This window comes from Nisaea sp. (genome assembly GCF_017640745.1).
Taxonomy (GTDB): Bacteria; Pseudomonadota; Alphaproteobacteria; order Thalassobaculales; family Thalassobaculaceae; genus Nisaea.
Window position 1 is genome coordinate 1 of record NZ_JAEPQA010000010.1, and the last position, 47,576, is coordinate 47,576.

Genomic DNA, 47,576 nt, shown 5'->3' on the forward strand with positions numbered 1-47,576 from the left:
ACTGCTTCTCGCCGATATTGCCGTAATAGCCCTTCAGCTTCTGCTTCGCCATGAGCTGAATGCCGTAGTCGGACGGCTTGCGGCGGCGCTGACCGTGCTGGCCCGGGCCATATTCACGATCGTTGAACGGGGACTTCGCACGGCCCCAGAGGTTGACGCCAAGGCGCCGGTCAATTTTATGTTTGGAGCTAAGGCGCTTGCCCATAACTCATCTCCTTCGAGTTCTTTGCATTTGTCCCGATAGGGCGTCCGGCCTTGCGGCCCTGGCCGGGGACAGGAGGCTGATCCGCCTGCCCCGCGTTCTCGGGAATTGAGGCGCGCACTATACGGATCGAAGACATGAAGTCAAGCCGTGCAGCGGCTTTCCGGCCGAGCGGTGCAAATTACCCTGGGACCGGATAAAACACGGACCGTTATAAGCTTCATCGACACACACCGGCAAGCGAGGAGCATCGCAGATGGACTGGATCCTGGACCCGACACTCTGGGCGAGCCTCGCCACGCTGACCGCTCTCGAGATCATTCTCGGGATCGACAACATCATTTTCGTCTCGATCGTCGCCGAGAGCCTGCCGGAGGAGAAGCGGGCCATGGCCCGCCGGGTCGGCCTCGGGCTGGCGCTGATCCTGCGCCTGCTGATGCTCTCCGCCCTCGCCTGGATCGTCGGACTGACCGCACCGCTGGCGGAGATCTTCGGCTACACCCTCTCCTGGCGCGACCTGATCCTGCTGCTGGGCGGGCTCTTCCTGCTCTACAAAGGCACGCACGAGATCCACAATTCGGTCGAGGGCGAGCATGAAGGCACAAAGGCGAAGACAGGCGCCACCTTCGCCGCCGTCATCGGACAGATCATCGTGCTCGACCTCGTCTTCTCGATCGACAGCGTGATCACCGCGGTCGGCATGGTGCAGGATCTCGGCGTCATGGTCGCCGCCGTGGTGATTGCGATGATCGTGATGATCGCGGCCGCCGGACCGATCGCGAGCTTCATCGGCAAACACCCGACGACGAAGATGCTGGCGCTCAGCTTCCTGATGCTGGTCGGCGTCGCGCTGGTGGCCGACGGGCTGCATTTCCACATCCCGCGCGGCTACATCTATTTCGCCGTGTTCTTCTCCGCCGCAGTCGAAGTGCTGAACCTGGTGGCCAGCAACCGGAAGAGGAAGGCACGGGAGGCGGCCTAGGCGCTCAACCGTCGCTGCGGCCGTCCTTGTCGAGAAGCGCACTCACCACGCCGTGGAGCGTGCGCACGTCCTGGTCGGTCATCCGGGCACGATTGAAGAAATTGCGCAGGTTGCGCTTGATCGTCGGCGCAAGATGCTCCGGATAGAGGAAACCGCCGTCCTGAAGCTCGCGTTCCAGGCGGGAGAGGAAATACTCGCGGTCCTTGACGCTGGCCGGCTCGCCGCTCCCGCTCAGGCTCTGCTCCGGCGTGGCATCGCCCGCCTGATACCATTCGTAGCCCAGAAGCAGCACCGCCTGCGCGAGGTTGAGCGAGGCAAAGGCGGGATTCAACGGCACATGAACGATGGCATCGGCGAGCGCGACCTCGTCATTCTCTAGGCCCGCCCGCTCCGGACCAAAGAGGATCCCGCCGCGATGTCCTGCGGCGAGATGCGCCTTCATGACCGACGCCGCCTCACGCGGGACATAGGCGTCCTTCACCTGATCCCGGCTACGCGCCGTCGTGGCGAGCACGAGGCTGAGATCGGCGATCGCGTCCTGCGTCGTCTCGTAGACCTTGGCGTTCTCGAGCACCGACACGGCGCCGGAGGCCATCGCTTCGGCCGCCGGATTGGGCCAGCCATCGCGCGGGGCGACCAGCCGCATCTCGCCGAGCGCACAGTTCAGCATGGCGCGCGCGCAGGCGCCGATATTCTCGCCGAGTTGCGGACGCACCAGAATGACGACGGGCGCCGCCCCGCCGGGCTGCGCGGCGGCCTTGCTTTTGTCCGTTCCCGCCATGGCTCAGGCGTCGACCTTCGCTTTGGTGCCCGCCTTCAGCAGGCAATAGGTCAGGCTGTCGGAGAGCGCCATGATCGAGGCGTCGATGATGTTGGCCGAGACCCCGACCGTACGCCACATGCTCCCGTCCGGCCCCGCGCTTTCAATCATCACCCGCGTCACCGCGTCGGTGCCGTCGCTGTTCGGCGGCGGCGGCAGGATGCGGACCTTGTAGTCCATCAGCTTGACCCCGTCGATGTTCGGATAGGCGGTGCTGAGCGCCTTGCGGATCGCGAGGTCGAGCGCGTTGACCGGACCGTTGCCGACCGCGACCTCGTGCAGCCGCTGCCCCGCCACCACGACGGTGGCGGTCGCCTCGGACTCGATGACGAACTGTCCGCGCGCGTTGAAGCGGCGCTCGTCCATCACGCGGAAGCGCTCGATAGAGAAGTAATCCGGTACGGAATCGATGGTCCGGCGGGCGAGCAGTTCGAAACTCGCCTCGGCGGTATCGTAGGAATAACCGAGGAATTCCTTCTCCTTCACGTCGTCGACGAGGCGCTGGATCTTCGGATGCTTCGGGTCGATCTCAACGCCGATCTCGGCGAAACGGGCGAGGATGTTGGACCGGCCGGCCTGGTCGGACACCAGAATGTGGCGCTGGTTGCCGACGAGCTCCGGGTCGACATGCTCGTAGGTCTTCGGATCCTTCTGCACCGCCGAGACATGCAGCCCGCCCTTGTGGGCGAAGGCCGCGTCGCCGACAAAGGCCGCATGCGGGTTCGGCGCCCGGTTGAGGCGGTCGTCCAGCATGCGCGAGAGCTTCTTCAGCTGCTTCATGCCCTTCTCGTCGACGCCGGTCCCGTAGCCCATCTTGAGGCCGAGGATCGCGGTCAGGGTGACGATGTTCGCATTACCGCAGCGCTCGCCGAGCCCGTTGATCGTGCCCTGGACCTGGCGCGCACCCGCGCGGACGGCGGCCAGCGTGTTGGCGACCGCGTTCTCCGTGTCGTTATGAGTGTGGATGCCGACATGATCGCCCGGCACCACCTTTACGACCTCGCCGACGATCTGCTCGACCTCGTGTGGCAGGGTTCCTCCGTTGGTGTCGCAGAGCACGACCCAGCGCGCGCCGGACTCATAGGCTGCCCTGGCACAGGCCAGCGCATAGTCAGGGTTCGCCTTGTAGCCGTCGAAGAAATGCTCGCAATCGAACATCGGCTCGAACCCGCGCTTGGCAGAGAGCTTCATGCTGTCGCGGATCATCTGGATGTTCTCGTCGCGGTCGATCTCCAGCGCGACATCGACATGGAAGTCCCAGGTCTTGCCGACAAGGCAAGTCGCCGTTGCTTTGGAATCGAGGACACCGGCCAGTCCCGGATCGTTCTCGGCGCTGCGTCCGGGCCGGCGCGTCATGCCGAAGGCGACCAGTTTGGCGCGCTTGAGCCTCGGCGGCTCCGAAAAGAAGCGGTCGTCCGTCGGGTTCGCCCCGGGCCAGCCGCCTTCCACGTAATCGATCCCGATCTCGTCGAGCGCGCGCGCGATGGCGATCTTGTCCGCCGGCGTGAAATCGACGCCGCGGGTCTGCTGACCGTCGCGGAGTGTGGTATCGAATAGATAGACGCGGTTATCCGTCATTGCCCGTTCCTTCATTGCGAGGCCGTGTTTTAGCACCGCGCGGGCGCAAGAGACAAAGGCAATAGGGTGTCGTCAGGACTGAGGCGGCGTCTGGCGGCACGAACTCGGGCCGCCCCCCGAAACTCTGACACCAGCATTGCAAATACCTGATTTCACCCTGGGTTGGTTTTAATATAGTTTTCCGCCGCAATTCCGCCGAAATGACTGTGCTTTGCCAAAGACCCGATGAGCCCTGCGACTGAACCGAGCCATTTTATCTACGCGTCCGTCCCGGAGAGCGATCCGGCGATCCGGAATCTCGTACCGGACCCCAGCCAGTACAGTCTGCGGAACTACGCGATTTGCGGCTTCCGGAACTCGGAACTCGACAGCAACCGGTTCATTCACATGCAGCACCGCTGCCTGATCGACTGGTTCAATCAGAAATACAGGAACGAGTTCGACGGCGTCCTTTTCACAGAATTCGATCCGATCGACGTGAAGCCGGCGCTCGGCTCCATCGTCGTTCTCGAGCCGACGGACAATTACGAGGCCTATCGCTACCGTCTCTACGGCTCACAGGTCGTCGACACCTATGGATCCGATCTGACCGGCCGGACAAGCACCCAGCTCAACACGGAATCGACCCGCAACGTGCGGCCGCAATATCAGGCGGCAGCCCGGAACAACATCACGGTCTATACAGAGCATGACCTGCGCCGCCGGAAAGAGCCCGACATCATCGAGCGCTGGGACCGCTGGTCGCGGCTGATCCTGCCACTGGTGGATGACAACAAGACCGTCAGGCGGCTCCTGGTCAGCATGGTGCCGACGGAGATCCCGTTCAACAGCGCCTATAGCGGTCCCGCCTCCTAGGCCCGGCGCCAGGCCGTTCCGCCGGCCCCGTCCTCCAGCACGATCCCTGCCGCGGCGAGCTCGTCGCGGATACGGTCCGCCTCGGCGAAGTCCTTCGCCTTGCGCGCGGCCAGACGCCGCTCGACCAGATCGTCGATCTCCGCATCTTCAAGGCCGCCTTCTCCGCCCGGGGTCCATTTGAACCAGGCTTCCGGATCGCTGCCGAAGAGCCCCATCAGAGCGCCCGACGCCTTCATGCTGGCCTGCAGCGCGGCTTTCTTCTTCGGATCCGTCGCCTTGTTCGCCTCGGTCGCCAGCGCATGCAGCCGCGCGATCGCGAGCGGCGTGTTGAGATCGTCGGCCAGCGCCGCGACGAGTTCGGCATCCGGTTTCGCATCCGGCAGATCGTCGCCCGCGTCGCGCAGGACCAGATAGAAGCGGTCGAGCGCGGCCTTGGCTTCCTTCAACCCGTCCTTGGAGAAATCGAGCGGCGCCCGGTAATGAGTGGAGAGCAGGTGAAAGCGGATGGTCTCGCCCTGCCATTCCTTCAGCAGATCGTGGACGGTGTAGAAGTTGCCGAGCGACTTCGACATCTTCTCGCCCTCGACCGTGACGAAGCCGTTATGCAGCCAGGTCCGCGCCATGCGCTCGGTGCCATGGGCGCAGCAGCTCTGGGCGATCTCGTTCTCATGGTGCGGGAAGATCAGGTCCAGCCCGCCGGCATGGATGTCGAACTCCTCGCCGAGATAACGCGCGCTCATCGCCGAGCATTCGATATGCCAGCCCGGACGGCCGAAGCCCCAGGGACTTTCCCATCCCGGCGTCTCGGCATCCGACGGCTTCCAGAGCACGAAATCGGCCGGATCGCGCTTGTAGGGCGCGACCTCGACACGGGCGCCGGCGACCAGCTCGTCCCGGTTGCGCCGCGAGAGACCGCCGTAGTTCGGCATGGAGGGGACGCTGAACAGCACATGGCCCTCCGCCTCATAGGCGTGGCCCTTCTCGATCAGGCTCTCGATCATGGCGATCATGCCCGCGACATGCTCGGTCGCGCGGGGCTCCTCCGAAGGCGGGAGGGCGCCGAGCGCCGCCATGTCGGCGCGGTAGATCTCGGCCGTGCCGTCCGTCAGCTCGCGGATGGTAATCCCGCTCTCTTTCGCCCGCGCGTTGATCTTGTCGTCGATGTCCGTGATGTTGCGGACATAGGTCACGTGATCCGCTCCATAGACCAGACGCAACAGCCGGAAGAGCACGTCGAAGGCGACCACCGGGCGGGCATTGCCGATATGGGCGTAGTCGTAGACGGTCGGCCCGCACGCATACATGCGGACATTCGACGGATCGATCGGCGAGAAGACTTCCTTCTCGCGGGTAAGCGTGTTCTGGAATTTCAGGGTCGTGGCGGACATCGCGCAGACTTTCGGTTCGCGTGGAATAGAGAAATGTTCGGGGTGAGCCGTCAGCGCGGCCCGGATCGCCTAGGCGCGACAGAGATCCCCGGCGAGGAAGGCCGGAACAGAGATCACGTCCTGCAGCTTGCGCGAAAACATCTTGTCTCTTTTTCCTTAGGCGCGATGGCCCTGAAGCCGCGCGAGCACTTTCTCACGCGGGATCAAAGGTAGCAGGTCGGCCATGTCCGGTCCACGGCTTTGCCCTGTCACCGCCTCGCGCAGGGGCATGAAGAGCTGCTTGCCCTTGCGTCCGGTCTCCGCCTTCACGGCATCGGCCCAGGAGCTCCATGTATCCTTGTCCCAAGGGGTCTCAGGCAGGTGTCTTGCCGCGGCGGCCGCATAATCCGCATCCTCGATCAGCGGATCGATCTCCGCGCTGCAGACCTGCCACCAGAGCTTCGCGTCCGCGAGCTTCTCGAGATTGCCGCGGACGGCCATCCAGAACGGCGCTCCGCCGCCGATGCCCAGCCCGAGAAGCCGCTCGGCCACGACGGTATAATCGGTTTCATGCAGGATCTTCGCGTTCAGCGCTTCCAGTTCCGCCGGATCGAAGCGCGGGGTCGCGCGGGAGAACTTGGAGATGTCGAATTCCTCTACCAGCTGGCCGATCCGCTGGCGCGGCTCGACCGGGTCGGAGGTCCCGAGCTTGGCGAGCAGGGTGTTGATCGCCATGGCTTCCAGACCGTCCTCCCGGAGTTGTTCCAGGCTGAGCGAGCCGAGGCGTTTCGAAAGCCCCTGCCCTTCGGCGTCAGTCAGCAGCGAGAGATGACCCATCTCGGGCGGCTCCGCGCCGAGCGCCTTGAAGAGCTGGATCTGCGCCGCCGAATTGGTGAGGTGATCCTCGCCGCGCAGGATATGCGTCACGCCAAGTTCGATATCGTCGACCACCGAGGCAAGCGTGTAGATCGGCCTCCCGTCCGCACGCAGCAGCACCGGATCGCTCAGGCTCGCCATGTGGTAGCGGGATTCGCCGCGCACCAGATCGGTCCAGCGTTCCTCCTCGTGCAGCAGGAGGAAGCGCCAGTGCGGCGCGATCCCCGCGGCTTCCTTCTCTGCCTTTTCCGCGTCCGTCAGCTTCAGGGCCGCACGGTCGTAGACCGGCGGGCGGCCCGCCGAGAGTTGCGCCTTGCGCTTCAGACCGAGCTCGTCCTGGGTCTCGTAACAGGGATAGAGCCGTCCCCCCGCCTTCAGCTTTTCGACGGCCGCGTCATAGTGTTCGAGCCGGTCTGACTGGCGCGCGAACCGGTCCCAGGCGAGGCCGAGCCAGGTCAGATCCTCCTTGATCCCTTCGGCGAAGGCCTCGGTCGAGCGCTCGTCGTCGGTATCGTCCATCCGCAGGAGAAAGGTGCCGCCGGCCTTTCGGGCGAAGAGCCAGTTGACCAGTGCGGTCCGCGTATTGCCGACATGCAGCCGGCCGGTCGGACTTGGTGCGAACCGGACGACGACATCTTTTGATTGGGTCATTCTGCAGCCTTGGAGGACGGCGACGCCGAGTAGGCGCCGAGAAATGCGTTGGTCAGCGGATAGCGGCGATCGCGGCCGAAGGCCTTCAGCGTGACCTTCACGCCGGGAGGCGCCTGCCGGCGCTTGTACTCCGCCCTGTCGAGCAGGCGCCAGACCTTCAGCACCGTCTCCGGCTCGTAGCCCATCGCGACGATATCGGCGATCGGCGTCTCGTTCTCGATCAGCTCTTCCAGGATCGCGTCCAGCACCGGATAGGGCGGCAGCGAGTCCTCGTCCTTCTGGTCGGGCCTCAGTTCCGCCGACGGCGGTTTGGTGATGATCCGCTCCGGCATTACCGGCCCGTTAGGCCCGAGCGCGCCGGCGGGCTTGTTCTCGTTGCGCCAGCGGCAGAGCGCGAAGACGGACATCTTGTAGACGTCCTTCAGCACATTGTAGCCGCCGCACATGTCGCCGTAGAGCGTAGCGTAGCCGACGGACATCTCAGACTTGTTGCCGGTCGATAGCACCATGTAGCCGAACTTGTTGGAGAGCGCCATCAGGGTCATACCGCGCGAGCGCGACTGGATGTTTTCCTCGGTGATGTCGCTATTCGTGCCTTCGAAGAACGGCGCCAGCATCTCCGAGAAGGCGCCCATGGCCGGACCGATATTGATCTCGTCCAGCTTCACGCCAAGCAGGCGAGAGGCCTCCGCGGCATCCTCCAGGCTTTCCCGGCTGGTGTAGGGAGACGGCATCATCACGCAATGGACCCGGTCCGGTCCGAGGGCATCCACCGCGACGGCGGCGCTGAGCGCGGAATCGATGCCGCCCGACATGCCGATCAGCACGCCCTTGAAGCCGTTCTTGTTCACGTAATCGCGCACACCGCAGATCAGCGCCTGGTAGAGCGAGGCTTCGCCGGTCTCAACCTGTACCGTCTCTCCCGGCGCGCAAACCCAGCCGTCGTCGCCCTTGGTCCAGTTCGTGATCGCGACCTTCTCCTGCCATGCCGGGAACTGCCAGGCCAGAGAGCGATCGGCGTTCAGCACGAAGGAGGCACCGTCGAAAACAAGTTCGTCCTGACCGCCGAGCTGGTTCAGATAGACCAGCGGCAAGCCGCTCTCGACCACGCGGGCGACGCCGAGCTGCTGGCGCTGGTCCGTCTTTCCGAGTTCGAAGGGAGACCCGTTCGGCACCAGAAGAATCTCGCCGCCGGTCTCCGCCACGCACTCGACCACGTCAGGGGTCCAGATATCCTCGCAGATCGGAATGCCGATCCTGACACCCTTGAAGGCGATCGGTCCTGGCATCTCGCCCGCCGCGAAAACGCGCTTCTCGTCGAACACGCCGTAATTCGGCAAGTCGACCTTGTAGCGTTCGGCGGTCACCGCACCGTCCTCGATGAGCAGCATCGCGTTGTAAACACGCCCGTCCTCACCGCGCCACGGCGCGCCGAGCAGCACCGCCGGCCCTCCGTCCGCCGTCTCCTTGGCGAAAGCGAGGACAGCCGTACGGACGCTATCGATGAACATCGGTTTCAGTATGAGATCTTCGGGCGGATAGCCGCAGACATAGAGCTCGCTGGTCAGCAACAGATCGGCGTCTTCGCCGGCAGCGAACGCACGGGCCTCGCGAAGGCGGTCGAGATTGCCCTGGAAGTCCCCGACGGTCGGGTTCAACTGGGCCAACGCTATCGTAAGAGTGTCGGTCATGAAGCCTCTCTTAGCGCGGCGCGGGCAGGCTCACAAAGCGAAAACGGCGCCTGCGCGGCTCACATTTCGATACCGTGCTGCGCCTTGATGCTCTTCAGCACCGGCATGAAGTCGTAGGTCGGGTAGAACTCCGTATCGAACGCGCCCCAGGCACTCTTCTCGATCGCGAGATTGACCTCGCGCAGCCGATGCCCGGGGACTTTCAGGATCGCAACCTGACCGATGCCCATCATCACGAACCAGTTCACCACCTCGATTCCCTCGGGCGGGAACATCTTCCAGAACTCGGCCTTTTCCAGCTTCGCATTGATTTCCTGAAGGTTCTTGTCCTTCTGATGCTTCAGAAACACCGTAAGCAGGATCTCTCCTTCGCCAGCACTCATCTCGGCCTCCCTCGTCCAATGACTGATGCGGAAGCGGAACTGAAGCATTCACCTCCTTGATTGGCAACAGGCGGGGAGATGCGGCTACAGTGATTTCAACGAGGCAAAACGAATGGGAGGAAATCATGCCGGCAGGATACATCATCGCGCAGATCGACGTCTCCGATCCCACCGCGTTCGAGGAATACCGCAAGCTGGTCCCCGCCACGATCGCCAAGTTCGGCGGCGAGTATCTGGTTCGCGGCGGTAAACAGGAACAGCTCGAAGGCAGCAACAACCCGCGCACAGTCGTGCTCCATTTCGAAAGCTTCGACAAAGCGCGGGAATGGTACCATTCTTCGGACTACGAAAAGCCCAAAGCCATGCGACAGGCCGCGTCTAAAGGAAATGTCGTTCTGGTCGAAGGCGTCTGACCTCGCACTGATCGCCGGCGCACAGGAAGCTTTCCTGACGCATTTTTGTGCGCCACAATCTTTCACCCGCCTATTTTTTCGGCATAGCCGGAAACCTGACTGACCTGTCTCCTACGCGCTGCACAGCGTGTCTTGCCCGATAATCCGCATAGTCCCGCGGATCCCTCTCCCCGACGCATCGGGTGGCACATGTGTTGCGTTGCAACGTGCTCCTTCCTGCGACCTCAGATCGCGACGCCATGCTCAGACACGCTATCAAACGACTGCTCGTTTCCATCCCCGTATTGCTCGGGGTGCTCTTCATCGGCTTCATGCTGATGCAGATCGTTCCCACCGACCCCGCAACCGTCCTTGCAGGACCGACCGCGAGCGCTGCCGACATCGAGGCAATCCGGGAGTCGATGGGGCTAAACGAGCCCGTCATCGTCCAGTTCGGGATCTATCTCGGCCGCGTTCTGCAGGGCGATCTCGGACGCTCCCTCATCTCCAACAGCTCGGTCGTCGATGAGCTGGCAAACACGATCGGCCCGACGATCGAACTGATGTGCGCCAGCCTGATCTGGGCGATACCGCTCGGTATTCTTTTCGGCACCCTGGCCGCCGTCCGGCGCGGAAAGGCCTCTGACCGCATCATCATGGCCGCCTCGGTCGCCGGCGTCTCGATGCCGATCTTCTGGTTCGGCCTGATGCTGATCCAGTATGTCGGCTTCAAGTGGCAGATCCTGCCCTTCCAGGGCCGCGCCGGACCGCTCTGGACGATCGAGGGCCTCCGCCACATCATCCTGCCGGCGATCACGCTCGGCGGCGTCTTCGTCGGGCCTGTCGCGCGCATGACGCGGACCTCGCTGCTTGAGGTGCTGAGCAGCGACTTCGTCCGCACCGCCCGTGCCAAGGGCGTCTCGGAACGGGTCATCGTGCTGAAGCATGCGCTGCGCAATTCGCTGATCCCGGTGGTGACGCTGATCGGCCTGCAGATCGGCTTCCTGCTCGGCGGTGCCGTGGTGACCGAAACCATGTTCGCCTGGCCCGGGGTCGGACGGCTTGCGGTCGGCGCCATCGTCTCTGCTGATTACGCGCTCAGCCAGGGAGCGATCCTGGTGCTCGCGCTTTCCTTCATCATCGTCAATATCATCGTCGACCTGCTCTATGCCGTGCTCGACCCGCGCCTGAGGGTGTCATGACCGAGATTCACGTTTCCATGAACCCGGTCGACGAGGCGCCGGCCACCGCCGTGACCGCGCGGCGGACCGCCCTAAAGAAATTGATGCGGGACAAGGGAGCGGTGGTCTCCTTCGTGATCCTCACCATCATCGTCACGCTCGCGCTGGCGGCGCCGCTGATCGCACCGCACGACCCCTACGACAACAATCTGCGCAACATGCTGAAACCTCCGGCCTGGGCCGACGCCGCTCTGCCGGAGCATCTGCTCGGCACCGACGGCCTCGGGCGGGACATCGTCAGCCGCCTGCTCTACGGCACCCGAACCACTCTGATGATGGGTGTGATGGCGGTTCTGGCCGGAGGGATCATCGGATCTTTCATGGGGCTGATGGCGGCCTACTACAAATGGCTCGAGGGGCCGGTGATGCGCATTGTCGACATCCTGCTCTCCTTCCCCTCGATCCTCTTCGGTCTCGCCATCGCCGCCGTTCTTGGTGCCGGCATTTTCTCGATCACCATCGCCCTCACGGTTTCGGCCATTCCGACGATCGCCCGGATCACGCGCGGCGCTGCCGTCGTGCAGATGCAGATGGAATACATCACCGCGAGCCGCGCCGTCGGCATGAGCGACGCGCGCATCATCTGGCTGCATCTGCTGCCGAACAGCGCCTCGACGATCTTCGTCTACCTGACGCTCCAGCTCGGCCAGACGATCCTGCTCGGCGCGGCGCTCAGCTTCATCGGCCTCGGTGCCCAGCCGCCGACGGCCGAACTCGGAACCATGGCCTCGGAAGGCCGGAACTTTCTCTTCTTCGCACCGCACGTCTCGACGATCCCGAGCCTGGTGATCTTCCTGATCGTGCTGTGTTTCAACGTTTTGGGCGATGCCTTGCGGGACGTTCTGGACCCGCGGCTGCGCCAGTAGGAACGCGCCCGGGTCCGTCCTGGGCCGGAAAGGAGTGCCGCCCGGCACTCCGAATAAAAAAGGAGGCTTACACATGGAACTCAGCAAGTTGTTGCTGCGGGCGGGGGCAATTGCCCTCACCGCGGCCCTGCCGCTGGCGGCGCCCGCCGTCGCGGAGACATCGGTCAGCGTGCTCCGGACCATCGACACGGACCGGTACGATCCCCATACCTCCACCTCGCGCGCGACAGCCGAGGTCATGTTCATGATGGGCGACACGCTGGTTTCGCTTGCCCCGGACATGAAGACCATCCGGCCGCTGCTCGCCAAATCCTGGACCGTATCCGACGACGGCAAGCTCTACACCTTCAAGCTGCGCGACGACGTCACGTTCTGCAGCGGCAAGAAGCTGACGGCAAAGGACGTCAAGGCCACCATCGACCGATGGATCGCCCATCCGAAAGGCGTGGTGAAGAACCGCATGGGCGACGTCAAGGAAGTCCGCGCGGTCGACGACTACACGGTCGAGTATGAGCTGACGCAGCCCTATTCCGAGCTGCTCTATCAAATGACGCAGCATTTCCACACCATCCTCAACGTCGAGGATGTCGAGAAGCTGGGCGACGATTTCGGCGTGAAGGGCTTCGACGGCTCAGGTCCCTACTGCTTCGAAAGCTGGGAGCCGCGCAACGAGCTCGTTTTGAAGAAGCATGAAGGCTACAACTGGGGCCCCGACTTCTACGCCAATGTAGGCCCGGCCAAGGTCGACAAGGTGATCTGGAAGATCGTTCCGGAAGACAACAACCGGGTCGCCGGCATCCAGACAGGTCAGGGTGACGCGACCCAGTACCTGCCCTACTGGGCGATCGACCAGCTGCAGGCCAACCCGCAGATCTCGGTCACCTCGCCGCCGTTCTATTTCTGGACCTATTATGTCGGCTTCAAGATCACCCGCGACATCGTGAACGATCTCGAAGTGCGCAAGGCGATCAACCTCGCGGTCGACCAGAAGGCGATGGCCGAGGGTCCGTTCTTCGGCAAGGCGGCTCCGGCCTACGCCTACACCCATTCGGGCACGCTGGATTACGCCGCGGACGTGATCGACGAAAGCCTGTTTGGTTATGACCCGGTGAAGGCCGCCGCGATCCTCGATGCCGACGGCTGGAAAATGGGCGACGACGGCTTCCGCCACAAGGACGGCAAGAAGCTCGAACTGGTGGCCTACAGCTTCTCCAACATCTGGCGTCAGGTGATGGAAGCCCTGCAGGGCGACCTGCGGAAGGTCGGCATCGACCTCAAGGTCGAGGTCTTCGACGCGACCGTGATCTGGGGCAAGCTGAAGACACAGGATTTCGACCTCTACACCATGAGCTACCCGTACGTCTCCGCGGGTGACGCCCTCAACCTCTACTTCCCGTCGGGCAACATGCCGACGCCGAACCGGATGAACTGGGACAACGCGCAGACGGACGAATGGCTGAAAGAGGGCCGCGGCGCCCTGACCGACGCCGATCGTGCGGCAGCCTATGCGAAGGTCCAGAAGCAGGTGCACGACGCCGCGGTCTGGATCCCGATCGTGCATGAGCCGATGTTTGTCGCGGCGGGTCCGCGACTGAAGCCGGTCGAGGCCCACGGCATCTACGGTGCCGGTTTCTACAAGGGGCTCAGCCTCGAGCTGAAGTAAATGCCCTGAAACCTTTTCCTCGCGGGGCCGATCTCTGGCCCCGCGAGCGTTCGCCTACTTGTCGAGATTGTTGAAGAAATCGGCCGACAGATCTTCGTCGATCGCGACGTCGCCCCGGTCGTCCCGCTTCCGCTCGTCGGGGGCATGCACGGGAGCCGGAGCGGCCGCGGCTTCTGGTTCCGGCTTTTTCTCGCCCGTCTCAGGTCCGACCCGCCGACGGTTTGTGGCCGCGGCACCGCTCGACGACTGCTCGCCCTCCTGGGTCATCGACGCCTCGTCCAGCACTTTGCGCTGCTTCGCGACGGCGGCATATTCCTGAAGATTGATGAACAGCTCGAACAGTTCCGCGAGCTCCCCGGTGTTCGAGATCGCGCGCCGCGCGCTTCGCGCCATTACACTGAAGGTTCCGGGCCGGATCTGGTACTTGACCAGCATCATCCGGGTGCGCTGCTGCAGATCCAGCAGACGGGCCAAGAGCTGATCATCGGACAAATCCGACGGAGCCGGGGAATCGGCCCCCGAACGGCTTGGGTTTCCTCGGTTTCCCATCGCAATGACCTATTCAGAGAAAAAGATAATTTCAAGCCGCCCTAAGAGAGGCGCCGGGCCGCACAACCGCTCCAAGACAAATTCGCAAACAGGTATCAGTCCGCCGCGTCGGCCATCGCCGGCGCGGTGCCCGGCAGGCCGAGCCAGTCGAGCGTCGCCCTGCCCCAGCGGTCGATCGCCGCGCCGAACAGTTCGAAGCCCTTCACATGCGCTTCCTTGGGCTGCGCGCCGGGCAGCTCCATGCGATGTGCCGCACCGCCCGTCCAGCGCTGGATCATTTCCAGCGTGATTTCGGGATGGAACTGGATGCCGAGCTTGTTCTCTCCGAAGAGATAGGCCTGGTTCGGAAAACGCTCGCCTTCCGCCAGCAACTGCGCCCCGTCCGGCAGGTCGAAGCCTTCCTTGTGCCACTGGTAGAAGTGCTCGGAATGGGTAAAGTACGGACGGCCTTCCTCGGTCGGGCACACCTTCGTGTAACCGACCTCGACATGGCCCTCGTCATGCAGATAGACCCTCGCGCCGAGCGCGCGGGCAAGCAACTGGCCGCCGAGACAGATCCCGAAAAACGGCTTCTCCTCGCGCAGCACGACGTCCATGAAGTCCAGCTCGGCCCGGATCCCCTCGAGATGATCGTCGTTCGCGCTCATCGGGCCGCCGAACACCACCACGCCGGCGTGATCGTCGAGATGCTCCGGTAAATCGTCGCCGATGCAGGGGCACCGCCGGTCGAGCGCATAACCGCGCTCTTCGAGCAGCACGCCGACATGCCCCGGGACAGAGGTCTTCTGATGAACGACGATAAGGACTTTAGGCTTCACGATGATCTGTTCGGGTCTTTTCCAGCAGAAACTCGCGTCCGACCTTAACACGTTCCTCGTCACCGTACTTGACGATATCCGCGGTCGCGTAGGTCTCGCTCCACTTCTCAGGGAGATAGGAGCCCGTCCCGATAATATCAATCGGCGCGTTGGCAAGCGCCATCACCCGGCATTTCTCCGGCGAGAACCCGCTGGAGGCGACGATCTTGACGGCCTTGAACCCGGCCCGGTCGAGCCGCTCTCGCATATGCCAGATCGCGGCTGCGGAAACGCCCGTGCCGATCAGGTAGCTGAGCTCCTTGTCGGAGCGGTATCCACGGATTGCCTGCGGGGCGTTCCGGTCCAGCACCTCATAGGACATGCCGATATCCATGCCCTCGACATAGCGCCCGCCATGGGTGTCGAGCCGGACCGCAACCCGTCCCTCGGCAGCGAGCTCCGGAAAACGCCGGCAGACCGCCAGCGCGTCGGTGATCTCCTGGCCGAAATAGTCGACGAGGACCGTCAGATTCTCTTCCGGATGGACCTCGTGAAACATTTCCGCCGCGCGCACCGTCGAGCCGGCATAGCCGATCAGGGCGTGCGGCATGGTGCCGTAGCCGCGGTCCCGGTTGAAGAAGTGCGCGGTCTCGTCGGAGGCGTTCCCGATGAAGCCGACGGCGCCGAGCTTGCGCTGCGCCTTGGCGGAGCCGACGCTGGCGCCATAGGCCATCATCTCGGCCATCTCGGTGCCGGCACAGTGCCTGGCATCCATCGCGAGAAAGGCCGTCTTCTGCATTTCCGCGCACATCACATACGCATTGTAGGCCGCGACGCAGCAGGCACCGAGCTTCTGCAGGAACTGCGTCTCGAGATCGATCAGGTGATAGAGCGAGCCGGAGACATACATGATCGGCTCGCCGGCACCGACCCATGAGCCTTCCTTCTGCCGGAGGTCCACGCGGATCTCGACCTTTCGAGCCTTCGCCATCCGCTCGAGCCATTGCATGGCAAGACGCGGCGCGGAGGTTACCGGGCGGCGCATGAAGACCGCGTAGGTCACATCGACATCGCCGAACTTCGCGACCACGTCCTTGGTGCGCAGGAAGTACTTGTCGACGAAGCGCGGCAGATCGCTCTCCGCCGGATGACTTACCGTGCGCGGTGTCTCATCGGGCCGCAGCGACGCAATACCCTCGGAGCCGTCCATGGGCTCACTCCCCAAGTCAGAGTCCGCTCAGGACGCCGCCGCCATGGAGCCGGCCGCGTTGCTCACCCGGCGCTTCTTCATCATGTCGGCGATCAGGAAAGCAAGTTCCAGCGACTGGCTGGCATTCAGACGCGGGTCGCAATGGGTGTGGTACCGGTCCGCCAGCGCCTCGTCAGTGATCGCCTGGGCGCCGCCGATGCATTCGGTGACATCCTGGCCGGTCAGCTCGAAATGCACGCCGCCCGCATGGGTTCCCTCGGCCTGGTGCACGTCGAAGAACTCCCGCACCTCGGAGAGGATGCGGTCGAACGGGCGCGTCTTGTAGCCGCTGGAGGCCTTGATCGTGTTGCCGTGCATCGGATCGCAGGACCAGACGACGTTCTTGCCTTCCTTCTGCACGGCGCGGATGAAGCGCGGAAGATGCTTATCGACCTCGCCCGCACCGACGCGCACGATCAGGGTCAGGCGCCCCGCTTCGTTCTTCGGGTTGAGGATGTCGATCAGCCTCAGCATGTCGTCGGTATCGAGGCTCGGCCCGCATTTCATGCCGATCGGGTTCTGGATGCCGCGCAGATACTCGATATGCGCGCCGTCCGCCTGCCGCGTGCGGTCGCCGACCCAAAGCATGTGGGCCGAGGTGCTGTACCAGCCGCCCTCGCCTGTGATGGTGTCCTTGCGGGTCATCGCCTGCTCGTAACCGAGCAGCAGGGCTTCGTGGCTCGTGTAGAACTCGGTCTCGCGGAGCTGCTGGTTGTTCTCCGGCGTGATGCCGCAGGCACGCATGAATTCGAGCGCCTCGTCGATGCGCTGCACCACGTGCTCGAAACGCTCGCCCTGCGGGGACTTCTCGACGAAGCCGAGGGTCCAGCGATGGATCTGCTCGAGATTGGCGAACCCGCCCTGCGCGAAGGCGCGCAGCAGGTTCAGGGTGGAGGCAGACTGGTTGTAGACCTTCAGCAGCCGGTCCGGATCGGGAATGCGGGAGCCTTCGTCGAACTCGATCGCATTCACCATGTCGCCGCGATAACTCGGCAGCTCGACGCCGCCGATCGTTTCCGTATCGGAGGACCGCGGCTTGGCGAACTGACCGGCGAGACGGCCGACCTTCACGATCGGCATGGCGGCGCCGAAGGTCAGCACCACCGCCATCTGGAGCAGGACGCGGAAGGTGTCGCGGATATTGTTCGGGGAGAATTCGGCAAAGCTCTCGGCGCAATCGCCGCCCTGCAGCAGGAAGGCCTCGCCGCGCGCGACCTTGCCGAGCGACGCCTTCAGGCGCTGCGCTTCGCCTGCAAAAACGAGCGTCGGATACCCGCTGAGTTCCTTCTCTACCGCCGCCAGACGCTCTGCGTCCGGATAGGCAGGAACCTGCTTGATCGGTTTGCCGCGCCAGCTATCGGGGCTCCAGGTGCCGGCCATCGCTCTTCTCCCAGTGTTCGAATCGACCGCTTCCCGCCGTTTCCGGCGAATGCGGACGAGTTTTGTAACAGTGCAGTTCCGCAAATACCAGCATCTCCGCCATGCATCGAAACAGCTCTTTTATTGGCACAGATCCAATTGGACGCCGTACACGCGTCCATTTATCGTCGAGCACCAAGTAAAAACAAAAAATCCAAGGTGGAACGCCTCAAATGCAGATCCTGCTTCTGGCCGCAGCCATTCTGGCGGCAACATTCAGCCATTCCTCGGCCGAAACGCTCCTGGAACGCGGCGCCTATCTCGTGAACGGCATCGTCGCCTGCGGCAACTGCCACACGCCCCAGACGCCGCAAGGACCGGCGCAGGGCAAGGAGTTCGCCGGGACGATCATCGCCGACACGCCGGAATTCACCGCATTCGCCCCCAACATCACGCCGGACAAGGCAACCGGGATCGGAAGCTGGAGCAAAACGGAGCTGATCCGCGCAATCCGCGACGGCGTCCGACCCGATGGCAGCCTGATCGGACCGCCGATGCCGTTCTCCATGTACCGCCATCTGTCCGACAGGGACGTCGAAGCGATCGCGACCTACGTTATGCAGGTCCCGGCGGTCTCGAACGCGGTGCCGAAATCCGAATACCGCATCCCGCTGCCACCGGCCTACGGCCCGCCCGTAGCCGGGGTCCCGGAGCCGCGTCCGGAGAACATTCTCGACTACGGGGCCTATCTCGCCGGACCGGCCGGGCATTGCCTTGAATGCCACACGCCGATGGTCGCCGGACATTTCGACTACGACAACCAGACCGGCGCCGGTGGACTGAAATTCGAGGGCCCGTGGGGCATTTCCGTCGCCAGCAATATCACGCCGCATTCCGACGGGCGCGTGGCGGAGTATAGCGACGCGGAACTCGCCACGGTGATCCGCAGCGGTATCCGGCCCGACGGCTCCCGGCTCTTCCCGCCGATGGGCGTGCATTACTACGCCTCGATCAACGACAGGGACATGGCCGCGCTCGTCGCCTTCATCCGCACGCTCAAGCCGAAACCCAACGGCGGATAAAGCGCTGCCTATTCGGCGGCCTGCCGCTCTTCCGGGTCCGGGCGCTTGGTGCGCATGGTCACGAACTCCTCGGCCGCTGTCGGATGGATACCGATGGTGGCGTCGAACTCCGCCTTGGTCGCGCCCGCCTTGATGGCGATGCCGATGCCCTGGATGATCTCCGGGGCGTCGAGCCCGACCATGTGCGCGCCGACCACCCGGTCCGAGGCGCGGTCCACGATCAGCTTCTGCATGCCGCGCTCCGGATTATCCGTCAGCGTGTATTTCATCGGCCGGAAGCCGGCGACATAGACGTCGATCGCACCGTAGATCTCACGGGCCTCGGCTTCCGTCAGCCCGACCGTGCCGATAGGCGGCTGGCTGAACACGGCACTCGGCACGTCGCTGTGATCGGCCTGCCGTGGATTGTTGTTGAACTGGGTCTCGGCGAAGCAATGGCCCTCGGCGATGGCGACCGGCGTCAGGTTGATCCGGTTGGTCACATCCCCGACCGCGAAGATGCTCGGCACCGACGTCTGGGACCATTCGTTCACCTTGATCGCGCCGTTGCGGTCGAGCTCGACGCCCGCTTCGGCGAGGCCGAGGCCCTTGGTGTTCGGATGCCGTCCGGTCGCGTACATGACCTGATCCGCCTCGATCACGGAACCGTCGTTCATGTGCACTTTGTAGGCATCGCCCACCTTCTCGATCCGATCCGGCAGCACGCCCGAATGGAGATGCATGCCCTTCTTGGTCAGTTCCTCGGTCAGAGTGTTCCGCACATCCTCGTCGAAGCCGCGCAACACCTTGTCGGCGCGGTAGACGAGATGGGTCTCGGACCCGAACGAGTTGAAGATCCCGGCGAACTCGACGGCGATGAAGCCGGAGCCGACGATGACGATGCGGTCCGGACGCTCCGGCAGCTCCAGCGCCTCGTTCGAGGTGATGACATGCTCCTTGCCCTCGACGCTCTCCGGAATGCTCGGCCAGCCGCCGACGGCTATCAGGATCTTCTCCGCCGTGTAACGCTTGTCGCCGACTGCGACCGTGTGCGCGTCCACTACGGTGCCGCGGCCGTGGATCCGGGTCGCGCCGGCATTCTCCAGCAGGTTCACATAGATCCCGTGCAGCCGGTCGAGTTCCTTTTCCTTGGCGGCGATCATCTTCGGCCAGTCGTGGCGAACATTATCCGCCGACCAGCCGTAACCGGCGCCGTCCTCGAGGTCATGGCCGAAATGGGAGCCGTAAACGAAGAGCTTCTTCGGGACGCAGCCGCGCAAGACGCATGTTCCGCCCTCGCGCATTTCCTCGATGACGGCGACCTTCGCACCGAAAGAGGCTGCGAGACGGCTCGCGCGCACGCCGCCGGAACCGGCGCCAATGGTGATGAGGTCGAAATCGTAATCGGACACGGGATCGGTTCCTTGCTCTGTTCGGATCTGGCGCACTCTAGATAGGTACGCCATTCGTGCCTGTCCTTCACAAGTCAGTCAACGGACCGGCGTCGGCACGAAACAGAAAAGGCGGCATGACGCCGCCTTTTCCGCTTATCGCGCTAGGGATCAGCCGTTCAGGCCGCCCATCAGCATGTATTTGATCTCGAGATAATCATCCATGCCATATTTCGAGCCCTCGCGGCCGAGGCCGGATTCCTTCACGCCGCCGAAGGGCGCCAGCTCGGAGGAGAGGATGCCCTCGTTGATCGCGACCATGCCGTATTCGAGCGCCTCGGCGACGCGCCAGACGCGGCCGAGATCGCGGGCATAGAAGTAGGAGGCCAGACCGAACTCGGTGTCGTTTGCCATCTCGATCACCTCTTCCTCGGTCTTGAAGCGGAAGAGCGGGGCGACCGGGCCGAAGGTCTCCTCGCGGAAGATCGCCATGTCGCGGGTGGCATTGGTCAGCACGGTCGGCTCATAGAACAGCGCGCCGATATTGCTTCGGGAGCCGCCCGTGGCCACCTTGGCGCCCTTGGCGACGGCGTCCTGCACATGCTCCTCGACCTTGTCGACCGCGGCGGCCTCGACCAGCGGGCCGAGCACCACACCCTCATCGAAGCCGTTGCCCATCTTCATCGAGGAAGCAGCGGCGGCAAAGCGCTTGGCGAACTCGTCATAGATGCCGTCCTGGACAAAGATGCGGTTGGCGCAGACGCAGGTCTGCCCGGCATTTCGGTACTTGGAGGCGATGGCGCCCTTCACCGCTTCGTCGATATTGGCATCGTCGAAAATGATCAGCGGGGCGTTGCCGCCGAGCTCCATCGAGACCTTCTTCACCGTCGAGGCGGACTGCGCGATCAGCTTCTTGCCGACCTCGGTCGAGCCGGTGAAGGTGATCTTGCGGACGATCGGGCTGTGGGTCAGCTCGTTGCCGATGGCGGACGAGCTGGCGCCGCAGACCACGTTGAAGACGCCCTTCGGCACGCCTGCGCGCTCCGCCAGCACGGCGATGGCGATGGCCGAGAACGGCGTCATCTTGGCCGGCTTGGAGACGAAGGTGCAGCCCGCCGCGAGCGCCGGAGCCGCCTTGCGGGTGATCATCGCGTTCGGGAAGTTCCACGGCGTGATCGATCCAACGACGCCGACCGGCTGTTTGATGACGACGATGCGCTTGTCGGCCGCCATCGCCGGGATCACGTCGCCGGTGATGCGTTTGGCTTCCTCGGCGTAATACTCGATGTAGGAGGCGCCGTAGGCGATCTCGCCCATGGCTTCCGCCACCGGCTTGCCCTGCTCGGCGGTCATGATGATCGCGAGGTCCTTCTGGTTCGCCATCATCAGGTCGAACCATTTGCGCAGGATCGCGGAGCGCTCCTTGGCGGTCTTCTTGCGCCAGGCCGGCCAGGCCGCGTTCGCCGCCTCGATCGCGCGCCGGGTCTCGTCGGCGCCCATGTCGGGAATGGTGCCGACCAGCTCGCCGGTCGCCGGATCCGTGACCTCGACCTTGCCGCCCTTGTCGGCATCGACCCATTCGCCGTCGATATAGCACTGCTCCCGGAACAGCGACGGATCCGCGAGTTTGCTTCTGATATCCATGAGAGTGCTCCCTAGATTTGTCATCCGGCCGCGACCCTCTCCCGGTCACGGCGGCAATTGGCGGATACTAGTCCCCGGCACCTGGCTTGAGAAGGTGCCGCCGGACAGTGAGTTTCAATCGGAAGGCAGGGTTTTCCCACCAGCTCAGGCGACGTGTTCGTGCGCCGCGCCTTCCGGTTCTCTCAGTTGAACGCTTCCGAGCCGTCCAAGTTCCGGGATCGGCCGTGTGATGCCGGCGAGCCGCATCATATGCCAGGCGAGAACCTGGTTGCTGCAGAGGAACGGCTTTCCGGTGCTGCGTTCGATCTCCTGGATCACGCTCGCGGCACGCAGGTTTGTGCAGGACGCGAAGATCGCCTCGACGGCGCCGTCGCGCGCGAGCTCCTCCGCCGCTTCCCGGATCGAGCCAAGCGCGATCCGGGCGACGACGCGTTCCTCTTCCTGGCCGAACACGGTCGCAGCGACGAACGGCATGCCGCTCTTCTGCATCTCGGCCTCGAGCGCATCAGTTACCGATCGGATATAGGGGCTGACGAGGCCGAGCCGGGAGACGCCAAGCGCCGTCGCGGCTGCCTTCAATGCCGAAAGCGGGTTGGTGACGGCGGCATTCGGATGCACGGAGCGGACAAGCTCGGCCACCCGCACCTCGCCCAACACGGTCGAGGCCGAGGTGCAGCCATAGCCGATCACGGCAAGCGGCGTGTCGTCCGGAAGCAGCGCCGCCGCGCCCGGGATCCGGGCCGCCATCTGGCGCAGCGTCTCCGGCGTCACGTTCGGCGCGCTCTCGATGCGCGTGTGGTAAAGCGCGATCGAAGGGTCGGCCGCGAAGCGCCGGAAATCCTGCTCGATGGTCTCGTCGGTCTTGAGGACGATCAGGCCGAGGCGATGGCGCCAGGGAAGGTCCGCGTCGATCTCAAGATCCCTCATTTTGCTCTCCTCGCCGCTGGAGCGTTGAACATGGACCTTGCCGGCATTTCGATCAATGGCACCGAACCGGCTCCGCTTCAGGTCACGACCGGGATATCGCCCGGCGATCGGCGTGTCAGCAGTTCCGCGCCATCCTCGCGAATTACGATATTCTCCTCATGCACCATCATCTTGCCCGGCGCGTATTCGAGCCCCGGCTCCAGCGTCAGCACCATGCCCGGAACGAGCTCTGTCCGGTCCGTCGCCGTGATCGAGGGCCATTCGGTCAGCACCGTGCCGAGCCCGTGGCCGATCCGCCCGACATTGCCCGCCCCGGCACCGTCTGCCGAGAGCACGCCCGCCATGGCCTCGAAAAGACCGGAACAGGTCGCGCCCGGCCGCGCGGCTTCTAGCCCGGCTTCCGTCGCCGCGAAGACCGTGCGGTAGGCGCGCGCCACCGCTTCCGACGGCGCGCCGATGGCGTAATTACGGTCGAAATCGCAGAAATACCCGTCGTGGAGCGTACCGGTATCGAGGATCAGCACATCGCCGTCCTGCACGGGGCGTTCCGAGGGCGGCGAGATGATGTCACCATAGCCGCCCGGCCCCGCGCCGCCGACGAGATAGGAGACATCGTCCGCCCCCGCCTCGAGGCAGGCGATCTTGAAGCGGCAGAAAATTTCCCGCTCGCTCATGCCCCGCGCGAGCCAGCCGGACCAGTCCTCGAACACGCCCGAGACAACCTGGCAGGCCGTCCGGATCTTGGCGATTTCGGCCTCGGATTTGACAACCCGGAGCGCCCGGACGATTCCTGCATCATCGCGGAAGGCTGCCCTGGGAAGCAGGCCCCGCAGCTTGTCATATTCGGCGAGCGGCAGGCGGAGATGGGTCTCCGGACCGGAAGGAATGCCGATGCGTGGCGCATCGCCGCCAAGCTCCCGCACGGTCTCCGCGAGGAGCGAAAGCCCCTCGTCCGAAGGGTTCGGCGAGGCCCATGTGCGGATATCCTCGATCCAGGTCCGCTCCATTGCCGGCGCGCCGATGCCGGGAATGACCGCGACCGGCTTCCCCCGGGCAGGCACAAGCAGAAACCAGGGACGCGTGGGGCTCTGCCAGAACTGCGTCAGGAAGCCGCTGAAATAGCGCACGTCCGGTTCTGTGGTCAGCAGCAGCAGGTCGAGCCCCTCCGCCGCCATGCGACGCTGAGCGCGCTCCAGCCGCGCCTCGAACTCGGCGGCGGGAAAGCCGCGCGCCATACTCATGCGGCGAGGTCGCCGACGATAGCTTTGTAGATCTCGGGATCGGTCGCGCCCTCGCTGCCGATCAGCAGCACCCGGCTCCCGGGACCGAGACCGATCCGCGCTTTCAGCTCCGGGTTCGCCGCCACCGCCATCAGGCCGAGCAGCCCGGCGACACCGGACTCGCCCGCGGTGATCTTCGCCCCGGCCTCGCCGGAGGCGAGCAGGCGCATGGCCGGACCGACGCCCTCCTCGCCGACGGTGACATAGTCGGAGCAGCCGCCGGAGAGGATCGGCCAGGCGACGAGCGACATCTCCCCGCAGGAGAGACCGGCCATCAGGGTTTCCTCATGGATCGGAACAATCGCCGGCTTGTCCTGCCGCGCGCTCTCGATGGCGCAGGCGGCGAGATCCGGCTCGACGATCACGGTGCACGGCGCGGCGGTGCCGAGGCGCTGCCAGAAGCGCGCGACCATCGCGGCGGCGAACCCGCCCACGCCGGCCTGCACGAACATGTGGGTCGGCGCGGCGTCCGTCTGCGCCAGAACCTCGCTCGCAATCACAGTATAGCCCGCCATCACGTCGCGCGGGATGTCCATGTAGCCGGGATAGGAGGCGTCGGAGACCACGAACCAGCCGCTCGCCTTGGCCTCGCGTTCGCAATGCTTCAGGGATTCGTCGTAGTCGCCGGCGATCCGCCGGACCTCGGCGCCAAACCCCTCCATCGCCGCCTTGCGGCCCTCGCTGACCTCGGCATGGATAAAGATGACGCAGCGGCAGCCCGCCATCTCAGCGCCCCAGGAGACCGAGCGGCCGTGATTGCCGTCGGTCGCGCAGGTGACGGTGAGATCCTTCAGCGCGGCGGCGTATTTGCCGGAGCGGATATCGGCGAGCGCCGCATCGCCGTGCCCATGCTCGCCAAGCCATTTCCGCGCCAGCAACATGACCGCATAGGCCCCGCCCAGCGCCTTGAAGCTGCCGAGCCCGAAGCGCGGTCCCTCGTCCTTGTAGATCACGGAGCCGACGCCGAGATGGGATGCGAGCCCGTCCAGCTCGACCAGCGGCGTCGCCGCATAACCCGGCCAGGAGGAGATCTCGGCGAGCGCCGCCTCGGCCATGGAGACCGGGAAATCCGCATCCAGTTCCGCCGGCCAGGCGCCCCCGAGGGTCGCGTGCGATACATGCTGGCGCAGCAGATCCGGCGCCGTCAGTTCCCGTTCGATCTTCACCCTGGCCGCTCCCTCGTGCCGAAATCCGAGGTTAAGGCCCTACTCCACCGTCACGCTCTTCGCAAGGATTGCTGCCGAACCGCTCTTCGGTCTCGGATCAAGCGACCGCCGCCGTTTCCTCCGGATATCCCTTGGGAGAAGCACCAACCTGGAAGCGAGAATCGAAGCTCAAACGATTACGGTCGAGGTTTCGCTCCGTATAAGTCCTGTGAATCGAAGTCTTGTCGAACACCAGAATATCGCCAGGCTCGAAAGTCGGTCTGACCATGAAAGGAGCGAAATATTCGACGGCATCTTCAAGAGGAACCGGGTTGATGTAATGCCCTCGCTCTCTGACGAAATGGATCGGGTGATTGACTCGGACGGGCAGAACTTCAAGTCCCGGGGCGATCCCCGGCCCACACTCAACGAACGGCATCCAGATCGTGAACCAGTCTGCATTGTCCGCATAGACGGGGTAATCCTGATGCAGCGAGGTCGGCTTGGGATCCGACGGCTCATGCCATTGAAGCAGCCATTGACCATGTATGTGGGGCTTCCATCCCTTTCCACCCCACCGACCGAGCGCTTGCAGAACATGTCTGCCGATGGGCTCGCCGTTTAAAAGTTCCAGTAGACGCGCCCGGACCGACTCAGACGCTTTGTTAAAGCCGACCGAACTCCTGTGTTCTTCCGCCATGTACTTGCGGAGCCAGGGTTCGAGATCGGTTATCAAACTGTCAAAGCCAGTCTGGGAAATGGCGCCGCGCAAGACAGTACCGCCAAACGACTTGTAAGCGTGGCGCGCGGCGTCGTCCGCGCCGGCGGGGACAACAATATCGCCGGCGCGACCATCGACCTGGAGTTCCAGATCCGCGACCCGCCCGTCTCCGCGCGCTTTCCCCATCTGCCAGAGTCGAAAGCGCGCGGCCACGTGGCCGGGATCGAGTTCAAGAGTTTTTTCGTATTCCCGTACGGCTGACCGAATGTCGCCAAACTGCTGTTCGTACATACCCGCGACATAGTGAGCCTCAGCAGACAGCGGGCGTATCCGCTTGCACGCATCGGCCGCGGCCTTCAGATCTTCAGCGCGGACATATTCGACAGGGGTGTCCAGCCAGACACCGGCGACGTTCAACCATGCATCGAAATCATTCCCGTCCAGCTTGGTCAGAATGGACATGACCGTCGCGGCATTCGCTGCGAGATCGGGGTTTGTCCAAAGTCCGCTGTAACCGATCAGCGTGTGCCCCAGCGCATATACATCCCCGCGGGTCAAATAAGGTGACTGGATCATCGTCGCAAAGAGCGTGAGCGCCGGTTCCATTCTGTCCATGTGCAACAAGTGATGGCCAATCGCACGCACTGCGCGTGCGGACGCATCCGACAATCCGCTGGAAACCGCCCCGCCGACCGTCTCCAGAACGGTCTGGTCGTCTAGAGTGTCGATGCAGGCGCACAACTCAGCCGCTGCACCTTCGGTGAAACCGATGGTCAAATCCTGGACTCGGTTCATGCAATTCATCCTGTTGCCTCGCTCTGATGCGCCCGCCACGCTCCCGAGAGAAAAATTTCCGAATTGCGCCGGTGCCCTGGTGCAAGTTGGGCGCCGGCTGCTTCGACGGATCTCTTCAGATAGGAGAGGTAGAAATCCATGACCTGGTCGCGGCGAACACGCAATTTCACGGTCATCGTGCAGAGATAGAGCAGAATTTCCGTCAATAAGGGCGCAAGGTCCGATCTGGACGTTAGGCATGCTTCCAGTAACGGCGCCGGACTGGAATATCTCTGCAGAAGGTAGCATGCCGAGAAAGCACGGCGCATGGCGTCCTGCAGCCGGGCTTCCGATCCGGCTTCCCGAGCCGTGCCGGCCGACACTCTGACCGCATCGGCCACCGCCGCCACGACATCCGTAATCAGCGCATCGCTCCTTTCCAGGATTTCGATCCTGTCGAGCAGCAAGCCGAGATTATGCGCATCCGAGACCTGCGCCCGGTCGATCCGCGCCTCGGCGACGTCATGAAACCCGCCAGCACTCGCCGCCATTGCCACCGGCCAGTCGATGGCCGGGCCCTTTTCCCCTGCAAGCTCGCGGTTCAAGGCATCTAGTCCCGCCGCCAGGACCGGATCTTCGCTAACGGTCCCACCCGAGACGAGCCCGCGAACGCAATCCGGGGAATGGGGCGGGAGCAGCGCGAGCGCAACAGACGCCTCTCGCTGAAGCGCTTCGTCGCCGGTTTGCTCGGCCAGAGCCTTCAGCGCTTCCCAGGATTTGAGGCGGTAGCAGTCGTTCTTCAGGATACGCCGGAAATCCTCGACCTGACCGCGCCCGGCCTTAAGCGCCTGAAGCGCTCCCGCTTCAAAAGCGTCGACGGTGACAGAGGTTTTCTGCCAGACACCATACCCATTATTGTAGGGCTGGGCATAGACCTCGAAAGATCCCAGCAATTTCCTTCGGAAATCTCGATACCAGACCTGCTTGATCCCCTCGCCCGCGTCGAGGCGAACGTCATGCCAAACCACCAGACCGCCCTCCCGCAGGAGCGGAAGGTACATTTCCGTATCTTGCAGGACACCGTCGACGCTGTGATCGCCGTCGATCAACATGAAATCATATTCGGGCGAGGCCGCGCGGACGGCTTCCAGCATTGCCGGATCGTGCGAATCGCCTATCAGAAAACTGATATTTTCCAGGGACCGTACCCGCGGGTCGACGAGATCGTCTGTGATATCGAGCGCGACCACGAGGCCGTCAGGACCGACGATCCGGCTGAACAATCCGGTTGTGCCGCCTTGGGCAACGCCGATCTCCAGCACCCGCTTTGGCTGTAGGGCGATCAATTGCTCGATGAGCCAATGTATTTCCGACGTCGTTTGCCAACTGACATCAAGAATATCTTTGAACTCGGAGATATCGACCTGCATTGGCATCACAAATATTGGTTAAAAAGCCAAAGCGACCCTATCACACGAGCAAATAGCGTTCCCGCAATAAAGTTCCGCCCTCAGGTCACTCCACCGTCACGCTCTTCGCAAGGTTCCGGGGCTGATCGACATCGGTCCCCTTTTCCGCCGCCGTGAAATACGAGAGCAGCTGCACCGGAATCGTGTAGAGAATCGGCGCCACCATCGGGTCGCATTCCGGCAACTGGAAAGACCAGCTCGCGAGGTCGCCGAGCCGGTCGATGCCGCTCTTGTCGGAAAGCAGGATGACCCGCCCTCCACGCGCCCGGACCTCCATGGCGTTGCTCGCCACCTTCTCGAACCAGGGATCCATCGGCGCCACCATGATGACCGGGACGCCCTCTTCCAGGAGCGCGATGGGCCCGTGCTTCATCTCGCCGGCGGCATAGCCCTCGGCGTGGATGTAGCTCAGCTCCTTCAGCTTCAGCGCGCCTTCCATGGCGATCGGATAGGAGAGGCCGCGGCCGAGATAGAGCACGTCGCGCACCTTGGAGAGCTCGTGGCTCACCGGCAGGTAGCGCTCGGTTTCCTTCAGCACCTCGCCGATCTGCGCCGGCAGATGGACGAGACTGTCCATCACCTTGTCGAGTTGCTGGGCCGGCGCGCTCTTCCGCCGGCGGGCGAAATCGACAGCCACCGTCAGCAGCGCGACGAGCTGGGTGGTGAAGGCCTTGGTCGAGGCGACGCAGATCTCGGGGCCTGCCAGCGTCTCCAGCACCACGTCGCTTTCCCGCGCGATGGTGCTTTCCGGCTGGTTCACCAGGGCGACGATATGCTGGCCGCCCTCGCGGGCATGGCGGAGCGCCATCAGCGTGTCCAGGCTCTCGCCCGACTGCGAGATGAAGAGCGCGGCGCCGCCTTCCGGCATCACCGGGTTACGGTAGCGGAACTCGGAGGCGATATCGATCTCGACCGGAATGCGCGCCAGGGTCTCGAACCAGTATTTCGCCACCATGCCGGCATAGAAGCTCGTGCCCGCGGCGACGATGGTCAGCTTCGGCAGCGACGCCGGGTCGAACGGCAGCTCCGGCAGGGAGATCGAACGGTCGGCGCTGCGGTAATAGTGGAACAGCGTGTAGCCCATCACCTCCGGCTGTTCGTGGATCTCCTTCTCCATGAAGTGCCGGTAATTGCCCTTGCCGATCAGCGCGCCGGTCGCCTCCGTCAGCTTGACCGGACGTTCGACCGCATCGCCCTTTTCGTTGCGGATCTCGGCGCCGGCGCGGCGGATCAGCGCCCAGTCGCCGTCCTCGAGATAGGAGATCTTCCGGGTGAAGGGCGCGAGCGCCAGCGCGTCGGAGCCGATGAACATCTCCCCCTCGCCATAACCGATGGCAAGCGGCGAGGCGCGGCGGGCGCAGAGCAGCAGATCCTCCTCGCCGTCGATCATCAGGACCAACGCATAGGCCCCGGTCACCCGTTCGGCGACCCTCTCCATCGCCGCATCAGGAGAAAGCCCGTCCTCCAGAAGCTTGTTGAAGAAAAGCGCGACGATCTCGGTATCGGTCTCGCTTTCGGGCGTGATCCCGGAGGCGGCGAGCTCGGCCGCCAGCTCCTGGAAGTTCTCGATGATGCCGTTATGGACGATGCTGACCCGCCCGGCGCGGTGCGGGTGGGCGTTGTTCGCGGTCGGCGCGCCGTGCGTCGCCCAGCGGGTATGGCCGATCCCGATGGCGCCGCCGAGCGGGGACGCGTCGATGCTCTTCTCGAGATTGAACAGCTTGCCCTCGGCCCGCCGACGCTCCGCCGGACCGCCGTCGAGCGTCGCGACACCGGCGGAATCGTAGCCGCGATATTCCAGCCGCTTCAGCGCGTCGACGATATGCTCGGCCACCGGCCGGTTCGCGATCATTCCGATGATGCCGCACATGCGCGGGTGGTCCCTTCTTCTAGCTGTCTTTCTTCTTCGCGGCCTTGCGCGCCGCCCGCGTCTCGCGGTAGCGCACGGCCGCGCCCGGCACGACCTTGCGCGCGCCACGCACCGCCACGATGTCGTTCGCGCCGACATCTTCCGTAACCGTGCTGCCGGCGCCGACCAGCGCCCCCTCGCCAATCCGGACCGGTGCCACCAGCGCCGTATTCGAGCCGATGAAGGCGCCCGCGCCGATCTCCGTCAGATGCTTCTCGAAGCCGTCATAGTTGCAGGTGATCGTGCCCGCGCCGATATTCGCGCCCGCGCCGACCTCCGCATCGCCGACATAGCTCAGGTGATTGGCCTTCGCTCCGTCGCCGAACCGCGCATTCTTCACCTCGACGAAATTGCCGACATGGACCCGCTCGCCAAGCTCAGCGCCCGGCCGGAGCCGCGCATAGGGACCGACGCGCGCGCCGAGGCCGACCGTCGCGCCTTCCAGATGCGAGAAGCTCTTGATCTCGACCTTGGGGCCGATTTTCACGCCGGGGCCGAAGACGCAGTGCGGCTGCACCACGCTGTCCTGCCCGATCACCGTGTCGAAGCTGAGAAAGACCGTTTCCGGCGCGACCAGCGTCACACCCTCGTCCATCACCCGGCGGCGCAGGCGCTCCTGCATCTTCGCCTCGGCAGCGGCCAGTCCCGCGCGGGAATCGACGCCCATGGTCTCGACCGGATCGATCCAGACGACGCCCGCCTTGCGGCCCTCCTCATGCACAAAATCGAGCAGGTCGAAGAGATAGAACTCGCCCTGCGCATTGTGCGGTTCCAGCCGCTCCAGCCAGTCGAAGAGCCGGCTGCCGTCGACCGCGAGCGCGCCACCATTGCAGAGCTTGATATCGACCTCGTCGCCCTTGAGGTCCGGTGCCTCGATGATCTTCCTGAGCCCACCCGCCTCGTCCAGCACCAGCCGCGCGTAGCGCCCCGGGCTGTCGAGCTCAAAACCGAGAATGACGAAGGCCGCGCCGTCCGGGCCCTCCGTCATCGCCACCATCTGGGAAAGCGTCTCCGGCGTCAGCAGCGGCGTGTCGCCGAACAGCACCAGCACGGTGCCGGTGAAGCCCTCGAGCTCCGCCTTCGCCGCGCGCACCGCGTCGCCGGTGCCGCGCGGCGGATGCTGGATCGCGGTCGGGATCGGCGCGATGCTGGCCGCGACGGCCTCCTGGCCCGGCGACAGCACGACGACCCGGCGTGCCGGCTGCAGCGGTTCCGTCGCCGCCAGCACATGGTGCAGCATCGGCCGCCCGGCGACGGTATGCAGGACCTTCGGCAGGTCCGATTTCATTCTGGTGCCCTTGCCCGCGGCGAGGACGACGACTGCGACGGGATCGTTCATGACTCAACAATGCTGCAGGTGACGCAATAGCATTAACGAATGCTGCGAAAATGCCATAACGCCCCCGGCCAAGACAGTCACGATTTCTTACCTTTCACAACAGCTTGCCGCCCGGTCCGGCGAGGCTCCCTCATCTGGTATTCGTGCCGTGAAAATCGGACACCGCGAAGGCACGGCGCCGTGCTATAGCCGAGATCGTCCCGCAACCGCTCCGGCCGCCCCTCATGTCCCGTAAACTCTCCGCCATCGTCTTCGATCTCGACGGCACCCTGATCGACTCGGTGCCCGACCTGCAGGCCGCCGGCAACATGCTGCTCGCCGAACGCGGGCTCGACCCGATCGACCTCGCCACCGCGCGCTCCTTCGTCGGCGATGGCGGCCAGGTCTTCGTCCGGCGCGCGCTGGCGGAACGCGGCGTCGCGCTGGAGGCGGAGGCCCTCACGGCGGCGACGGAGCGCTTCATCGCGCTCTACGAGGCGCATGCGAGCGACCGAACGGTGCCCTATCCCGACGTGCCGGAGACGCTGGAAGCGCTGAAGGCCGCCGGCTACCGCCTCGGGATCTGCACCAACAAGCCGGAACGCGCGACCCACAAGGTGCTCGCCCTGCTCGGCCTCGGCCATCTCTTCGAGGCCATCGTCGGCGGCGATACGCTGCCGGTCAGGAAACCCGATCCGGCGCATCCGTCGGCGGTGCTGGAGCGGCTCGGCGTTCCCCCGGAGGCGGCCTGCATGGTCGGCGACAACGAGCACGATTCCCACTCCGGCCGCGGCGCCGGCATGCCCTTCATCCTGATGACCTACGGCTATGCGCGGACCCCGCTCGATGAGATCCCGGCAGCGGCCCGGCTCGACCGTTTCCGCGATTTGCCGGACGCCCTCGCATCGCTTGCTTGACAGGCGGGAGCGGGCCCCTTAAGAGAGCCCTCCACCAAGCGACGGGCGCGTAGCTCAGCGGGAGAGCATCGTCTTCACACGGCGAGGGTCGCTGGTTCAATCCCAGCCGCGCCCACCACGCACTTTCAGATACTTACGTCGCGATGAACAGTGCTCTCCGGTCAGATGCACCAGATGGGGCATTTTCCGCGTCTGGATACCCGCGTTAAGTTAGCCAAATCGTGCGCAGAATACGAAGAATCCAGCAGTCAAGTATCGCGCCCCTTTAATTCCTTTCCCTTTAATTCCCTCGCCCCGCCATCTCCACCATCGTCATCCCGGCCCACGAGCCGGGATCCACTGGTGACGCGCACGTGCGCACCGCCTAATATTCGCGCTGGGACAATTCGTGCGGAGCGATTCTCTTGGGCATTTTCGCAGCGCCGGGATCTGGGCCTGGTTCGGCCATCTCGACATCGTGGTCGCGGCGCCGGGCAAGATCGTGCCCGGCGGCAAGGTGAAGGTGGTGGAGAGCAGCCTGCCGGGCATCGTGCGCCAAATCCATGTCGAGGACGGCGCGCTGGTCCGGGCGGGCGATCCGCTGCTCTCGCTCGACCCGACGGAGAGCGGCGCCGATCTCGAGAAGCTGACCCGCGAATGGACGGCGGCCCGGCTCGATGTCGCCCGGCACGAGGCGCTGATCGGCGCGGCGGCGCTCGTAAGAGCAGATCGTGACCGGATGGACGCATCCGGTCACGATCTGCTCGCCCAATTTTCAGGTTTGAGCGTTTCGCGAGCGGAGGAGCTCGCGAAACGCTCGGCCGGCGGCGCGCCGCTGGCGCCGGAGGAGGTCTTCGCGGCGCCGGAGGGCGCGGCGGAGCACGAAGTGGCGGAAGCGCTCGCGGTGCTGCGCGCGGAATGGGCGGCGCTGGCGGGCGAGCGGGAGCGGGCGGCGAAGGACGCGGCCCGGGCGCGCGCGACCTTGGCCTCGCTCCGCGCCGAGCAGGCCAAGGTCCGCGCCGTGCTGCCGCTCCTGACCGAACGGGTCGAGGGCCAGCGCATCCTCTTCGAGAAGCAGCTGACGCAGAAATCCGTCTATCTCGAGCATGAGCAGGTGCTGCTGGAGACGCAGCACCAGGCGCTGATCCTGGAAAGCCGGATCGCGGAGGCGACGGCGACGCTGGCGAGCGCGGAGGCGACGGCGGCGAACCTGCTGCTCGCCTTCGAGGCGGAGACGCAGCGGAAACTGAACGAGGCCCGGCAGCGGGAGAGCGCGGCCGGCCAGGAACATATCAAGGCACGCGACCGGGTCGGCCGCCTGACGCTTGCGGCCCCGGTCGCGGGAGAGGTGACCGGCCTCGCCGTGCACACGCTCGGCGGCTATGTGCAGCCCGGCACGGCGCTGATGCGCATCGTGCCGGAGGAGGCCCCGCTCACGGTCGAGGCGACGGTGACCAACCGGGATATCGGCTTCATCGAGATCGGCCAGCGCGCGGCGGTGAAGGTCGATGCCTTCAACTACATGCGCTACGGCAGCATCGAGGAGCGCGTCGTCGCCCTCAGCGCCGATGCCGTGGTGCCGCAGGATGCAAACAACGCCGCCGGCGCCCCGGGCGCGGCGACCAGCGGCCCGCAGGCGGCGCCGCAGATGCTGTCCTACACGGCAAGGATCGAGCTGGAGCGCCAGCATCTCCGCGTCGACGGCCGGGACGTCCGCCTGGTGCCGGGCATGTCGGTGACGGCGGACCTGCTGACGGGGGAAAGACGGGTGCTGGAATACGTGCTGCAGCCGGTGCTGCGCTATGCGAGCGAAGGGATGCGGGAACGATGATCTATTATGGACAAAAAGGTATTAAACTTTGCGCCATATTAATAGCCATCTTGTATTGTGCTGGAATCGCCAATGCGGCAAGCAAAAAAAATAATGAAAAATACGTACTACTGAATTGCGGAAATGAATATTTTGTGGATAAAGAGCTGTTTGTAAAAAACTTCAATATTGAAGGTCCAGTTTTTGTGAATCCGATAATCTCAACTAAGAAGTTGGAAGGTTTGAATAGGTATGAAGCATTAAAGAATATACTGCACGGGGAAGATAAATTTTTCCGTCAATGGACGCATTTTGGAGAATTACATGAGCAATGTGATGGTTCCTCGTGGTCAATCGTAGAAAATAAAAAGAATAAATTCAAGAAATTCGAAAAATATATATTAAACAATGTCGATTTCTCTATATGTTGCGAAATATTAGAAGAAAAAGATGGCAATGGAAGCGGGTCAGTTTATATTATATATAATGACGATTTAATTATTTTGAGATACAGGAATGAGTCTTTGTACAGAATTATTTTTACGTTGAAGTTATCTATTTCGACAAATTACACGATAGAAGCAGAAAAAGGTGTTTTTGAGAGGGTCAAAAGCATCGAGGAACTAGCGCGCATATTTGATCTAACTCGAGACTTGATCGACTGTTTGATTCTGGAACATGAGGCGTGTGATGTCTGATTTTTGGCAAAACGAAATCGGGATTAAGGGGACACGGGATTAAGGGGACACACTACTTAATTCCGCGCCTGTCCATGGCTTCCTCCGGGGTGTCTTTCGGCTTCGGCCCAGGTTTCCGCTTCGCGAGGACCCGCCCGAGACACCTTTCCAGCGTCTTCAGAAAGCCATCGCTTCCAAGCGGCCGGCCGGTGCGTTCATGACGCCGGAGTGCGTCCGCCTGCTCCGCCGCCAGGCCGCCGGCAAGGAACTGCCTCCAGTTTCCGACCGCTTCCGGCAGGCTACCGTCGAGGATCCGGTCCGCCGCCGTTTCCATGCCCGGCGCGGTCAGCCCGAGATGGGCTCGGGCGCTCGACCATCGCCAGTCCTCCGGCCGCGCAGCCAGCCGGGCCCGCACCGGGTTCAACTCGACATAGCGCGCCGCCGCGAGCAGATGCGCATAGTCGAGCGGAAAGGAGGCGAAGCGGCCCTGCCAGAGATAGCCGCGCCAGCCTTCCCGGAGATTGACCCGCCGGGTGTAGCGCTGGTGCGTCTCGGCAAGGCCGGCGGCGAGCCCGTCCGGCGCTTCCGGCGCAAGGATCAGATGCACGTGGTTCGGCATCAGGCAATAGCACCAGAGGGCAACCCCGGCACGCGGCAGGGCGTCCGCCAGTATCTCTAGATACGCCGCATAATCCGCCTCGGTGAAGAATGTAGTCTGCCGCCGGTTGCCCCGCTGCGTGACGTGATGGGGCAGGCCGGGCACGACCACGCGCGCCAAACGTGCCATGAGGGGAGTATGGGAGGGGCTGAGGGGGAAATGAGTCGTGTGTCCCCTTAGTCCCCAAAGAACGTCCTTTCGGCGGGGAAAAATAATCCAACTAGACTATGCGAAACGTGATGGACTCTAATTTAAAAAAAATCGCATTAATTGAATTTAATTTCAACTTTTTCTTTTTTTTAGGGGAATTTCAGCGAGTTATAGGGACACGACGCATAATTCACTCGCTTCAGCCTCTTGCAACCGAAGTTGCCTGACCTGCGTATTTCGGATCAGACTGAACGGCACGCGCCCGCCCGGCGTGCGCGGCTCCCGTACCCTGCCTCCTCAAAATGAGTCCGTCAAATGCCCCATTCCGTTGCGATCTACGAGAAGACCATCGAGAGACTGGCTCCACGCCTGAACGCTCTGGGGCCCGACATCGCGCTCGTCCCCTTCACCGCGGCCGGTGACTACAGGATCGGCGGCAAGACGGTCCGGCCAGAGGAGGCGGACATCGATTACCTCTGGCTGAGCCCCGACCTCAGTTTCGACAAGCTGGTCGAGCCCGCGCTGAAGATGGCCATGCGCACCCGCTCCCTCGGCGTGATGCAGACCTTCAATGCCGGGCTCGACAATCCGCTCTACAAGCAGATCGAACAGAGGGGCGTCCAGCTCTGCAATTCGGACGCGCAGGCGATCGCGATTTCCGAATATGTCATGGCGAATGTCCTCGCCGCGTTCCACCCGCTGGAGCGGCGCCGGGAACTGCAGGCCGCCAAGACCTGGGAGCGGACGCCATTCCGGGAGATCTCGGGCACGAACTGGCTGATCTTCGGCTACGGCCCCATCGGCCGCAATATCGCGCGGCGCGCCCGTGCCTTCGACGCCAGGATCTCCGTCATCCGCCGCTCGCCGGGCGCGATCGAGGGCATCGAGCGGGTGGGAACGCTCTCCGAGATCCAGGCCTTCCTGCCCGACGCCGATGTCATCGTGCTCGCCTGCGCCCTCAACGACGAGACCCGCGGCATGGCGGGGGCCCGGTTCTTCGAGGCGGCCAAAGAGGGCAGCCTGCTGGTCAATATCGGGCGCGGCGGCCTTATCGACGACGCGGCGCTGATCGCGGCGCTCGACAGCGGCCGGCTCTCCGGGGCCGTGCTCGACGTCTTCCATCAGGAGCCGCTGCCGCCGTCCGATCCGCTCTGGCAGCACCCGAAGATCACCCTGACCGCCCATACCTCCTTCAACGGAAGCGGCGTCCGGGCGCGCTGGGACGAGCTGTTCTTCGACAATCTGCCCCGCTTCGTGCGTGGCGAAGCCTTGAAGAACGAGGTCTCGCCGGACACTCTCTAGGTGTCCGGGACCGCACGGCGTTGCGCCGCTGAAACGGGCATGACCGGCGCGCATGCGCCTGGTCGGGAAAACGGGAGGAAGAGATCATGCTGTCGCCTGAAGGACGGGTCATTCTGGTTACCGGAGCCAACCGGGGCATCGGGCTGGCGATCGCCAGATGCCTCGCCGCGCGGGGCTACACCCTCAGTCTCGGCGCCCGAAAGCCGGAGACCCTCCCGCTCGCGGAGATCGGCGGCGATCCGATGGTGCATCACTGGGACGCGGAGGCGCTGGACAGCTCGGCCGCCTGGATCGACGCCACGATGGACCGCTTCGGGCGCATCGACGGCGTCGTGCTGAATGCGGGGATCGAGATCGGCGGCTCCCTCGAGCACGGCACGGAAGAGGAATTCGACCGGATGTTCGCGGTCAATTTCAAGGGGCCGCTCTGGCTGGCGCGGGCCGCGCTGCCGCACCTCCGGGCCTCGGGCGCCGGCCGGGTGATCAATATCGCCTCGCTCGGCGGCAAACGCGTGCTGCGGAACGAGATCCTCGGCTATTCCGCCTCCAAGTTCGCCGCCATGGCACTGACCCAGGCCATTCGCCAGTCGGGCTGGGACGACGGGGTTCGGGCGACGTCCGTCTGTCCGGGGCTGGTGGAAACCCGGATGACGGAACATATCCCGGCGCCGGAGGGGCAGTTCAAGATCGAGCCCGAGACGATCGCAGAAACCGTCGCCTACGCGCTCTCGCTGCCGAACAGCGCGACGGTCGCCGAGATCCTGGTGAACAGCCGCTACGAGGCGATGCTCTGACGCAGCTCTCCGGGGTCAAGGGACCACGCCCCTGAACTCCCTCAGCCCTCGTCGAGATGTGACATGATCCGCGCCCGTACCTCCTCGGGCTGGGCGTTCACCGCGCCGGCAAGGCGATGCAGTTCGCGGCGGAGACCGTGGAGCTGATCAAGCAGCGGCAGGACCACGTCCAGCGCCTCGTCATCCATCGCGAGCTCCGTGCTGAATTCGAAAATGAGCCGCAGGCGGGCTATGTCGATTTCCCGGAAGCGGTAGCCGCCGCCGGCGCGCGCCGGGGCGAGCCAGCCGCGTTCGATCCAGAGATGCAGGGTCTCGCGGCGCAGGCCCGAAAAGAGCCCAAGGATCTCTGCTTCTTCACGCATGGCTCAGCCCTCCGTCCCTTTGCGCGGATCGTAGGCATGCGTTTTCGCCCAGTCCGCAAGGAAGCTCTTCAGTTCCTCGTCCGGCTTTTCCGGCAGCCGGACCTGCAGCGTCACCACCTCGTCGCCGGCAGGCCGTCCGGCCGACGCGGGCACGCCCTTGCCCCGCAGCCGGAGCGTATCCCCGGAATTGGAGCCCGGCGGCACGGTCATGGTGACGGCGCCGGTCACGGTCGGCACGCGGACCTTCGCGCCGAGCACGGCCTCGTGCAGCCCGATCGGCAGCTCGACATGGATGTTGTTGCCATGGCGGCGGAAGCCCCGGTGCGGCGCGACATGCACTTCGACATAGGCATCGCCCGCCTCGCCGCCGCCATATCCCGGCATGCCCTGGCTGCGCAGCCGGAGGACCTGCCCGTCATGCAGGCCCGGCGGAATGGTGATCTCCAGTGACTTGCCGTTCGGCATGGTGACGCGCTTCTTCGCGCCGTTCACCGCCTCGAGGAACGGCACCTCGATGGAATAGCGCGCATCGCCGCCCCGCATCCGGAACTCGCCCTCCGGACCGCCCCTGCCGCGTGCGCGGGCTTGCGACCGGAAGAGATCGGAGAAGACGTCGCTGATATCCTCGTATCCGGCGCTCGAACGATAGGGATGCTCGCCGCCGGCCTCGGCATATTCGCGGTAATAGCGCCGCGGCGTCTCGTTCCCCTCGGCATCGATCTCGCCCGCGTCGTACTGCTTCCGCTTCTCGGGATCGGAGAGCAGGTTGTTGGCGGCCTGGATCTTCTTGAAGGTTTCCTCGGCCGCCCGGTCGCCCGGATTGAGGTCGGGATGGTATTTCTTGGCCAGCTTGCGATAGGCCTTCTTGATGTCATCGCCGGACGCGTCCCTGGAGACGCCCAGCACCGCATACAGATCGTCCGCCACGGCAAAACTCTCTCTCTGGAACCGGGTCATCAGGATACATGATCCGCACGGGCCCGCCACGGATCGGCGACGAAGCGACGCACCCTTGCCCGTCATTGGCGATCGGCCGCCGCACTCGTGCCGAATTTTCCGTAGCCCCGGGCCCGATCGGGTTCATACTTCCCAAAATAAGAATGCGCCGTCCGAAAACAATCGGCGCCCTAAAGGGAGGAAATCCGATGCTGAGCCCGGATCAGATCGCCTTCTACCGCGAGAACGGCTACCTGATGGTCGAGGACGCGGTGAACGCGGAGCAGCTCGCGCGGCTGCGCGAAATCACCTACGACCTGATCGAGAAATCCCGCGGCGTGACCGAGAGCGGCGACGTCTATGATCTCGATGAGGGGCATTCGGCCGAGCGGCCGCGCCTCACCCGGATAAAGCTGCCGCATCTGCAGCATCCCTATTACTGGGAGGTGCTGAAGACGTCCCGCATGACGGAAGTGCTGACCGCCCTGCTCGGACCGGACACGGCCTTGCAGACCAGCAAGCTCAACACCAAGGCGCCCGGCGGCGGGGCGGCGGTGGAGTGGCATCAGGACTGGGCCTTCTATCCGCATAGCAACGACGACATGCTCGCCTTCGGGCTGATGCTGGAAGATGTCGACCAGGCGAACGGGCCGCTGCAGGTGATCCCCGGCACGCACAAGGGGCCGGTGCTCTCGCACCATGCGCCGGAGACCGGCCGGTTCTGCGGCGCGGTCGATCCGGACGATCCGCTGTTCGACGTGGACAAGGCGGTGACGCTGACCGGCAAGGCGGGCTCGATGACGGTGCACCATGTCCGCACCCTGCACGGCTCTGCGCCAAATCTCTCGGACCGCAACCGGCTGATCCTATTCTACGAGTGCCGCGCCGCCGACGCCTGGCCGCTGGTCGGCTCGGCGAGCTACGCGAAACTCGCACAGGGCGGCGGACAGGCGCTCTGGGACCATTTTGCCGAGCACATCATCACCGGGAACATGACGATGGAGCCGCGCGCCACGGCGGTACCGATGCGCCTGCCGCTGCCGCCCGCCCCCGATGCCGGCTCGATCTTCAAGACGCAGAAGAGCGGCGGTGCCCGCAGCGTCTTCACCCCCCGCGAAAGGGCCCCGGCATGAGCGTCCTGGAAACCGCAGCCGCCGCGTCCGTCGCCGAGAGTTTCGCGCGCGACGGCTTCGTCTGCCCGATCACCGTGATGTCTCCGGCTGAAGCAGCGGGGTACCGGCGCCAGCTCGAGGCGTCGGAGGCAGAGTACGGAGCCGACAAGACCTTCCGGAAGATGCTCAGGCGTTATCCGAACCTCGTGCTCCCTTTCATCGACGAGATCACAAGGCGACCGGAGATCACCGACGTGGTGGCCGAGATCCTCGGCCCCGACCTGCTGGTCCTCGACGCGCCGTTCTTCATCAAGGAGGCGAACACCAAGAGCTTCGTCTCCTGGCACCAGGACCTGCATTACTGGGGACTGGAGAGCGAGGAGGAAGTGACCGCCTGGGTCGCGCTCTCGCCGGCGACGGCAGAGAGCGGCTGCATGCGTTTCGTCGCCGGCTCGCAGAACCGCCGGGTCGACCACCGCGACACCTATGCCGAGGACAATCTGCTGACCCGCGGCCAGGAGCTGGCGGTCGAGGTCGACGAGCGCGAGGCGACGGACGCGGCGCTTGAGCCGGGGCAGATGTCGATCCATCACGGCCGCGTCTTCCACGCCTCGCATCCGAACCGGACGGACGACCGCCGCATCGGGCTCGCCATCCGATACATCCCCGCACGCGCCCGACAAACGGAAGGCGGCAACATGGCCGCGATGCTGGTGCGCGGCGAGGACCGCTACGGAAATTTCCACGCCTGCCGTCCGCCCACCGGCCTGATGACGGAAGCGGATATCGCGCACTGGACAGAGATCGCCGGTGCGCGCAACAAGGTGATGCTGGGCGGAAAGACGGGTTAGTTTCTGCCGGTTCCGGAACGCCGCTGCGCCAGAACGACAATGACCGCGAGATGGGTCACGGCGCCCGCCTTGTTTGCGAAGGGCAGAACGACCTCGTCATGCTTCACGACCTCGCTGTCGGGGCCGACATACTCGACCGGCTCGCGCACCGGGGCGCGCGATGCAACCGCTTTTCGGAACGTTCTGACAAGTGGACCATCCGGTTCGACATGAGCGAGGCTCAATAGCGTCCGCCCTGTATAATTCTCGAAGAAAACCGACCGGACCTTCTCGCCGATCACCCGAAAGCGAAAGTCGCACCCGCCGTCGAGCACGTCGAAAAACACGATGTAGGGAAGAAGCCGCGGAATATCGACAGGGTCGAACGCCGCGCGCTGCGGCGCCCCGGAACCGTCGGATAGGCCTTCCCAATAGGCGATCGCTTCGCCGATGAAGTCGTGCAAGCGGGTCATTTGAAGAATATAGTAAGCGTTAGGGAACGGCACGATAGCGGCGGCATGTTAAAAAAGCCGTAACGCGCGCAACTGAAGTTGAGGCCGTCCCGAGCACCATGATGGATTTCAGGATCGACCCGGAGCGGCGGTTCATCGAGATCCGTCTGGCAGGACTGCTGAAACTCGATCAAACGCTTAAATCTCTAACGGCTTTGCGGACCGACCCGCTTTATGATCCGGGCTACTCCCAGCTTGTTGACTGCCGCGAAGCCGAGTTCTCCGAGATAACGCCGGACGCCCTGAGAGCGCTGGCGGACAGGAACCGGAACGCATCCGATCGAGTCGTCGCCTTCGTCTGCTATGACGACGCCGTAGACAAAATGCTTCGGCTCTACACCGCCTACCTCGGGCTGGAAGGTGGCAAACGACGCGTCAGCATCTTCCGAACTCCCGCTAAAGCGCTCGCGTGGATCGAAGAGACTCACGCAACCCGGAGATCTTCGTCGGAAGACTGAAAGGGGTTTCTTGAATCAGAAGAGGCCGAGCAGCGTCTGCGGACGCTGGTTCGCGATGCCGAGCGTTTGCACAGAGAGCTGCTGCTGGATCTGGACCGAAGTCAGCTTTGCCGACTCCCGGGCAAGGTCTGCATCGACAATGTTGCCGAGCCCCTCCTTCGACGCGTCCGTGATTTCCTCGATGAACTGGATCTGGCTCTCGATCCTGCGATAATCGGCGCCGAAGCTGCCCAGAGCATTCGCGACTAGGCCCTGCGCGGTATCAACGATGCCATCCGCGATCGCCGCATTCGAGAGAGAGGTGAGATCGAGCGCGCCCGCCACGCCGAACTGAAGCGACTGACCGTTTATCGATTGCGCCGCCACGGTAAAGCTTCCGCCGTCGATATCCGTCAGAACCGTGTAGTCGGTCGACGTGATCGTCACCAGGTTGAAACCGTTGAAGGACGCCTGTCTTTCAACCAGGTCCTGAGCCTGATTGTAGAGTTCGATGTAGTCATCGTGGATGATCTGGCGCTGTTCGGTCGTCAGGCCGGCATTGCGGGCCGCGACGGTCTTCTCCTTCATCGCGATTAGGAGATCCGAAGTGCCTTCCGCGGCCGCAATCGCAACCTTCAGCACACCCTGAGCCTGACGCAAACCCTGCGTCACCGCGCTCCAGGCCCGCAACTCGGTGCGCACGCCCTGGGCAATGGCAAAGTTCGACGCGTCGTCGACCGCGCCGGCAACCTTCAGGCCCGTCGACACCCGGTTCTGGATTTCGTCGGCGTTTCTGTTGATCTCGTTGAGAGTTCGGAGTGCCGTGAGGCTGGACGGATTCGTCCTGATCGAATTGGCTACAGCCATTGCTCTCCTCTTTCTAAGGTGCGTCGGACTTTCTGCCCTAGCGGAAGCGTACCTTACTGTGATTTTCCCTAAAAAAAAGAGATAATTTTCTTCGAAGGTAAAAAATATCAATAAAAACAAATGGGTGCCGCCTACGCACTGGTGACAAGCGAAGCTCTATGTGAACGAGCTAATCAGTCTGGCAACGGCATCACGCCGCTGGTTTCGGCGCAGTCTTTCGTGCAATGACCCAAACGCCATGGACGATGCCAGGGATATAGCCGCAGATCGTCAGCAGGATATTGAGCCAGAAATGCAGACCGATGCCGACGGTCAGGAAGACGCCGACAGGCGGCAGCAGAATGGTGAGGATGAGTCGGATGATGGTCATGGCACATCCCATATGGACATTGATCTTGAGTTGATCATAGCACCGGCGCGGTCGATTGCGTGCCGCCCGGATTACCGTAGGCCCGGCGACGTCCGGGTGTTACCTCTGGCTCTCGTCCATCTTCTGCCCCGCCGGAGGTCTCTCACATGTCCGAATTCACCGGAAAATCCGTCCTCATCACCGGCGCGAGCAGCGGGCTCGGAAGGCAGCTCGCCGTGGACTTCGCGCGCGAGGGCGCGAAGGTCGCGATCAACTACGCCGCCTCGGAACAGGGTGCGCGCGAGACACTCGCCGCGGTCGAGGATACAGGCGGCACCGGCCTGCTCTGCCGGGCGGACATCGCCTTCAAGGACCAGGTCGAGGCGATGGTGGCTAAGGTCGCCGGGGCTTTCGGCGGCATCGACATCCTGATCAATTCCGCCGGTCTCAGCATTGACCAGCCGCTGCTGGAGATGACCGAGGAAGCCTTCGACCGGGTCCTGGCGGTCAATCTCAAGGGCCCCTTCCTGCTCGCCCAGGCCGTCGGCCGTCTGATGGTCGCGGCCGGGCATGGGAGGATCGTCAATATCTCCGCCACCACCGCCATTATGGCGCGGGCGGGCAACGCCAACTACGCCGCCTCGAAAGGCGGGCTGAACCTCCTTACCCAGAGCATGGCGCTCGAACTCGGCCCGGCGGTGAACGTCAACGGGGTCGCCCTCGGCATGGTCGACAGCGAGATCGTGCGCAAGCTCTTCACTGCGGACGAGATCCGGCAGTCGGAAGAGAGCGTGCCGCTGAAACGGCTGACGACCTACGAGGAAACCTCGAAGTTCGTCCGCATGCTCGCCTCCGACGCGGCCGGCTTCATGACCGGCCAGACCGTCCCCTTCGACGGCGGACGGGTGATGCGCTGACGGCACGAGACTTCCCGCGGCCCGCGCTCTTGTCAGACGGGCACGCCCGTTGGAGACTTCCGGCCATCGCGCGCCGGTCCGGCGCGGAACAGCAAAGAAACGAAAAGGCGAGGACGCGATGAGCAAGCGGTGGAAGAACCGTCCCGAGGGATCGACCTGGGGCGATTTCGGTGAGGATGACGAGCGCGGCCGGATCAACCTGCTGACGCCGGAGAAGGTCCGTCAGGGCATCGCCGAGGTCCAGACCGGCGAGACCTTCTGCCTCTCCCTGCCGCTCGACTACCCGGGCAAGCGCCTGCTCAACCCGCGGCGCTTCCCGCCCCGCCATTTCGCCACCTCGCGCGGCGGCCTCGCGAACTTCAACTTCCCGCTCGGCATGAACGACCCGCGCCTGGTCGACGTCGTGTCCGACGATTCCGTGCTGCTCTGCCTGCAATACTCGACCCAGTGGGACAGCCTCTGCCATATCGGCGCGCGCTTCGATGCCGATGGCGACGGCGAGGCCGAGATTGTCTATTACAACGGCTGGCGCGGCGGCGAGGACATCGTCGGGCCGACCTCGGAACAGCCCGGTAGCGAGCATACCCGCTACGAGGGCACCGACGCGAAGCGGCTCGGCATCGAGAACATGGCCGAGACCTGCGTTCAGGGCCGCGGCGTGCTGATCGACATAGAGAAGCATTTCGGCCGCGAGCGCACCTACGTCAATTACGACCAGCTCATGCGCATCATGGAGGCCGACAAGGTCACCGTGGAGAAAGGCGACATGGTGCTGCTGCACACCGCCTTCTCCAAGGTCATCATGGATCTCGAGAAAGAACCGGACGAGCACACGCTGCACCATGCCTGCTGCGTTCTCGACAGCCGGGACGAGCGGCTGCTGAACTGGATCACGGACAGCGGCCTCGCAGCGCTGATCGCCGACAATTACGGGGTCGAGGATCCGCATGCAGAGATCCCCGAAGATGCGACGCTGATGATGCCGCTGCACCATCATTGCATCTTCAAGCTCGGCGTGCCGCTCGGCGAGCTCTGGTACCTGCACGATCTCGCGCTCTGGCTGCGCAAGGCGGGCCGTTCGCGCTTCCTGCTCACCGCGCCGCCGCTCCGCCTGCCCGGCGTCGTCGGCTCGCCCGCCACGCCGGTCGCAACGGTCTGACGCGGCGCCATTCCGCTGGACATAGGGCGGCGATCGCGATGAAGTGGTCGCCGCCGGAAATTGCGGACCGATAACGGACGCCCGGCTTCGGGAGAGGACGTGGCGGGACGATGACGAACGACCGTTTCGGGGCGCGGGAAGACGCCGAAGGCACGCGCGCCGGAATCGGCATCATGTTCGTGGTCACCTTCGCCTTCTCGGTGATGGATACCATCACCAAGATGGCGGCGCAGATCTACCCGGCACCGCAGATTCTCTGGATCCGCTATATGGTGTTCGCGACCGTGACCGTGGCGAACGGCCTCCACAAGCGCGGACGCTATCTCTTCGTCACACGTGCGCCGGTGCTACAGATTTCCCGCGGTCTGCTGCTCGCCGGCGAGATCCTCGTCTTCATCGTCGCCCTGCGCCATCTGCCGCTGGCCGACGTGCAGGCGATCGCCGCTGCCGGACCGCTGATCACCACGGCGCTCTCGGTCCCGCTTCTGCGCGAACAGGTCGGCATCCGGCGCTGGAGCGCCATCGGCGTCGGTGCGATCGGGGTCATGATCATCATCCGGCCAGGCTTCGCCGCCTTCGATCCGATGCATCTGGTTCCGCTCTTCGGCATTGCGCTCTATGCGGTTTATCAGGTGCTGACACGCCGGGCCGCGCGCTATGACGATGCCTCGACCACGATCCTCTATACCGGCGTCACCGGTCTGTTCGCGATGACCTGCGTCGGCCCCTTCTTCTGGGTCACGCCCGACTGGTTCGGGCTGCTAATGATGGCCGGGATCGGTGTCCTCGGACTGACCGGCCACGGCCTTCTGATCAAGGCGCTTTCGCTCGCGCCGGCGAGCGTGCTGCAGCCGCTGAATTACCTGATGCTGCCCTGGGCGGTGCTCTGGGGCTACCTGATCTACGACCATCTGCCGGACCTCGCGACGGTCATCGGCGCGACCATCGTGGTCGCCAGCGGCATCTATACGTTCCACCGCGAGCGGGTGGTCCGTCAGGTCGGCTGAGCGTCCCGCGGGCCACAAAAAACGCCGGCCCCTTCTGAAGGGACCGGCGTTCTTCACACCGTCACGGACGCCCCTCTCCGGAGAGAAGGAAGCCGTCCGCTAATTCGGTAGATACGGCTGTTTACTGCGCCTGCAGATTGACAGCGGAGGACTTGCCGCGCTGGCGGTCTTCCTCGATCTCGTAGCTGATCTTGTCGCCTTCGTTCAGGCCGTGCAGGCCCGAGCGCTCGACGGCGGTGATGTGCACGAACACGTCCTTCCCGCCATCATCCGGCTGGATGAAGCCATAACCTTTGGTGGTGTTGAACCATTTCACTGTACCAGTCGCCATGATCATATTCCTTCGTCTGATCGTTGTGGTCGGGGTGGAGATCTCTGCGTGCCGCGCTCAGGCGGAAGCAGGGAGTTTTACGGCACCGATGTTTCCGAGCATGCGGGCAAGACCCGCAGAGGCCGCATCGGGGCCGGGTTTGCGTTCGCCCTGGATGTCGGGACGGGGCGCATTCTTTTCAACCGTACGCCGGCTTGATCCGGAGCGTCGGGAACTGGGACCGGAAGACCTGTTGGCAAAGGTCTTTCCCGAGCCGGTCTGCATGGCGCCAACGGCATCACGCGCTCTCGGCATCGCGGAGATCACTACGCTATGGTCTTGGGTGGGATGGCCTTCGGCCGACGGGGCCGGAAGGTGGGACTTGGCGGGGCCAAGGTCGTTAAGCTGTCTCAAATAGGCTCTTTCAACGATCACCATCTAATCGCGCCGAACTGGCTGCGGAGGATGACCCTTTTATCTTCTGGAAGCTAGCGTAGATCAGCTGCCGTATTGTTAATCTGCCCGATTGGGCTTTCTGGCAACGATCGATACGACGACTTGCGAGAACTTGGCACTGTTGATGACATAATCACCATCTACGCGCAGTGCACGGACGACAGATGGTCATGTTCTGATAATGAAATCAAGACAATTCTTTCGGGACCGGACAGACAACGGGTCAGGCTGCCGCCTCTTCCTGCAGAGCCGGAGCGAAGATAACCGTGACATCGGTTCCTTCCCCTTTGCTGCTGTCGATATGCATCCTGGCGCCATGCCGCTCTACAATGGATAGCACCACAGCAAGGCCCAGACCGGCCCCCTTTTTCTGGCGCACATGCGGATCGGTTCCGCGACCGAACGGCTGCAGGCTTTCGGCAATCTCCTCTTCCGTCATCCCGTAGCCGTGATCGATCACCTTGAGAACCGCTCCGTGCTCTAGATCGCGCGAAATCCGTATTTCCACCGAGCTGTCCTCCGGACTGTATTTCTCGGCATTGTCCAACAGGTTGATCATAAGCTGCTTGATCTGACGGCGATCGCCCTTTACCGGCGGAGCATCGTCCGCGACCGAGAGCACGTGCCGGCATCGATTCCCATATGCCATGGAAATCATTTCGGACACATCGGCGGCAATCGTCCCGAGGTCGACGAGTTCCGTCAGCCGGTCCCGGCTCTGCGCATCCTCGGATGCGACCTGCATGATGTCCTCGACCAGCGCCAGGAGATGCTCGCCGCTCTCATTTATCAGCGCCGAGTATTCGCGGTATCGCTGACTGCCGTGAGGACCGAACAACTCGTCTTTCATCGCGCCGGAGAAACCGATGATCGCA

Annotated in this window: 45 protein-coding genes, 1 tRNA gene and 1 pseudogene; 19 read left to right on the top strand and 28 right to left on the bottom strand. The window is 63.8% G+C overall.

What is annotated here, in order from left to right; all coding sequences use genetic code 11:
* Nucleotides 1-205: pseudogene (locus JJ959_RS08685) on the bottom strand (30S ribosomal protein S4); the annotation flags it as partial.
* A 253-nt stretch (nt 206-458) separates the two neighbouring features.
* Here JJ959_RS08685 and JJ959_RS08690 point away from each other — a divergent pair.
* Nucleotides 459-1,184, top strand: a complete 726-nt coding sequence (locus JJ959_RS08690; protein ID WP_292882198.1) for a TerC family protein — start codon at nt 459-461, stop codon at nt 1,182-1,184.
* Between the two features lie 4 nt (nt 1,185-1,188).
* On the opposite strand, the gene JJ959_RS08695 is transcribed toward JJ959_RS08690, so the two are convergent.
* Nucleotides 1,189-1,965 (bottom strand): RNA methyltransferase, encoded by a 777-nt coding sequence (locus tag JJ959_RS08695; protein ID WP_292882200.1) that lies wholly within the window; start codon nt 1,963-1,965, stop codon nt 1,189-1,191.
* Nucleotides 1,966-1,968: 3 nt separating this feature from the next.
* Nucleotides 1,969-3,582 (bottom strand): citramalate synthase, encoded by a 1,614-nt coding sequence (gene cimA, locus JJ959_RS08700; RefSeq protein WP_292882203.1) that lies wholly within the window; start codon nt 3,580-3,582, stop codon nt 1,969-1,971.
* A gap of 225 nt (nt 3,583-3,807) precedes the next feature.
* Between cimA and JJ959_RS08705 the strand changes: the two genes are divergently transcribed.
* On the top strand, nt 3,808-4,437 hold the full coding sequence (locus JJ959_RS08705) for a PAS domain-containing protein (protein WP_292882206.1): 630 nt from the start codon (nt 3,808-3,810) through the stop codon (nt 4,435-4,437).
* Here the strand turns inward: JJ959_RS08705 and cysS are convergent.
* The 4 genes from cysS to JJ959_RS08725 all read right to left on the bottom strand — a co-directional run bounded on the left by cysS (nt 4,434) and on the right by JJ959_RS08725 (nt 9,405).
* Nucleotides 4,434-5,825, bottom strand: a complete 1,392-nt coding sequence (gene cysS / locus JJ959_RS08710) for a cysteine--tRNA ligase (protein ID WP_292882210.1) — start codon at nt 5,823-5,825, stop codon at nt 4,434-4,436. The genes JJ959_RS08705 and cysS overlap by 4 nt on opposite strands.
* A gap of 156 nt (nt 5,826-5,981) precedes the next feature.
* Nucleotides 5,982-7,331, bottom strand: coding sequence for a glutamate--tRNA ligase (gene gltX, locus JJ959_RS08715; protein WP_292882213.1), 1,350 nt, complete (start codon nt 7,329-7,331; stop codon nt 5,982-5,984).
* Complete coding sequence (locus tag JJ959_RS08720; RefSeq protein WP_292882215.1) at nt 7,328-9,022, bottom strand: NAD+ synthase; 1,695 nt, start codon at nt 9,020-9,022, stop codon at nt 7,328-7,330. Before JJ959_RS08720 ends, gltX begins: the two co-directional genes overlap by 4 nt.
* Nucleotides 9,023-9,081: 59 nt before the next feature.
* Nucleotides 9,082-9,405, bottom strand: a complete 324-nt coding sequence (locus tag JJ959_RS08725; protein WP_292882217.1) for a hypothetical protein — start codon at nt 9,403-9,405, stop codon at nt 9,082-9,084.
* A 125-nt stretch (nt 9,406-9,530) separates the two neighbouring features.
* Between JJ959_RS08725 and JJ959_RS08730 the strand changes: the two genes are divergently transcribed.
* The 4 genes from JJ959_RS08730 to JJ959_RS08745 all read left to right on the top strand — a co-directional run bounded on the left by JJ959_RS08730 (nt 9,531) and on the right by JJ959_RS08745 (nt 13,567).
* Nucleotides 9,531-9,818, top strand: coding sequence for a DUF1330 domain-containing protein (locus JJ959_RS08730; protein ID WP_292882219.1), 288 nt, complete (start codon nt 9,531-9,533; stop codon nt 9,816-9,818).
* Between the two features lie 239 nt (nt 9,819-10,057).
* Nucleotides 10,058-10,999: an ABC transporter permease gene (locus tag JJ959_RS08735; RefSeq protein ID WP_292882222.1), complete on the top strand. Its 942-nt coding sequence runs from the start codon at nt 10,058-10,060 to the stop codon at nt 10,997-10,999.
* A complete protein-coding gene (locus JJ959_RS08740) occupies nt 10,996-11,904 on the top strand; it encodes an ABC transporter permease (RefSeq protein WP_292882224.1) in 909 nt (302 codons plus the stop codon). Before JJ959_RS08735 ends, JJ959_RS08740 begins: the two co-directional genes overlap by 4 nt.
* 73 nt (nt 11,905-11,977) lie before the next feature.
* Nucleotides 11,978-13,567 (top strand): ABC transporter substrate-binding protein, encoded by a 1,590-nt coding sequence (locus tag JJ959_RS08745; RefSeq protein ID WP_292882227.1) that lies wholly within the window; start codon nt 11,978-11,980, stop codon nt 13,565-13,567.
* Between the two features lie 54 nt (nt 13,568-13,621).
* Here JJ959_RS08745 and JJ959_RS08750 read toward each other — a convergent pair whose 3' ends face one another.
* From JJ959_RS08750 to JJ959_RS08765, 4 genes are all read right to left on the bottom strand, one after another.
* A complete protein-coding gene (locus tag JJ959_RS08750; protein ID WP_292882230.1) occupies nt 13,622-14,041 on the bottom strand; it encodes a hypothetical protein in 420 nt (139 codons plus the stop codon).
* Nucleotides 14,042-14,211: 170 nt separating this feature from the next.
* Nucleotides 14,212-14,934 (bottom strand): GMP synthase, encoded by a 723-nt coding sequence (locus JJ959_RS08755; protein ID WP_292882233.1) that lies wholly within the window; start codon nt 14,932-14,934, stop codon nt 14,212-14,214.
* The gene (locus tag JJ959_RS08760; RefSeq protein ID WP_292882235.1) at nt 14,924-16,123 is read right to left on the bottom strand and encodes a nicotinate phosphoribosyltransferase; all 1,200 of its coding nucleotides are present in this window, start codon (nt 16,121-16,123) and stop codon (nt 14,924-14,926) included. The genes JJ959_RS08755 and JJ959_RS08760 overlap by 11 nt, the downstream gene beginning before the upstream one ends.
* A 27-nt stretch (nt 16,124-16,150) precedes the next feature.
* Entirely contained in the window at nt 16,151-17,542 is a 1,392-nt protein-coding gene (locus tag JJ959_RS08765; protein ID WP_292882236.1) for a class II 3-deoxy-7-phosphoheptulonate synthase, read from the bottom strand.
* 212 nt (nt 17,543-17,754) lie between these two features.
* On the opposite strand from JJ959_RS08765, the gene JJ959_RS08770 reads away from it, so the two are divergent.
* Nucleotides 17,755-18,603 carry a c-type cytochrome gene (locus JJ959_RS08770; protein ID WP_292882238.1) on the top strand — a complete coding sequence of 283 codons (849 nt, stop codon included), beginning with the start codon at nt 17,755-17,757 and terminating at the stop codon, nt 18,601-18,603.
* A gap of 8 nt (nt 18,604-18,611) precedes the next feature.
* On the opposite strand, the gene gor is transcribed toward JJ959_RS08770, so the two are convergent.
* The 9 genes from gor to glmU form a co-directional block, all read right to left on the bottom strand.
* Nucleotides 18,612-19,994: a glutathione-disulfide reductase gene (gene gor, locus JJ959_RS08775; protein ID WP_292882240.1), complete on the bottom strand. Its 1,383-nt coding sequence runs from the start codon at nt 19,992-19,994 to the stop codon at nt 18,612-18,614.
* A 150-nt stretch (nt 19,995-20,144) separates the two neighbouring features.
* A complete protein-coding gene (locus JJ959_RS08780; RefSeq protein WP_292882242.1) occupies nt 20,145-21,617 on the bottom strand; it encodes an NAD-dependent succinate-semialdehyde dehydrogenase in 1,473 nt (490 codons plus the stop codon).
* A gap of 144 nt (nt 21,618-21,761) precedes the next feature.
* Nucleotides 21,762-22,544, bottom strand: coding sequence for an aspartate/glutamate racemase family protein (locus JJ959_RS08785; protein WP_292882245.1), 783 nt, complete (start codon nt 22,542-22,544; stop codon nt 21,762-21,764).
* Nucleotides 22,545-22,621: 77 nt separating this feature from the next.
* Nucleotides 22,622-23,785, bottom strand: a complete 1,164-nt coding sequence (locus JJ959_RS08790; RefSeq protein WP_292882248.1) for a Xaa-Pro peptidase family protein — start codon at nt 23,783-23,785, stop codon at nt 22,622-22,624.
* Entirely contained in the window at nt 23,782-24,990 is a 1,209-nt protein-coding gene (locus JJ959_RS08795) for a diaminopropionate ammonia-lyase (protein WP_292882251.1), read from the bottom strand. Before JJ959_RS08795 ends, JJ959_RS08790 begins: the two co-directional genes overlap by 4 nt.
* A gap of 97 nt (nt 24,991-25,087) precedes the next feature.
* Entirely contained in the window at nt 25,088-26,485 is a 1,398-nt protein-coding gene (locus JJ959_RS08800; protein WP_292882253.1) for a tetratricopeptide repeat protein, read from the bottom strand.
* A gap of 5 nt (nt 26,486-26,490) precedes the next feature.
* Nucleotides 26,491-27,894 carry a CmcI family methyltransferase gene (locus JJ959_RS08805; RefSeq protein WP_292882256.1) on the bottom strand — a complete coding sequence of 468 codons (1,404 nt, stop codon included), beginning with the start codon at nt 27,892-27,894 and terminating at the stop codon, nt 26,491-26,493.
* Between the two features lie 85 nt (nt 27,895-27,979).
* Nucleotides 27,980-29,803: a glutamine--fructose-6-phosphate transaminase (isomerizing) gene (gene glmS, locus JJ959_RS08810; protein WP_292882259.1), complete on the bottom strand. Its 1,824-nt coding sequence runs from the start codon at nt 29,801-29,803 to the stop codon at nt 27,980-27,982.
* A gap of 19 nt (nt 29,804-29,822) precedes the next feature.
* Nucleotides 29,823-31,181, bottom strand: a complete 1,359-nt coding sequence (gene glmU / locus JJ959_RS08815) for a bifunctional UDP-N-acetylglucosamine diphosphorylase/glucosamine-1-phosphate N-acetyltransferase GlmU (RefSeq protein ID WP_292882260.1) — start codon at nt 31,179-31,181, stop codon at nt 29,823-29,825.
* Nucleotides 31,182-31,405: 224 nt separating this feature from the next.
* On the opposite strand from glmU, the gene gph reads away from it, so the two are divergent.
* From gph to JJ959_RS08835, 4 genes are all read left to right on the top strand, one after another.
* Complete coding sequence (gene gph / locus JJ959_RS08820; RefSeq protein ID WP_292882262.1) at nt 31,406-32,077, top strand: phosphoglycolate phosphatase; 672 nt, start codon at nt 31,406-31,408, stop codon at nt 32,075-32,077.
* A gap of 43 nt (nt 32,078-32,120) precedes the next feature.
* Nucleotides 32,121-32,195: transfer RNA gene (locus JJ959_RS08825), tRNA-Val, on the top strand.
* A 270-nt stretch (nt 32,196-32,465) separates the two neighbouring features.
* On the top strand, nt 32,466-33,887 hold the full coding sequence (locus JJ959_RS08830; protein ID WP_292882264.1) for an HlyD family type I secretion periplasmic adaptor subunit: 1,422 nt from the start codon (nt 32,466-32,468) through the stop codon (nt 33,885-33,887).
* Complete coding sequence (locus JJ959_RS08835; protein WP_292882267.1) at nt 33,884-34,564, top strand: hypothetical protein; 681 nt, start codon at nt 33,884-33,886, stop codon at nt 34,562-34,564. The genes JJ959_RS08830 and JJ959_RS08835 overlap by 4 nt, the downstream gene beginning before the upstream one ends.
* A gap of 52 nt (nt 34,565-34,616) precedes the next feature.
* Here the strand turns inward: JJ959_RS08835 and JJ959_RS08840 are convergent, their stop codons facing one another.
* Nucleotides 34,617-35,330: a transposase gene (locus JJ959_RS08840; RefSeq protein WP_292882270.1), complete on the bottom strand. Its 714-nt coding sequence runs from the start codon at nt 35,328-35,330 to the stop codon at nt 34,617-34,619.
* 336 nt (nt 35,331-35,666) lie between these two features.
* Here JJ959_RS08840 and JJ959_RS08845 point away from each other — a divergent pair, with 336 nt between their 5' ends.
* Nucleotides 35,667-36,653 (top strand): NAD(P)-dependent oxidoreductase, encoded by a 987-nt coding sequence (locus JJ959_RS08845; protein ID WP_292882272.1) that lies wholly within the window; start codon nt 35,667-35,669, stop codon nt 36,651-36,653.
* Between the two features lie 86 nt (nt 36,654-36,739).
* A complete protein-coding gene (locus JJ959_RS08850; protein WP_292882274.1) occupies nt 36,740-37,447 on the top strand; it encodes an SDR family NAD(P)-dependent oxidoreductase in 708 nt (235 codons plus the stop codon).
* A 41-nt stretch (nt 37,448-37,488) separates the two neighbouring features.
* On the opposite strand, the gene JJ959_RS08855 is transcribed toward JJ959_RS08850, so the two are convergent.
* Entirely contained in the window at nt 37,489-37,809 is a 321-nt protein-coding gene (locus JJ959_RS08855; protein ID WP_292882276.1) for a chaperone modulator CbpM, read from the bottom strand.
* A 3-nt stretch (nt 37,810-37,812) separates the two neighbouring features.
* Complete coding sequence (locus JJ959_RS08860; protein WP_292882279.1) at nt 37,813-38,736, bottom strand: J domain-containing protein; 924 nt, start codon at nt 38,734-38,736, stop codon at nt 37,813-37,815.
* 218 nt (nt 38,737-38,954) lie between these two features.
* On the opposite strand from JJ959_RS08860, the gene JJ959_RS08865 reads away from it, so the two are divergent.
* Both JJ959_RS08865 and JJ959_RS08870 read left to right on the top strand, forming a co-directional pair.
* A complete protein-coding gene (locus JJ959_RS08865; RefSeq protein ID WP_292882282.1) occupies nt 38,955-39,878 on the top strand; it encodes a phytanoyl-CoA dioxygenase family protein in 924 nt (307 codons plus the stop codon).
* Nucleotides 39,875-40,708 (top strand): phytanoyl-CoA dioxygenase family protein, encoded by an 834-nt coding sequence (locus JJ959_RS08870; protein WP_292882285.1) that lies wholly within the window; start codon nt 39,875-39,877, stop codon nt 40,706-40,708. The genes JJ959_RS08865 and JJ959_RS08870 overlap by 4 nt, the downstream gene beginning before the upstream one ends.
* Here the strand turns inward: JJ959_RS08870 and JJ959_RS08875 are convergent.
* Entirely contained in the window at nt 40,705-41,160 is a 456-nt protein-coding gene (locus tag JJ959_RS08875; protein ID WP_292882288.1) for a PAS domain-containing protein, read from the bottom strand. The genes JJ959_RS08870 and JJ959_RS08875 overlap by 4 nt on opposite strands.
* A 101-nt stretch (nt 41,161-41,261) precedes the next feature.
* Here JJ959_RS08875 and JJ959_RS08880 point away from each other — a divergent pair, with 101 nt between their 5' ends.
* Nucleotides 41,262-41,657 carry a hypothetical protein gene (locus JJ959_RS08880; protein WP_292882290.1) on the top strand — a complete coding sequence of 132 codons (396 nt, stop codon included), beginning with the start codon at nt 41,262-41,264 and terminating at the stop codon, nt 41,655-41,657.
* A 15-nt stretch (nt 41,658-41,672) separates the two neighbouring features.
* On the opposite strand, the gene JJ959_RS08885 is transcribed toward JJ959_RS08880, so the two are convergent.
* Nucleotides 41,673-42,503: a flagellin gene (locus tag JJ959_RS08885; RefSeq protein ID WP_292882293.1), complete on the bottom strand. Its 831-nt coding sequence runs from the start codon at nt 42,501-42,503 to the stop codon at nt 41,673-41,675.
* 190 nt (nt 42,504-42,693) lie between these two features.
* Nucleotides 42,694-42,873 carry a YqaE/Pmp3 family membrane protein gene (locus JJ959_RS08890; protein WP_193181801.1) on the bottom strand — a complete coding sequence of 60 codons (180 nt, stop codon included), beginning with the start codon at nt 42,871-42,873 and terminating at the stop codon, nt 42,694-42,696.
* Between the two features lie 146 nt (nt 42,874-43,019).
* Between JJ959_RS08890 and JJ959_RS08895 the strand changes: the two genes are divergently transcribed.
* The 3 genes from JJ959_RS08895 (at nt 43,020) to JJ959_RS08905 (ending at nt 45,935) form a co-directional block, all read left to right on the top strand.
* Nucleotides 43,020-43,769: an SDR family oxidoreductase gene (locus tag JJ959_RS08895; protein ID WP_292882298.1), complete on the top strand. Its 750-nt coding sequence runs from the start codon at nt 43,020-43,022 to the stop codon at nt 43,767-43,769.
* A 118-nt stretch (nt 43,770-43,887) separates the two neighbouring features.
* A complete protein-coding gene (locus tag JJ959_RS08900) occupies nt 43,888-44,928 on the top strand; it encodes a cyclase family protein (protein ID WP_292882301.1) in 1,041 nt (346 codons plus the stop codon).
* 110 nt (nt 44,929-45,038) lie between these two features.
* Nucleotides 45,039-45,935, top strand: a complete 897-nt coding sequence (locus JJ959_RS08905) for a DMT family transporter (RefSeq protein WP_292882302.1) — start codon at nt 45,039-45,041, stop codon at nt 45,933-45,935.
* A gap of 121 nt (nt 45,936-46,056) precedes the next feature.
* Here the strand turns inward: JJ959_RS08905 and JJ959_RS08910 are convergent, their stop codons facing one another.
* Nucleotides 46,057-46,266 (bottom strand): cold-shock protein, encoded by a 210-nt coding sequence (locus tag JJ959_RS08910; RefSeq protein WP_193181813.1) that lies wholly within the window; start codon nt 46,264-46,266, stop codon nt 46,057-46,059.
* Nucleotides 46,267-46,924: 658 nt separating this feature from the next.
* Nucleotides 46,925-47,576: HAMP domain-containing sensor histidine kinase (locus JJ959_RS08915; RefSeq protein WP_292882306.1), on the bottom strand; the 652-nt coding region annotated here is incomplete at its 5' end.

Excerpts from the sequence above, each read along its gene's own strand:
- JJ959_RS08745 (WP_292882227.1), top strand. The coding sequence starts at position 11,978 with ATGGAACTCAGCAAGTTGTTGCTGCGGGCGGGGGCAATTGCCCTCACC.
- JJ959_RS08800 (WP_292882253.1), bottom strand. The coding sequence starts at position 26,485 with ATGAACCGAGTCCAGGATTTGACCATCGGTTTCACCGAAGGTGCAGCG.
- glmS (WP_292882259.1), bottom strand. The coding sequence starts at position 29,803 with ATGTGCGGCATCATCGGAATGATCGCGAACCGGCCGGTGGCCGAGCAT.
- JJ959_RS08885 (WP_292882293.1), bottom strand. The coding sequence starts at position 42,503 with ATGGCTGTAGCCAATTCGATCAGGACGAATCCGTCCAGCCTCACGGCA.
- JJ959_RS08790 (WP_292882248.1), bottom strand. The coding sequence starts at position 23,785 with ATGAGTATGGCGCGCGGCTTTCCCGCCGCCGAGTTCGAGGCGCGGCTG.
- JJ959_RS08760 (WP_292882235.1), bottom strand. The coding sequence starts at position 16,123 with ATGGACGGCTCCGAGGGTATTGCGTCGCTGCGGCCCGATGAGACACCG.
- cysS (WP_292882210.1), bottom strand. The coding sequence starts at position 5,825 with ATGTCCGCCACGACCCTGAAATTCCAGAACACGCTTACCCGCGAGAAG.
- JJ959_RS08805 (WP_292882256.1), bottom strand. The coding sequence starts at position 27,894 with ATGCAGGTCGATATCTCCGAGTTCAAAGATATTCTTGATGTCAGTTGG.
- JJ959_RS08780 (WP_292882242.1), bottom strand. The coding sequence starts at position 21,617 with ATGGATATCAGAAGCAAACTCGCGGATCCGTCGCTGTTCCGGGAGCAG.
- JJ959_RS08840 (WP_292882270.1), bottom strand. The coding sequence starts at position 35,330 with ATGGCACGTTTGGCGCGCGTGGTCGTGCCCGGCCTGCCCCATCACGTC.
- JJ959_RS08880 (WP_292882290.1), top strand. The coding sequence starts at position 41,262 with ATGGATTTCAGGATCGACCCGGAGCGGCGGTTCATCGAGATCCGTCTG.
- JJ959_RS08730 (WP_292882219.1), top strand. The coding sequence starts at position 9,531 with ATGCCGGCAGGATACATCATCGCGCAGATCGACGTCTCCGATCCCACC.
- JJ959_RS08890 (WP_193181801.1), bottom strand. The coding sequence starts at position 42,873 with ATGACCATCATCCGACTCATCCTCACCATTCTGCTGCCGCCTGTCGGC.
- JJ959_RS08850 (WP_292882274.1), top strand. The coding sequence starts at position 36,740 with ATGCTGTCGCCTGAAGGACGGGTCATTCTGGTTACCGGAGCCAACCGG.
- JJ959_RS08785 (WP_292882245.1), bottom strand. The coding sequence starts at position 22,544 with ATGAGGGATCTTGAGATCGACGCGGACCTTCCCTGGCGCCATCGCCTC.
- JJ959_RS08845 (WP_292882272.1), top strand. The coding sequence starts at position 35,667 with ATGCCCCATTCCGTTGCGATCTACGAGAAGACCATCGAGAGACTGGCT.
- JJ959_RS08765 (WP_292882236.1), bottom strand. The coding sequence starts at position 17,542 with ATGGCCGGCACCTGGAGCCCCGATAGCTGGCGCGGCAAACCGATCAAG.
- JJ959_RS08835 (WP_292882267.1), top strand. The coding sequence starts at position 33,884 with ATGATCTATTATGGACAAAAAGGTATTAAACTTTGCGCCATATTAATA.
- JJ959_RS08705 (WP_292882206.1), top strand. The coding sequence starts at position 3,808 with ATGAGCCCTGCGACTGAACCGAGCCATTTTATCTACGCGTCCGTCCCG.
- JJ959_RS08865 (WP_292882282.1), top strand. The coding sequence starts at position 38,955 with ATGCTGAGCCCGGATCAGATCGCCTTCTACCGCGAGAACGGCTACCTG.
- JJ959_RS08895 (WP_292882298.1), top strand. The coding sequence starts at position 43,020 with ATGTCCGAATTCACCGGAAAATCCGTCCTCATCACCGGCGCGAGCAGC.
- JJ959_RS08870 (WP_292882285.1), top strand. The coding sequence starts at position 39,875 with ATGAGCGTCCTGGAAACCGCAGCCGCCGCGTCCGTCGCCGAGAGTTTC.
- JJ959_RS08720 (WP_292882215.1), bottom strand. The coding sequence starts at position 9,022 with ATGACCGACACTCTTACGATAGCGTTGGCCCAGTTGAACCCGACCGTC.
- JJ959_RS08910 (WP_193181813.1), bottom strand. The coding sequence starts at position 46,266 with ATGGCGACTGGTACAGTGAAATGGTTCAACACCACCAAAGGTTATGGC.
- JJ959_RS08770 (WP_292882238.1), top strand. The coding sequence starts at position 17,755 with ATGCAGATCCTGCTTCTGGCCGCAGCCATTCTGGCGGCAACATTCAGC.
- JJ959_RS08905 (WP_292882302.1), top strand. The coding sequence starts at position 45,039 with ATGACGAACGACCGTTTCGGGGCGCGGGAAGACGCCGAAGGCACGCGC.
- JJ959_RS08740 (WP_292882224.1), top strand. The coding sequence starts at position 10,996 with ATGACCGAGATTCACGTTTCCATGAACCCGGTCGACGAGGCGCCGGCC.
- JJ959_RS08855 (WP_292882276.1), bottom strand. The coding sequence starts at position 37,809 with ATGCGTGAAGAAGCAGAGATCCTTGGGCTCTTTTCGGGCCTGCGCCGC.
- JJ959_RS08900 (WP_292882301.1), top strand. The coding sequence starts at position 43,888 with ATGAGCAAGCGGTGGAAGAACCGTCCCGAGGGATCGACCTGGGGCGAT.
- JJ959_RS08725 (WP_292882217.1), bottom strand. The coding sequence starts at position 9,405 with ATGAGTGCTGGCGAAGGAGAGATCCTGCTTACGGTGTTTCTGAAGCAT.
- gltX (WP_292882213.1), bottom strand. The coding sequence starts at position 7,331 with ATGACCCAATCAAAAGATGTCGTCGTCCGGTTCGCACCAAGTCCGACC.
- JJ959_RS08695 (WP_292882200.1), bottom strand. The coding sequence starts at position 1,965 with ATGGCGGGAACGGACAAAAGCAAGGCCGCCGCGCAGCCCGGCGGGGCG.
- JJ959_RS08735 (WP_292882222.1), top strand. The coding sequence starts at position 10,058 with ATGCTCAGACACGCTATCAAACGACTGCTCGTTTCCATCCCCGTATTG.
- gph (WP_292882262.1), top strand. The coding sequence starts at position 31,406 with ATGTCCCGTAAACTCTCCGCCATCGTCTTCGATCTCGACGGCACCCTG.
- glmU (WP_292882260.1), bottom strand. The coding sequence starts at position 31,181 with ATGAACGATCCCGTCGCAGTCGTCGTCCTCGCCGCGGGCAAGGGCACC.
- JJ959_RS08690 (WP_292882198.1), top strand. The coding sequence starts at position 459 with ATGGACTGGATCCTGGACCCGACACTCTGGGCGAGCCTCGCCACGCTG.
- cimA (WP_292882203.1), bottom strand. The coding sequence starts at position 3,582 with ATGACGGATAACCGCGTCTATCTATTCGATACCACACTCCGCGACGGT.
- JJ959_RS08875 (WP_292882288.1), bottom strand. The coding sequence starts at position 41,160 with ATGACCCGCTTGCACGACTTCATCGGCGAAGCGATCGCCTATTGGGAA.